Annotated in this window: 38 protein-coding genes and 1 tRNA gene; 37 read left to right on the plus strand and 2 right to left on the minus strand. The window is 72.7% G+C overall.

What is annotated here, in order from left to right:
• Positions 1-322 precede the first annotated feature (322 nt).
• The 12 genes from ACQ5SO_RS16145 to ACQ5SO_RS16200 all read left to right on the plus strand — a co-directional run bounded on the left by ACQ5SO_RS16145 (position 323) and on the right by ACQ5SO_RS16200 (position 18095).
• A complete protein-coding gene (locus ACQ5SO_RS16145; RefSeq protein ID WP_430942657.1) occupies positions 323-1465 on the plus strand; it encodes an extracellular solute-binding protein in 1143 nt (380 codons plus the stop codon).
• Between the two features lie 137 nt (positions 1466-1602).
• Positions 1603-2682, plus strand: coding sequence for an ABC transporter ATP-binding protein (locus tag ACQ5SO_RS16150; protein ID WP_430942658.1), 1080 nt, complete (start codon positions 1603-1605; stop codon positions 2680-2682).
• Between the two features lie 4 nt (positions 2683-2686).
• Positions 2687-3649, plus strand: coding sequence for an ABC transporter permease (locus ACQ5SO_RS16155; protein ID WP_430942659.1), 963 nt, complete (start codon positions 2687-2689; stop codon positions 3647-3649).
• Positions 3646-4953 carry an ABC transporter permease gene (locus ACQ5SO_RS16160; protein ID WP_430942660.1) on the plus strand — a complete coding sequence of 436 codons (1308 nt, stop codon included), beginning with the start codon at positions 3646-3648 and terminating at the stop codon, positions 4951-4953. Before ACQ5SO_RS16155 ends, ACQ5SO_RS16160 begins: the two co-directional genes overlap by 4 nt.
• A gap of 272 nt (positions 4954-5225) precedes the next feature.
• Positions 5226-6863, plus strand: a complete 1638-nt coding sequence (locus tag ACQ5SO_RS16165; RefSeq protein WP_430942661.1) for a hypothetical protein — start codon at positions 5226-5228, stop codon at positions 6861-6863.
• Positions 6864-6960: 97 nt separating this feature from the next.
• On the plus strand, positions 6961-8163 hold the full coding sequence (locus ACQ5SO_RS16170) for a phosphatase PAP2 family protein (protein WP_430942662.1): 1203 nt from the start codon (positions 6961-6963) through the stop codon (positions 8161-8163).
• Positions 8163-10649, plus strand: coding sequence for a hypothetical protein (locus ACQ5SO_RS16175; protein WP_430942663.1), 2487 nt, complete (start codon positions 8163-8165; stop codon positions 10647-10649). The genes ACQ5SO_RS16170 and ACQ5SO_RS16175 overlap by 1 nt, the downstream gene beginning before the upstream one ends.
• A 239-nt stretch (positions 10650-10888) precedes the next feature.
• Complete coding sequence (locus ACQ5SO_RS16180; RefSeq protein WP_430942664.1) at positions 10889-12565, plus strand: S8 family serine peptidase; 1677 nt, start codon at positions 10889-10891, stop codon at positions 12563-12565.
• 14 nt (positions 12566-12579) lie between these two features.
• Positions 12580-13170 carry a hypothetical protein gene (locus ACQ5SO_RS16185; RefSeq protein ID WP_430942665.1) on the plus strand — a complete coding sequence of 197 codons (591 nt, stop codon included), beginning with the start codon at positions 12580-12582 and terminating at the stop codon, positions 13168-13170.
• A gap of 23 nt (positions 13171-13193) precedes the next feature.
• Positions 13194-14054, plus strand: a complete 861-nt coding sequence (locus ACQ5SO_RS16190; protein WP_430942666.1) for a hypothetical protein — start codon at positions 13194-13196, stop codon at positions 14052-14054.
• Between the two features lie 125 nt (positions 14055-14179).
• On the plus strand, positions 14180-16687 hold the full coding sequence (locus ACQ5SO_RS16195; protein ID WP_430942667.1) for a C1 family peptidase: 2508 nt from the start codon (positions 14180-14182) through the stop codon (positions 16685-16687).
• Between the two features lie 13 nt (positions 16688-16700).
• Positions 16701-18095, plus strand: coding sequence for a peptidoglycan recognition protein family protein (locus ACQ5SO_RS16200; RefSeq protein ID WP_430942668.1), 1395 nt, complete (start codon positions 16701-16703; stop codon positions 18093-18095).
• Between the two features lie 205 nt (positions 18096-18300).
• On the opposite strand, the gene ACQ5SO_RS16205 is transcribed toward ACQ5SO_RS16200, so the two are convergent.
• Positions 18301-18390, minus strand: a tRNA-Ser gene (locus ACQ5SO_RS16205).
• Between the two features lie 209 nt (positions 18391-18599).
• On the opposite strand from ACQ5SO_RS16205, the gene ACQ5SO_RS16210 reads away from it, so the two are divergent.
• The 3 genes from ACQ5SO_RS16210 (at position 18600) to ACQ5SO_RS16220 (ending at position 22726) form a co-directional block, all read left to right on the plus strand.
• The gene (locus tag ACQ5SO_RS16210) at positions 18600-19994 is read left to right on the plus strand and encodes a sensor histidine kinase (RefSeq protein WP_430942669.1); all 1395 of its coding nucleotides are present in this window, start codon (positions 18600-18602) and stop codon (positions 19992-19994) included.
• Positions 19991-20992, plus strand: a complete 1002-nt coding sequence (locus ACQ5SO_RS16215) for a HupU protein (protein WP_430942670.1) — start codon at positions 19991-19993, stop codon at positions 20990-20992. Before ACQ5SO_RS16210 ends, ACQ5SO_RS16215 begins: the two co-directional genes overlap by 4 nt.
• A 249-nt stretch (positions 20993-21241) precedes the next feature.
• The gene (locus ACQ5SO_RS16220; RefSeq protein WP_430942671.1) at positions 21242-22726 is read left to right on the plus strand and encodes a nickel-dependent hydrogenase large subunit; all 1485 of its coding nucleotides are present in this window, start codon (positions 21242-21244) and stop codon (positions 22724-22726) included.
• Between the two features lie 91 nt (positions 22727-22817).
• On the opposite strand, the gene ACQ5SO_RS16225 is transcribed toward ACQ5SO_RS16220, so the two are convergent.
• Positions 22818-23192, minus strand: coding sequence for a rhodanese-like domain-containing protein (locus ACQ5SO_RS16225; protein ID WP_430942672.1), 375 nt, complete (start codon positions 23190-23192; stop codon positions 22818-22820).
• A gap of 118 nt (positions 23193-23310) precedes the next feature.
• On the opposite strand from ACQ5SO_RS16225, the gene hypF reads away from it, so the two are divergent.
• From hypF to radC, 22 genes are all read left to right on the plus strand, one after another.
• Positions 23311-25674 (plus strand): carbamoyltransferase HypF, encoded by a 2364-nt coding sequence (hypF, locus tag ACQ5SO_RS16230; protein WP_430942673.1) that lies wholly within the window; start codon positions 23311-23313, stop codon positions 25672-25674.
• Between the two features lie 231 nt (positions 25675-25905).
• Entirely contained in the window at positions 25906-27000 is a 1095-nt protein-coding gene (locus ACQ5SO_RS16235) for a hydrogenase small subunit (RefSeq protein ID WP_430942674.1), read from the plus strand.
• A complete protein-coding gene (locus ACQ5SO_RS16240) occupies positions 27000-28790 on the plus strand; it encodes a nickel-dependent hydrogenase large subunit (protein ID WP_430942675.1) in 1791 nt (596 codons plus the stop codon). The genes ACQ5SO_RS16235 and ACQ5SO_RS16240 overlap by 1 nt, the downstream gene beginning before the upstream one ends.
• Before the next feature lie 11 nt (positions 28791-28801).
• Positions 28802-29371, plus strand: a complete 570-nt coding sequence (locus ACQ5SO_RS16245; RefSeq protein ID WP_430942676.1) for a HupE/UreJ family protein — start codon at positions 28802-28804, stop codon at positions 29369-29371.
• 5 nt (positions 29372-29376) lie between these two features.
• Positions 29377-30129, plus strand: coding sequence for a Ni/Fe-hydrogenase, b-type cytochrome subunit (cybH, locus tag ACQ5SO_RS16250; RefSeq protein ID WP_430942677.1), 753 nt, complete (start codon positions 29377-29379; stop codon positions 30127-30129).
• 257 nt (positions 30130-30386) lie between these two features.
• Positions 30387-31121, plus strand: a complete 735-nt coding sequence (locus ACQ5SO_RS16255) for a LamG-like jellyroll fold domain-containing protein (RefSeq protein ID WP_430942678.1) — start codon at positions 30387-30389, stop codon at positions 31119-31121.
• Positions 31122-31424: 303 nt separating this feature from the next.
• Positions 31425-32102, plus strand: coding sequence for a HyaD/HybD family hydrogenase maturation endopeptidase (locus ACQ5SO_RS16260; protein ID WP_430942679.1), 678 nt, complete (start codon positions 31425-31427; stop codon positions 32100-32102).
• A 3-nt stretch (positions 32103-32105) separates the two neighbouring features.
• The gene (locus tag ACQ5SO_RS16265; RefSeq protein WP_430942680.1) at positions 32106-32429 is read left to right on the plus strand and encodes a HypC/HybG/HupF family hydrogenase formation chaperone; all 324 of its coding nucleotides are present in this window, start codon (positions 32106-32108) and stop codon (positions 32427-32429) included.
• Between the two features lie 15 nt (positions 32430-32444).
• Positions 32445-32828, plus strand: a complete 384-nt coding sequence (locus ACQ5SO_RS16270; protein WP_430942681.1) for a hydrogenase accessory protein — start codon at positions 32445-32447, stop codon at positions 32826-32828.
• Between the two features lie 11 nt (positions 32829-32839).
• Positions 32840-33676, plus strand: a complete 837-nt coding sequence (locus tag ACQ5SO_RS16275) for a hydrogenase expression/formation protein (RefSeq protein ID WP_430942693.1) — start codon at positions 32840-32842, stop codon at positions 33674-33676.
• Complete coding sequence (gene hybE / locus ACQ5SO_RS16280; RefSeq protein WP_430942682.1) at positions 33673-34587, plus strand: [NiFe]-hydrogenase assembly chaperone HybE; 915 nt, start codon at positions 33673-33675, stop codon at positions 34585-34587. Before ACQ5SO_RS16275 ends, hybE begins: the two co-directional genes overlap by 4 nt.
• Entirely contained in the window at positions 34584-35609 is a 1026-nt protein-coding gene (locus tag ACQ5SO_RS16285; protein ID WP_430942683.1) for a hypothetical protein, read from the plus strand. Before hybE ends, ACQ5SO_RS16285 begins: the two co-directional genes overlap by 4 nt.
• Positions 35602-35943: a hydrogenase maturation nickel metallochaperone HypA gene (gene hypA, locus ACQ5SO_RS16290; protein ID WP_430942684.1), complete on the plus strand. Its 342-nt coding sequence runs from the start codon at positions 35602-35604 to the stop codon at positions 35941-35943. The genes ACQ5SO_RS16285 and hypA overlap by 8 nt, the downstream gene beginning before the upstream one ends.
• A complete protein-coding gene (hypB, locus tag ACQ5SO_RS16295) occupies positions 35943-37004 on the plus strand; it encodes a hydrogenase nickel incorporation protein HypB (protein WP_430942685.1) in 1062 nt (353 codons plus the stop codon). Before hypA ends, hypB begins: the two co-directional genes overlap by 1 nt.
• Positions 37005-37008: 4 nt before the next feature.
• Positions 37009-38490, plus strand: coding sequence for a sigma-54-dependent transcriptional regulator (locus tag ACQ5SO_RS16300; protein WP_430942686.1), 1482 nt, complete (start codon positions 37009-37011; stop codon positions 38488-38490).
• Between the two features lie 50 nt (positions 38491-38540).
• Positions 38541-38870, plus strand: coding sequence for a HypC/HybG/HupF family hydrogenase formation chaperone (locus tag ACQ5SO_RS16305; protein WP_430942687.1), 330 nt, complete (start codon positions 38541-38543; stop codon positions 38868-38870).
• Positions 38867-40015: a hydrogenase formation protein HypD gene (hypD, locus tag ACQ5SO_RS16310; protein WP_430942688.1), complete on the plus strand. Its 1149-nt coding sequence runs from the start codon at positions 38867-38869 to the stop codon at positions 40013-40015. The genes ACQ5SO_RS16305 and hypD overlap by 4 nt, the downstream gene beginning before the upstream one ends.
• Complete coding sequence (gene hypE / locus ACQ5SO_RS16315) at positions 40015-41094, plus strand: hydrogenase expression/formation protein HypE (protein ID WP_430942689.1); 1080 nt, start codon at positions 40015-40017, stop codon at positions 41092-41094. Before hypD ends, hypE begins: the two co-directional genes overlap by 1 nt.
• A gap of 223 nt (positions 41095-41317) precedes the next feature.
• Positions 41318-42313: an N-acetyltransferase DgcN gene (gene dgcN / locus ACQ5SO_RS16320; protein ID WP_430942690.1), complete on the plus strand. Its 996-nt coding sequence runs from the start codon at positions 41318-41320 to the stop codon at positions 42311-42313.
• A complete protein-coding gene (dgcA, locus tag ACQ5SO_RS16325; protein ID WP_430942691.1) occupies positions 42310-43278 on the plus strand; it encodes an N-acetyl-D-Glu racemase DgcA in 969 nt (322 codons plus the stop codon). Before dgcN ends, dgcA begins: the two co-directional genes overlap by 4 nt.
• A 19-nt stretch (positions 43279-43297) precedes the next feature.
• Complete coding sequence (locus ACQ5SO_RS16330; RefSeq protein ID WP_430942692.1) at positions 43298-44155, plus strand: D-amino-acid transaminase; 858 nt, start codon at positions 43298-43300, stop codon at positions 44153-44155.
• Between the two features lie 328 nt (positions 44156-44483).
• On the plus strand, positions 44484-45224 hold the full coding sequence (radC, locus tag ACQ5SO_RS16335; RefSeq protein ID WP_430942694.1) for a RadC family protein: 741 nt from the start codon (positions 44484-44486) through the stop codon (positions 45222-45224).
• The last annotated feature ends 475 nt before the right edge of the window (positions 45225-45699 follow it).

The following is a 45699-nucleotide window of genomic DNA, read 5'->3' on the forward strand; positions in this document are numbered from 1 at the left end:
GATCGTCGAGGCGGGCTGGCTGCCGGGGACCGGCGCCGAGGCCGGGCGCTGAGCGATCCGGGCGGGTCCGGGCCGGGGGGGGGGGGCTCCCACCCCCCCCCCCCCCCCCCCCCCCTTTCCCCCCCCCCCCCCCCCTCCCCCCCCCCCGCCTTTTCCTTGTTCAGAACGCGGGCGAATTTCCAATCTGGCGCCCCTTGAATGGGCGCTGTGGCTCTATCCCGAGCCTCCCCCGCAAGGCAGCATTTTCGCTGCGCCGCAACACCGGCGCGACGGATCGAGCCCGCGACATCCGCAGACGGGCCAGCGACAGGGAGCTTCCGTGATGAGCGATTTCGACAAGACCGGCCGCATGGGCCGCCGCGCCGTGCTGAAAGGGGGCGTCGCCGCCGCCGCCTTCCTCGCCGCCCCCGCCCTCGTCAGCCGCAAGGCCCTCGCCTCCTCGGGCGAGATCAACATCCTGATGTGGTCGGACTACCTGCCCGAAACCTTCACCAAGGCCTTCACCGAGGCGACCGGCATCACCATCAACTTCACCGGCATCGGCTCGAACGAAGAGATCATCAACAAGATGAAGGCCACCAGGGGCCGCGGCTTCGACATCGTCTCGCCGACCAACAACCGCTCCTTGCAGTGGAAGCCGCTGGAGCTGCTGCAGCCCTTCGACATGAGCAAGGTCCCGCTGGACGCGGTCAACCCGGCCATGGCCAAGATCGGCACGACCGAATGGGCCTTCGCGGACGGCGCCTGCTACTGGCTGCCGCATATCTGGGGCACCGAGGGCATCGCCTGGCGCACGGACCAGTTCACCCCCGCGGGCGTGCTGCCGTCCTATGGCGACGTCTGGGCGGAGGAGAACGCGGGCAAGACCATGGGCCGCGCGCATTCGATGATGCTCGGCGCGGGTCTGTACATGGAGACCATCGGCGCGCTGGCGAAGGGCGACGTGTGGAAGGCCTACACCTCGCCCGAGGCGATGACCGAGGTCTGGACCAAGATCACCGACTGGTGCATCGCGAAGAAGGGCAACATCAAGCTGATCTGGAACGACGCCGACAGCCAGAAGAACGGCCTGCTGAACGAGGGCGTGATCGTCGGCCAGACCTGGGACGGCCCGCCGCTGGCCCTCAAGACCGCGGGGGAGCCGGTGATGTACGCCGCCCCGGTCGAGGGCGCGATGGCCTGGGTCGACGGGCTCGCCATGCCCGTCGGGGCCGAGAACACGGACGAGATCTACGAGTTCATCAAGTACGCCTACATGCCCGAGCTGGCGGGCGAGGCGATCGACCATCACGGCTACAACTCGCCCGTCCTCGGCGCCGACAAGTTCGCCGGAGAGACCTATGCGCGCAACTTCGCCGACGCCTATCCCGGGGAGGCGCTGGCCAACCTCAACCCCTGGCCGGCCGAGCCGCAGTGGTACGCCGACATGCGCACCGAGTTCGTGAACCGCTTCACGAGCGCCTGATGAGGGGCGCCTGATCGGGCCCGCCTGACCCGAGGGCCTTCGCCCCATGCCTCGCCGCCCGTCCCCCGCCCGGGGCGGGCGGCGCGGCCCCCTCGGCGCGCCCCGCGCGCGCCAACCCCTGCCTGCCGGAGCCCCCAATGACCAAGGACGTGACGCTCGACCACGTGTCGGTGCAGTTCGGCGACTACACCGCCGTCAAGGACGCCCATCTCAACATCGCGGGGGGCGAGTTCTTCTCGTTCCTCGGCCCCTCGGGCTGCGGCAAGACCACGCTTCTGCGCTGCGTCTCGGGCTTCCAGGACCCGACCCGCGGCAAGGTGCTGATCGGCGGCGAGAACATGCGCGGCATCGGCCCCAACAAGCGGCCCACGGCGCTGATCTTCCAGAACCTCGCGCTGTTCCCGCTCATGTCCGTCGCCGACAACATCGCCTTCCCCCTCGAAGTCCGCGGCGTGGGCAAGGCCGAGCGCCGCCGCCGCGCCGATGAGCTTCTGGAGCTGATCGCGCTGCCGGGGCAGGGCGACAAGAAGGTCTCGGAGCTTTCGGGCGGGCAGAAGCAGCGCGTCGCCATCGCCCGCGCCCTCGCCGTCGAGCCCGACATCCTCCTCTTGGACGAGCCGCTCTCGGCGCTCGACCTCAAGCTGCGCCAGCACATGCGCACCGAGCTGCGGGCGATCCAGCGCGAGGTGGGCCTGACCTTCATCTACATCACCCATGACCAGGGCGAGGCGCTGACCATGTCCGACCGCGTCGCCGTGATGTCCGAGGGCAAGATCGAGCAGGTCGGCGCCCCGCGCGACGTCTATGACCGCCCCGCCACCGCCTTCGTCGCCAGCTTCGTGGGCGAGAACAACGCCATCCCGGCCAGGGTCGTCTCCCGCAATGGCGCCCTCGCGCAGGTCGACGCCGGTTTCGGCGCGCCGCTCACCGTCGGCTGCACGCATGAGAAACTCGCCCCCGGGGCCGATTGCCTCGTCTTCATCCGCCCCGAGGCGCTGTCCCCCGCCATGCCGGGCGCCGAGAACAGCTTCGCCGCCCAGCCGCTGCGCGAGGAGTTCGAGGGCGCCGTGCGCCACCTGTCGCTGACCGCCCCGGGGGGCGGAGAGATCCGCATGACCCTCGTCAACGACGCCGCCGCCGCCGCCCCGACGGGCGCGGTCGGCTTCACCCCCGACATGGCCACGGCGCTGCCGCGCGGCCCGCTGGCGAAGGCCTGAGCCGATGGCCGCCCCGCGCACCGCCCCGCCGCAACACACGGGCCTCGTCCACGTGTTCCGCGGCTTCGCCGACCGCAACGGCATGCCCGTCGCGATCTACCTGATGCTGGCCGTTTCGATCTGGGTGTTCCTGCTGGTGCTGCTGCCGCAGCTGGCGATGCTCGATTTCAGCTTCCGCCACAACCTGCCGCCCAGCCAGGTCGGCGGGCCGAACGACACCTATACGCTCGAGCAATACAAGCACTTCGCCCTCGGCGGCCCGGCCAACCAGGACGCGTACAACGCGCTCGACATCGGCACGCTGGTCAAGACGCTGGTCGCGGCGGTGTTCGTCACGGTGATCGACCTCGCGATCTGCTACCCGGTGGCGTTCCTGCTGGCGCAAAGCTCGGGCGCGGCGGCCACCCGCCTGCTGGTGCTGGCCCTGATCGTGCCCTTCTGGGTCAACGAGATCCTGCGCGCCTTCGCCTTCCGCATCCTGTTCGGCGCCACCGGCGTGATCAACGAGGCGGGGATGGGCCTTGGCCTCTGGGACGCGCCCATCGACTTCATCGGCCAGGACGTGGCGCTCTATGCCGGGCTCGCCTACGCCTATATCCTTCTGATGATCTTCCCCCTCTACAACGCCATAGAATCCTTGGATAAAAACCAGATCGAGGCGGCGCGGGACATGGGGGCCTCGACCCTCCAGGTCCACCGCAAGGTGGTCATCCCCTATGCCAAGCCGGGGATCGCGAGCGGGTCGACCATGGTCTTCATGCTGACCGCGGGCGCGCTGGCGGCGCCGCAGATCCTCGGCGGGCCGTCGAACCTGTGGTTCACGCAGCTCGTCTACCAGTGGTTCAACCAGGGCGGAAACTGGCCGCGCGGCTCGGCCTACGCCATCGTGCTGCTGATCGTCTGCATCGGCTTCGTGATGCTGATGATGCGGATCTTCCGCGTCTCGATCGGGGCGATCGGCCGATGAAACGTTCCTACTCGCTGCCCTCCGCCCTCTACCTGCTGCTGTTCTTCACCTATCTCTTCGGCCCGCTGGCGGTTATGGCGATGACGGCCTTCAACTCCGCCTCCTTCCCGCGGATCAGCCCCTGGGACTGCCTGACGACCGACTGGTTCTCGAAGCTCGCCGCCGATGAGCGGCTGCTGGAGGGGATCGGCAACTCGGTGGTCATCGGCTTCGGCGTGGTCTGCATCGCGGTGCCCATCGGGCTGGCCGCGGCCATTACCCTCTCCCAGGTCGGCGAGCGGCTGCGCGCCGCGCTCTACACCGTGTTCATCGCCCCGATCCTGGTGCCGGGGGTGGTGATCGGCCTCTCGACCCTGATCTTCTGGGACCGGGCGGGCAGCGCGCTGGGCGCGTCCTATGACAGCCTGTTCTATGATGGCATCTTCCTGACCATCGCGGGGCAGGTGACCTTCATCGCCTCCTACTCGATGCTCGTGTTCCTCTCCCGCATCCAGCGCTTCGATCCGACGCTGACCGAGGCGGCGCTCGACATGGGCGCGACGCCGACCCAGGCCTTCGTGAAGGTGCTGCTCCCGTTCATGGCGCCGGCCATCGGCTCGGCGGCGGTGCTCGCCTTCCTCGCCTCGATGGAGAACTACAACACCACCGTCTTCACCGTGGTGGCCGAGAGCACCTTCACCACCGTCCTCGCCTCCAAGGTCCGCTACGGGATCGACCCGTCGATCTCCGCCGTCGCGGTGATCATCGTCGGCGGCACCCTCGTCTTCGCCACGGTGTTCGAGGCCTGGCGGCGGCGCGCGGCGCGGCTCGAGGCCGGGACGCTGCCGATGGACCGGCCGCTGCTGCGGCGGCTGTCGCACCCGGCCACGGTCGCGGGGATCATGGCGGCGCTGGTCGCCGGGGTGTTGTGGTGGGGGTCGCAGAACGACAGCGCCCAGTGCGAGCTCCAGATCCTCGAGCAGAAGCGCGCGGTGCAGGAGCAGCTGCGGGCCGAGCGCCTGAAGGCCATCGAGGACGCCGAGGCGGCCCGCAAGGCGCAGGAGGGCGACGCGGCCCCCGAGGCGCCTGCGCAAGGCGGCCAGGGCGGCGGCGTGTTCGCGCCGGGCGGCCTCGCCCCCGGCGGCGCGGCGCCCGCGCCCGCCTCTCCCGCGCCGTCCTCTCCCTTCAGCCCGGGAAGCCTCGCGCCCGGCGGGTCCTCGGCGCCGTCCTCACCGTTCAGCCCCGGAAGCCTCGCGCCCGGCGGGTCCTCCGCTCCGTCCTCTCCGTTCAGCCCCGGCAATCTCGCGCCCGGCGGGGGCGGCTGAGCCGCGCCGCCCCCATCCCCCGCCCGACATCGCCGCGCCGCCGCCCCGCCCGGGGCGGCGGCTTTCGCGACCGGCGGGGGGAAACGTCGCGGCGAGGCGCAAGAAAGCGTTAAGTCCCCGCCGCTTGCGTCGCGCAGAAGGTGCAGAACAGCGCGAGATACGCCTGTGAAAAAAGTGTGAAACGCTTCCTGATCCTCGATTCATCGGGCAGGATCGACGCCAGGTGGGTCCGAAAAAGAGGTTTCGGGCCGGGTCCGGGAAGGATTCGCAGGGTGAATACGCGCCTCGAGATCCGGGTCCACGGCGCGTTCGCCGCCAGGTGGCAGGACGGCGGCGCGCTGTCGATCCGAAGCGCCAAGCAGAAGGCGCTGCTGGCCGTGCTCGCGACCGCGGCCAACGGCCGGCACACCCGCGCCTGGCTGCAGGACCTGCTGTGGTCGCGCGCGGATGCCGAGCATGGGCGCGCCAGCCTGCGCCGCTGCCTGTCGGACCTGCGCGCCGTGTTCGGCCCCGCCTTCGATGACTGCTTCGAGGTGACCAACAGCGACGTCGCCCTGCGCCAGGGCCGGGTGGCGCTGGTCGGGGACCGGCGCGACGGCCAGTTCCTCGAGGGGCTCGACATCCGCGAGGACGGGTTCGAGGACTGGCTGCGCGAGAAGCGCCAGGGCGGCCCGCTGCCCGGCGCGCCGGTCCTGCGCCCGGCGCACGAGGGGATCATGCCCCGCGTCGCCATCCTGCCCTTCCTCAGCCCCGGGGGGGTCGAGGACGCGGCCTATTTCTCGGACCTGCTGGCGCTCGAGGTGTCGCGCGCGCTCAGCCGCTCGCAATTCATCGACGTCATCTCGCACCTCTCCAGCCGCAGCGTCGCCGGCGGGCCGGTCGACCTCGACCTGGTGCAGCGCGCGCTGGGGGTGGACTACGTGCTCCATGGCTCGCTGCGCGGGGATGCGCGGCGGTTCCTGGTGGACGCCGACCTCTATGACGCGCGCCGGGGCCGGCTGCTCTCGACCCTGCGCAGCGAGGACAGCCCCGCCGCGGTGCTGGCGGGCGAGAGCCGCGTGGCCCATGACCTGGCGAACCATATCGGGCACCGCATCCTCTCGGCCTCGGCCGAGCTGGCGCGCACCCAGCCGCTGCCGAACGTGGAGACCCACGCCCTGCTGATGTCCGCCATCGCGCTGATGCACCGCCAGACCAGGGGCGCGTTCGACACCGCCCGGCGGCAGTTCGAGGAGCTGATCTCCCGCGCGCCGGGCCGCCCCGAGGGCTACGCCTGGATCTCCAAGTGGCACATCCTCGCGGTCTCGCAGGGCTGGAGCGAGGACGCGGCGGCGGATACCGAGGCGGCCTCGCAGATGGTCGACCGGGCGCTGCAGATCGACCCGCGCAATTCCTTCGCGCTCGCCGTCGACGGCATGGTGCAGGCCGACCTCGCGCATGACCACGAGACCTCGCGCGGGCGCTTCGAGGCGGCCGAGGCGCTGGAGCCGAGCAACGCGCTGGCGGCGATCCTGCGCTCGCGGCTGCATTCCTTCGTGGGCGAGAGCGCGGCGGCGGTGCGCTATGCCGACCGCGCGCTCGCGCTCTCGCCGCTCGATCCGCACAGCTACTTCTTCGACACCCTGGCGGCGACCGCCTACGTGACCGACGGCCTTTACGAGAAGGCGCTGGGGGTGATCGACCGCTCGCTCGACGCCAATGCGCACCACGTCTCGGCGCTGCGGGTGCGCACGGTGGCGCTGGCGAAGATGGGGCGGGAGGCGGAGGCCGCCGCCTCGATGCGCGCGCTCAGGGCGCTGGACCCGACGCTGACGGTGCAGACCTATCTCGCGCGGCATCCCGCCGCCGCCTACCCGACCGGCCGGGACTGGGCCGAGACGCTGTCCTCGGCCGGGCTTCCCCGGCACTGACCTTTCGGCTCCGACCTTTAGGCGCCGGGCTTTCGGCTCCGACCTTTAGGCGACGGGCTTTCGACACCGACCTTTCCGCGCAGCAGGAGGCTTCGACATGGCGACGATCACGGGCATCACCGGGATAACGGGGATCACCGGCATCACGGGGATCACGGGCATCACCGGGATCACCGGCATTTCCGGCAGCACGGGGATCACCGGGATCACCGGCATCTCGGGCGGGGCGGCGACGGCGGGCTCGGTCGACGGGGCCTCGGCCGCAGGGCTGCTCCATGCGCGCGAGGGGATCGTCGGGCGCTGGGACGTGGCCGACGTGATGACGCCGAAGGCGCGGACGCCCGGCGCGGTGGACAATCTCGAGGCCTGGTCGCCCGCGGTGCGCTCGGCCGTGATCCTGCGCGAGGTGCTGGCCGCCTTCCGCACCACGGTCGCGCCCGGGGCGACGCCGCAGGACAAGGCCGGGGCCGCGCTGCACGCGCTCGGCCCCGACATCGCCGCGCCGGCGCCCGCCGTGCTCGCGCGCTTCGCCGCGCCGGACGCGGACGCGTTCAAGGCCCAGCTGCGCTTCCTGCGCAGCTATGCCGACCTGCGCGCCGACCGGGCGACCGAGATCCTGACCCAGGCGGGGTACACCACGCTCTATTTCAACCACGTCATCGGCCTGCATCCCGGCCAGCGGCGCTGGACGCATGAGCTGGTCGGCATCCTCTACGCCGTCGCCAGCGCCTGCGTGCTGGACGTGAAGCACATCCTCGCCTGTCACCGGCCCGACGCCTATTCGCCCCAGGTGCAGCCGATGCTGCCGACGCCGGGGCATGGCACGCTGCCCAGCGGCCACGCGGCCGAGGCCTATGCCGTCGCCACCTTCCTCAACGGGTTCCTCGCCGCGCGCGCGGGCGGCGCCGGGTCCGTCGGCGCGCAGAAACTGGCCGACATGCTGTTCCGCATGGCCGAGCGGATCGCCATCAACCGCACCATCGCCGGGGTGCACTACCCGGTGGACTCCGTCGCCGGCGCCGCCCTCGGGGCGGTGATCGGCCAGGCGCTGCTCGGCCTCGGGGCCGACCCGGCGACGACGCAAGCGGGCGGGACCCCGGTCGCCACCTTCGCCTTCGACGGGATGCAGCAGGCCGACAAGGACTTCGTGCACGAGGACCTGTTCACCGATGCGGGCGCGCTGCAGAACGGCGACGACCGCGTGACCCTCGGGGCCCCGCACCACGTCGCGGCGCCCGGGGAAGGCTCGCTGTTCCGCGCGCTCGTCGCGCGCGCCGCGGCCGAGTGGGAGGCGCCCTGATGCCCGGAAAGCTCGTCTGGCGCGCGGATGTCGCCGATGACCTGGTGCAGCCGCTGGACGGCGAGGCGGGAGAGAAGGTCGCGCTGACCGAGGGCTATGCGCACTGGCTGCTGCGCTATGCCGGCGCCTTCCGCCGGTCGCGGGAGCTGGAGGCCGAGGAGGGCGATTTCGACCATGTCGCGGTGCTCGCGTTCCGCGAGAAGACCTCCAGCGGCCCGCGCTTCGATGAGCGCACCGATATCCGCAAGGCCGCGGGCGGCGTGATCTTCGACGAGACGCCCGCGGTCCCGCCGATCAAGGCGATCACCGCGCCGATGCCGCTGCGGGCGACCTCGATCCCCGCCGCGACGCCCGTGCCCTTCGAAGTGGACGAGACCGTCTTCGGCCCGCGCACGGTGCTGGTCGGGGTGATCGACGACAGCTTCAACCCCGCGCAGGAGGACTTCCTGTTCAGGGCGCAGGACGGTGGGCGCCGCTGCCGCTTCGCCTCGCTCTGGGTGCAGGACGCGGCGGCGCCGGACGCCGCCTCGGTCCGCTACGGGCGCGAGATCACGGCCCCGGAGGTGGACGCGCTGCTGAACGATCCCGCGCGCCTGTCCGAGGGGGCGATCCTCGACCGGCTCGGCGTCACCCGGCCGCGGGGCAGGGGCTATTCGCCCTCGCCGCTCCATGCGCGCTACGCCCATGGCTGCCACGTCGCCTCGCTCGCCGCCGGGTACGGCCCCGAGGCGCGCGGCACGGCGGAGGGCGCGCGGCTGGCCGGGGACATCCGGCTGATCGGGGTGCAGCTGCCGGTGCTCGCCTCGCAGGATTCCTCCGGGGCGACCCAGCTCGCCGCCACCTTCGACGCCATCGACCACGTCTTCGCCCGCGCCGCGGCGATCTCGGAGGCGCTCGGCGCCGCCGTCCCGCTGGTCGTCAATTTCAGCTACGGGCTGACCAGCGGCGCGCGCAACGGCGCCAGCATCCTCGAGACCCGGCTGACCGACGCCATCGCCGACTACATGGCGCTGGCGCAGGCCCTCGACGGGCCCGCGCCCTATGTCGAAGTGGTGCTGCCCGCGGGCAATTCGCACCTGCTGCGGACCCATGCCGGGACCGGCGTGGCGCAGCAGCCGCAGCGCCAGCGCCTGGAGGAGAGCTTCCACGTCCCGCACGAGGACCGCACCAGCAGCTTCCTCGAGCTCTGGTGCCCGAAGAACGCCTCCGGGATCACGCTGACGCTGGAGGCGCCGGGCGTCGATCCGATCACCTTCGACATCAGCAAGGCGATCGAGCAGAAGCACGCGCCCCGGGCCTGGATCCTCGTCCCCGAGGCGGAGGCGCAGGACCCGAAGACCTGCACCTGGGCGCCGGATGGCGGGGCGGCGGGCGCGCCCGACCCGGGCTGCCTCCCCGCGACCCGGGCGGCGGCGCGGGTCGCCGTGGACCGCCCCCTCGACCCCGAGGCGAAGAGCCGGAAGAACCGGCGCGGGAAGGCGGATCTCGAGACCCGGATCCTTATCGCCCTCGCCCCGACCCGGCGGATGGACCATGACAAGCCGCTGGCCCCGGCGGGCGACTGGCGGCTGCGGCTGTGCGCGCGGGTCGGCGTCGGCGGGCGGCTCGAGGGCTGGATCCTGCGCGACGAGAGCGTCTCGAACCTCGCGCCGCGGGGACGGCAGAGCGTGTTCCAGTCGCGCGTCACCGACGAGGGGCGCTTCGAGGCGAACACCGACCTGGCCGTGCGCGAATACGCAACCGGCGACATCCGCCGCAACGGCACCCTCTCGAGCCTTGCGAGCGTGAAGTTCAAGGCCATCGATCTGGAGGTCGAGCAGGAAGACGGGGACGACGCGCAGGCCCCCGGGATCGCCGGGGACGACAAGGCGGGCCGCAAGCTGGCGCGCCGCGCCCAGTCCCATGTCACCGTCGTCGCCGGGGGCTATGCGCACAACCTCGCCGTCGCGCCCTACAGCGCCGCGGGCTCGGCCCGGATCTACGCGCCCGACCACGTGGCCCCGAGCGAGACCAGCCGCGCCATCGGCGGCATTCTCGGCGCCGGGACCCGCAGCGGCGCCGCGGTGGCGCTGAACGGCACCAGCGTGGCCGCGCCGCAGATCGCCCGGCTGATCGCCGAGGGCGTCGCCCGGGCGCTGCACGCCGCCGAAGCGGGGGCCGGGACGGTGGCCGGGGCCGGGGCCGGGACGGGGGCCGGGGTCGGTGCTGGGCCGGAGGCGGAGGCGGAGGCGGAGGCCGGGGCGGCGCCCCCCGCCGCGCCGTCGCTGCCCACGGTGGACGCGATCCTGCGCCCGCTGTCTCTCGGCCGCCCCCAGGTCCCCAGCGACACGCCCGAGACGCTCGCCTCCCGCTCGGCCCGGGTCGAGCGGTTCGCGCGCCGCCAGCTGGTGCATCTCGACCGCCTGAAGGGCGAGGACATCCCGCGCAAGGGCTTCCATTCCGAAAGCCAGGCGCGGCGGATGCGGGTGCGGTTCCGCGCCGACTGACGCCGCGCCCGTTCGCGCCCGCGCCCGCCCGTTTTCGCCGCGCCCCCTCCCCGGGGGGCGCGGCTTTCGCTTTCCCGCCGTCCTTTCGCGCCGGGCCTCCTCGCGCCGCCCCGGGCCGCCCGCCCGCCCCTTCACGGTCGGTTTCACGTTTTACTCACGCCCCGGCTCACGCTTTTCGGACCCCCCGGGGCCGAGGCTTCCCGCATCGCTGCCGCAACAGGATGCAGGAGGGCTGACCCGTGACGACCGACCCGATCGAGCTGAAATTCGGCGGCGCCAGGCTGTCGCTGAGCAAGAGCGACGACCTCGTCGGGCTGCGCCCGCGCAGCGGCGCGGCCCGCAGCTTCGAGGACGCGATGGATTTCGAGGCGGCGCGCGGCGCCGCCCGGCGCGAGGGGGCGCTGGGCGGGTTCGAGGTGGTGCGCCTGTCGGACGCGGGCGCCGAGGACTGGCTCGACCGGCGCCGCGAACGCCCCGAGATCGGCCTCGGCACCCATGTCTGGCATGTCGGCGCCGACCCGACGCCGCTGGTCCCGACGGGGGAGATCTACCTCGAGTTCAAGGCGGGGGTCCCGGATGCGGCGCGCTCGGCGCTGCTGGCCGAGCTGGGGCTCGGCGTGCTCGAGGCGCGGGGGGCGGACGGGCTGCTGGCGACCGCCACCTCCGCCTCGCGCAACCCGGTGGAGGTCAGCCGCCGGCTGCTCTCGGACCCGCGCGTCGCGGCGGCGGAGCCGGACCTGGGCGTGCCGCTCGAGACCTGCGGGGCCGGGGCGCCCGCGCAGGACGACCTCGCCCCCCTGCAATGGCACCTGCGCAACGAGGGGACCCATGACGGGACCTCGGTCGGCTACGTGAAGGGCGCCGACGCGCGGGTCGCCGACGCCTGGGCGCTGCTGCCCGAAACGGGGCTGCCGCAGGTGCGGGTCGCCATCATCGACGACGGGTTCGACCTGTCGCATCCCGACCTGTGGGGACAGGCGGACGCGACCCTAGACGCCGAGACCGGGGGGCCGGTGGGGCGGCCCCGCCCGGGGCGGCGGCACGGGACCGCGGTGGCGGGGGTGGCGCTGGCCCGGCGCAGCGGCGGGCGGGTGGTGGGCGCGGCGCCCGACAGCCGCCTCGTCGCCGTCGCGATGGAACGCTCGATCACCGATGCGGGGTTCGAACGCTGGTTCGATTTCGCGGTCCAGTCCGGCGCCGCGGTGATCTCGAACAGCTGGGGCGCGCGGGCGCGCAACTTCCCGCTCTCGACCCGCAAGGCGCGGATGATCGAGCGCGCCGCGCGCGACGGGCGGGACGGCAAGGGCTGCGTGGTGCTGTTCGCGGCGGGCAACGAGGCGCGCGACGTGAACGACCCGGCCGCCGGGTCGGTGAACGGCTTCGCGATCCATCCCGACGTGATCGCCGTCGCCGCGACCACCAGCCGGGACGCGCAGGCGCATTACTCGAACAAGGGGGCCGAGATCTGGATCGCCGCGCCCTCGAGCGGGGCCGGGGGCTGGGGCGTGGTCACCACCGACATGACCGGGTGGGAGGTGACCTCGGCCGGCAGCGTGCGCCCCGCGGGCTATGCGCGCGGCGATTACACGGTCGAAAGCGCCGACCGCTTCGGCGGGACCTCCAGCGCCTGTCCGCTGGTCGCGGGGGTCTGCGCGCTGGTGCTGGCCGCCAACCCGTCGCTGTCGGCGGCCGAGGTGAAGCGGATCCTGGCCGACACCGCCCGGACGCTGCCGGACCAGTACGCCGTGCCCGACCCGCGCTACGGCCATGGCTGCGTCAACGCCCGGGCGGCGGTGGCGGCGGCGCTGGCCGCGCCGGGGGCGATCCCGGGCGCGGCGGCGCCGGCGGCGCCCGGGGGCGGGCCCGCCGTCGCCGCCGGGCCCGCCCCCTGCACCCGCCCGGCGCGCACGGTCTGACGGCGGGGGCCCCGATGTATTCGCAGCAGGAGATGCGCGCGCGGCTGAACCTCTCGCTCGAGAGGATCCCCCCGGGGCGGCCCGACCGCCCGGGCGCGCTGATCGCGCCGGACCACGTGACCATCTTCGGCGCCGGGGACGACCTTTCCGCCGCCCCCGGCGCCGCCGCCGCCGCAGCAGCCCATGCGCGCGGCGTGGCGGGCGCCGCCGACGCGGCCTGGCTTTTCACCGTCGACGACCGGCGCGCCCTCGGGCGCCTGGCGGTGGACGAGACGGGCCGCGAGGCCCGCGGCGCCGACGCGCGCGGCATCGGCGTGAAGATCTGCGGGCGCCGCGGCATCGACCAGCCCGCCGCCAACGCCCGCGCCGCGCTGCTGACCGCGGTGCTGCTGCGCCGGATCGGGCAGGGCCTGGACCGCGCGGCGCCGCATCGGCGCTGGTCGGCGGCGGCCTGCCCGGCGGCCTTCGCCCGCGATTGGCAGGAGTTCCGGGCGATGGTCGCGGACCGGCTCGACCGGCTGCCGGGCGCGCTCGAGCTCGACCTCGCGCCGATGCTTCCGGCGGGGCCCCGTCCCGCTTTCCCCGATCGCGGCAAGCGATCCTGAAACCAGAGGCGAAGGAGCCGACCATGACCACCCCCAGACCGAAGACCCGATCCCGGGGCGGGGCGATCGCCCTCGCCGCGATGCTCGCCGGGGCCTGCGCGCCCGGCGCCGACCTCGTGCAGAACGAGCGCAAGCCGATCGACAAGGCGACGGGCAAGGTGAACTCGCCCCATGCCTCGCCGCTGCACCTGGAGGAGTTCGACCAGTTGATCTCCTACGGCGTGGCGCTGTCCGAAACCTATGTCTCCGCCGCCGACCAGGTGGCGACCGCGCAGGACGCGGCGGCCGTGGGCATCATCGCCGCCGCCGCCACCGCGGTGGGCGGGCTGGCCTTCGGCGGGCCGGCCTCGGTCGCGGGCGGCGCGGGGCTGGCGGGCGGCGTGCTGGCCGCGGGGACCGAGTACATGAACGGCCCCGCCGCCATCAACGCGCTGCTCGACGCCTCGACCCAGGTGGGCTGCGTGGCCCGGGCGGGGCAGGCGAGCCTGCACCTCAAGGGCCTCTACGCGGAGCATCCCGAGTTCGACCACCAGCGAAAGTCCATCGTCCAGGGCGGTTACATGAAGGCGCGGGTCGAGCTGCGGCGCGGCCTGATCCGCCAGCCGCCCGATTACGCCGCCAGCTTCACCGCGCTCAAGTCTGCGTCCGAGGCCGCGAAGAACAGCGGCGCGGAGGCCGTCGCCGCTGTCGCGTCCGCCCAGGCGGCGGAGACGGCGGCCGAAGTCGCCGAGGCCGGGGACAAGAAGGCCGAGGCCAAGGCCGACGAAACGCGCGCCAAGGTCAAGGCCCAGCGCGCCGCCCTCAAGGCGACCAACGACACGATGCTGACGGCGACGGCGGAATGCTTCCTGCCCGCCCCCATCGCCGAGGCCGCCAAGGAGTGACGCGCGGCCCCGGCCGCAGCCCGGCGGAAGGTCCCCGGGGCCGCCCGCCGCGCCAGCCCCGCGCCCCCGGCGCGGCGGCCAAGTGGGGGCAGGGGAACGCCCCCCGAATCCAGGGGAGACGAGACATGTCGATTGACCAGAGGATCGAAGACGCCGTCGCCGCGAACGACCTCGCCGCGCTCGAGGCGCTGGAGCGCGAGCTGTTCGCGCCCGCCGAAACCGCCGTCGCGCCCTTCGCCCCGGCCCTCGCGCTGCGCACGGGCGCCAAAGCGGAACCGGAGGGGCCCCTCCGGGCGGCGCAGGCCGCCCCGGACGGCGCCCCGGGCGGCCCGGGCCCCGGCCTCTCGCTTCTGAACCGCATCGCGCGGGCGAAGCGGCAGGTGGCGTTCAACCTCAGGATCCTCGGCGGGTTCGACGGGATCACCATCGTCTCCGAGGGCGACAGCTGGTTCCAGTACCCGGTGCTGCTGCGGGACGTGATCGACCACCTCTCGGACCAGGCGGACAAGGCGGTGCTCAGCTTCGGCGAGGCGGGGGACCTGCTCGACCGGATCGCGGCGCGGCAGGAATACCTCCCGGCGCTCGAGGCGCGGCGGCCGGACGCGTTCCTGCTCTCGGGCGGGGGGAACGACCTGCTGGGCGACGGGCGGCTGGCCGGGGTGCTGCGGCCCTGGTCGGGCGCGGACGACATGGCGGCGCTGTTCGACGAACCCGCCTACCAGGCGCTGATGGCGCGGGTGCGCGCGGGCTACGAGGCGATCCTCGACGGGCTCGAGGCCGCGCGGCCCGGGATGCCGGTGTTCGGCCATGCCTATGACGTCCCGCCCATCGACCCGGACGGCCCCTGGATCGGCCGGCCGCTGGCGTCGCTGGGCATCCCGCACGCGCTCGGGGGCAAGATCGTCGGCCGGATCCTCGGCGATTTCGCCGCCTTCCTGGCGCGCATGGCGCAGGAGCGGCCGGATTTCGAGTTCGTGGACCTGCGCGGCACGGTCGGCGGGTCGCGCAACAGCTGGCATGACGAGATTCACCCCAAGGACGCCGGGTTCGGGCGCATCGCGGCGGCCTTCTCCGCCGCCGTCGCCGCGCGCCTCGCCCGCGACGCCGAGGGGGCCGGGGCGGGCGCCGAGGCCCGCCCGGCCTCCGCCGCCACCTACTCCTCGCGCGACGCGGATCCCGAGGCGGGGGCGGGCGCGGACGCGGCGACGATTGCGGCGACGGTCGCCGCGCCGGGCGCCCCGGCGACCAGCGCCCCCGCGGATCGCGACCGCATGGCGCGCCGGATCCTCGATTACGAGGCCCGGCGCGACCCGGCGACCGGGCGGCTGATGGTCTACCGGCTGCCCCCCGGCGACGGCGGCGGGCGCTACGAGGTCGCGGGGATCAACGAGCGGTATCACAAGGCCGAGGCCGATCACCTCGTGGCGCTGATCGAGGCGGGGCGGCATGACGAGGCCGAGGCCTACGCCATCGCCTTCATCGCCGGCTATACCGACGCCGCCGACCGCTGGTGCGCGACCCTGCCGGTGGAGTTCTACCTGCGCGACTGCGTGTTCAACCGCGGGCCCGGCGGCGCGGCCTGGATCGTCCAGCACGCGGTGGGGGTCGCCACCGACCGGGTGGTCGGCCCGATCACGCGCGGCGCCGTCGCGCGGGCCGAGGCCGACCCGGCCGCGCTGCTGCGCCGCCTGCGCGCCTCGCGCGAGGTCTATGAGCGCCGGTTCCGCGACGAGAGCAGCCGGTTCTGGCGCGGCCTCGTCAACCGCTGGAACAAGGCGCTGGATTTCGCGCTGACCTTCCCGGCCGGGCCCGCGCCCGCCGCCCCCGCCGCGCCGCCCCCCCGGGGCGCCGGGAGCGCGGGGGACGGGGCGCGGATCCTCAACTGCAATCCGTCGAAGGGCGCCGAGGACGACTGGGGCGTCGCCGAGGCCGAGGGGGCCGATCTCGTGCGCGCCGCGCCGCTGCCGGAGGAGGTCGACCTGCGCGCCGACTGGTGGGCGGTGGGCGACCAGGGCATGACCGGGTCCTGCGTCGGCTGGGCCGCGGCGGATTCGGTGCTGCGCTGGCAGTTCGAGCGGGCCGGGCGGATCGCCCCGCAGCAGCGCCTCTCGGTCCGCTTCATCTGGATGGCGGCGAAGGAGACCGACGTCTTCACCCACCGCCCGACCGGCTTCATCGAGGACGCCGGCACCAGCCTGAAGGCCGCCCTCGACGTCGCGCGCAAGCTCGGCTGCGTGACCGAGGAGGTGCTGCCCTTCGACCGGCGCGAGGTCTATCGCGGCGCCGAGCGGGTGTTCTACGCCCAGGCCGCGGCGCTGAAGATCGCCAGCTACCACAATCTCGGTCGCTCGACCGCAGAATGGCGGCGCTGGCTCTATCAGAACGGGCCGATCCTGACCCGGCTCGACGTCGACGACGCCTTCCAGGACGCGGCGGCGACGGGCGGGCGGCTGGACCGCTACGACCCCGCCGGCGCCCGGGGCGGCCATGCCGTCGCCCTCGTGGGCTACACCCGCGACGGGTTCATCATCCGCAACAGCTGGGGCGCGGGCTGGGGCGACGGCGGCTACGCGGTCGCCAGCGAAGACTATGCGCGCGCCGCCTTCACCGAAGCCTACGCCGTGATCGTCTGAGAGGAGCGAGACAATGACCCAGGACATCCTTCACCGACTGGCGGCGCTGGAAGCGGCCGTCTCGGGGCAGGGGCGCGCGCCCCTGCCGCCCGGCCTTCCCGTCCCGGCGGGCGCGCCGCGGCCGGGGGTCGAGATCTCGGCCGACGGCGCCCGCGCGACCGGGACCGGCGGGCTTGTCATCGAGTGGGGGGCGGATCCGTCCTGCCCCTATGGCCGCTCGGCCACCCGCGGGCGGGAGCCCTTCGCGGCGGTGGTGATCCACCACACCGGCCCGGCGCATGACATCGACTGGTACGTCCAGTACCAGATCGACGGCGATCCGGGCCGCGGCGGGCGCCATTTCGGCTATCACTTCTACGTCTCGCCGACCGGGCGGGTGGTGCAGGGCGCGCCGCTGACCAAGCGGACCAACCACGTGAAGCCCTCGGGGCACGCCATGCGCCGGGCCTTCGGGCGGCAGGCGCGCAACCAGAACGCCATCGGCGTGTCCTGCGTCGGCGCCGGCAAGGCGCGCTTCAGCCCGACGCCGGTGCAGGAGGAGACGGCCCGGGCGCTGGCCGCCGCGCTCTGCGCCGCCTTCGGCATCGACGAGGGCGCGGTCTACGGGCATGGCGAGATCCAGTCCGACCGCGACCCGACCGAGGGCGCCTCGGTTGCGCGGGCGGTGCGCGACGGTCTCGGGGCGGGCGGCCCGGGCGATGGCGCCCACGGCGAGGTCCCCGGTCACGACGCCGACGATGATCTCGATGACGGGCCGATCGCGGCGATGGCGCCCGGGGCGGGGCCGCGGGACGCGCCAGGCCTGGAGGCCGCATGGGGGGAAGAATCCGCCTGGGGCCCGGAGGGCGCCTGGGGGGAGGAGGGCGCCGGGGCCGCCCGCTCGGTCCCCGCCGCCTTCGGGCCGGGGCGGAGTGCGGACGGCGCGGCCCCCGCGGCGGCGACGACGCGGCTGCGCTACACCAACCAGCGCGCGATCCGGAACCGCCCCTGCACGCCGAACCTCGAGCGCCGCATCCTCGAGGCGGTCGAGGCCGTGCACGGCCCCTCCTGCACCGTGAACATCTACAGCGGCGGGCAGGACCGGAAGGGGCGCGGCCCGCGGCGGACGGGCAGCGTGCGCCACGATGATTTCGGCCAGGGCGGCCGGGCCGCGGACGTGCATGTCTTCGACGCGGGCGGCCGCCAGGTCCAGGGGCTGGAGCTGGCGGAGCTGGGGCAATACTGGCTGGCGCGGGGATATGGCTGCGTCGGGCACCAGATGCGCGGCGGCGGCATCCATCTCGACGAGTGGACCGTTCCGCCCCCGGGCGGCGGCCTCTACTGGACCTACGCCGCCAGCGACGGCGCGCCCTGGGCGGCGGCGGCGCGGCGCATGTTCGCGCGCGGCGCGCAGGGCCTTTATCCCTGACCGGCGCGGGCGGCGACGGCGACGGGGGCTGCGCGGGCGCGGCAGGGGGGACGAGACGCGTCCGGCCCGGGCCCGCGCCCGCAAGCGGGGGCGCGCCGCGCGATGGGGCGCCCGGCGTGCAGAGGATCGCTGGAAAAGAAAGAGGGGAGCGGCCTTGCGGGCCGATCTCCCCTTTGTCTTCAACCCCTTGCCTGAAGGGGGGAAGTGGCGGACAGAGAGGGATTCGAACCCTCGATAGAGTTGCCCCTATACACGCTTTCCAGGCGTGCGCCTTCGACCACTCGGCCACCTGTCCGGCGCAGGGCGGTTTATACAGATGCCCGGGCGCGATGCAAGGCCCCCGGGCGACGAATTTTCCGCGCCCCGCAAGGCCGCCGCCGACAGGCCCCCGCCAACCCTCCGCCAACCCCGGGCCGACTCTCCACCGACCACGGGGGCGACCCCGGGGCCGCCCCCGCACGCCGCCCCTTGAAGCCGCGCCCGCGGCGCCCCAGCATGACGCCCATGACCCCCGATCCCACCCAGACGCCGCCCGAGGCCCCGCCCCGCGGCGGCGAGATGCCCGAACAGGCCTGGGTCGACGTGCTCGCCTCCATCGACCGGACCTATTCCGAGCTCATCGACCACCAGAACCAGCTCGAGGCCCGCAACGCGGAACTCGAAGGCCTGCGCGCCTTCCTCGACGGCGTGCTCGGCTCGATGACCGACGCGCTGCTGGTCTGCGACCCCGGCGGGCAGGTGATCGAGGCCAACAGCGCCTTCCTCGCCCTCGCCGGGCGCAGGCGCGACGCGGTGCTCGGCGCGCCCTTCGAAACCCTGTTCGCCGAGGATGACCGCGCCCCCCTGCGCCGCGCCTTCGAGCAGGCCCGCTCGGGCGCCGAGGCGCCCCATGCCGAGCGGTCCATCGAAACCCCGACCGGCCCCGCGCCGCTGGAGCTCGGCATCGCCGCGCGCCGCGATTCGCGCCGCCGGTTCCTCGGAGCCGTCCTCATCGGCCGCCCGGTGGGCGAGCTGCGCCGCGCCTATGACGAGATGGAACGCTCCCACGCCGCCCTCAAGACGGCGCAGAGCCAGCTCGTGCACTCGGAAAAACTCGCCTCGCTCGGCCGCCTCGTGGCGGGCGTGGCGCATGAGCTGAACAACCCCATCTCCTTCGTCTACGGCAACGCCCACGCGCTGGAACGCTACGCGGGCAAGCTCGAGACCTATTTCGAGCAGGTCGAGGCGGGCGCGAGCCGCGAAGAGCTGGTCGCGCTGCGCCGCGACCTCAAGCTCGACCGCGCCATGCTGCGCCTGCGCCAGGCCGTGTCCGGCGCGCTGGAGGGGGCCGAGCGGGTGCGCGACATCGTCGAAAGCCTGCGGCGGCTGTCCAGCGACGGGACCGGGGAGATCGAGGCCTTCGACCTCGCCGCCTGCGCCGAGACCGCGGCCCTCTGGGTCGTGAAGGGTCGCGGCAGCCATGCGCGCGTGACGGTTCATGCCGACGGGCCGGTGCTGGCCCGCGGGCGGCAGGGCCACGTGCAGCAGGTGGTGATGAACCTCGTGCAGAACGCCATCGACGCGATGGGTCCCCAGTCCACGGAAAACGGCGCCGAGGCGCCGGTGGAGCTGACGCTGGCCCGCGAGGGCGGCCGCGCGACGCTCGAGGTCGCCGACCGCGGCCCGGGCATCCCCGAGGACGTGGCGCTGAAGATCTTCGATCCGTTCTTCACCACCAAGCCGGTGGGCGAGGGCACGGGCCTCGGCCTCTCGATCTCCTACAAGATCGTCGAGGAGCATGGCGGGACCCTCACCGCCCGCCCGCGCGAGGGCGGCGGCGCGGTGTTCCGCATGGAGCTTCCCGCGGCGGGCGAGGATGACGGCGCCCCGGCGGCGGCCGGGCAGGGAGGCGGGGCATGACCCTCAACGTTCTGTGGCTGCAATCGGCGGGCTGCGGGGGCTGCACCATGTCGCTTCTGTGCGCCGAGAACCCGGGGCTGCCCGAGCAGCTGGAGCTGTTCGGCATCCGCATCCTGTGGCACCCGGCGCTGAGCCTCGAGACCGGGGCCGAGGCGCGCGCCATCATGGGCCGCTGCCTGTCGGGCGACGAGCGCCTCGACGTTCTGTGCGTCGAAGGGGCGATCGCCCGCGGGCCGAACGGCACCGGCCGCTTCCACGTCATGGCCGGAACCGGCAAGCCGATGCTCGACTGGGTGCGGGAGCTGGGCGCGGTGGCGCGCGACGTGGTCGCCATCGGCTCCTGCGCCGCCTGGGGGGGCGTGACGGCGGCGGGGCCGAACGTCACCGACGCCGCGGGCCTGCAATACGAGGGCGCGCATGAAGGCGGCGTCCTTGGGGCAGGGTTCCGCAGCGCCTCGGGCCTGCCCGTGGTCAACGTCGCCGGCTGCCCTACGCACCCCGGCTGGATCATCGAGACGCTGGCCCTTCTGGCCGAGGGGGGCCTCGCCGAGGGCGATCTCGACCCCCTGCGCCGCCCGCGCTTCTATGCCGACCACCTCGTGCACCACGGCTGTTCGCGCAACGAGTATTACGAGTACAAGGCCAGCGCCGAGGAGCTGTCGGACGTCGGCTGCATGATGGAGCATCTCGGCTGCATCGGCACCCAGGCCCATGGCGACTGCAACATCAGGCCCTGGAACGGGTCGGGCTCCTGCACCTCGGGCGGCTATCCCTGCATCAACTGCACGGCGCCGGAATTCGAGGAGCCGGGGCGCAGCTTCACCGAGACGCCGAAGCTCGCGGGCGTGCCCGTGGGCCTGCCGACCGACATGCCGAAAGCGTGGTTCATCGCGCTGGCGAGCCTGTCCAAGGCGGCGACGCCGGATCGGCTGAGGAAGAACGCGACCTCGGATCGGATCGTGACGCCGCCCAGGGCGCGGGATGCGAACCGGCGGTAGCGCCGTGGCGGGGGCTTCCGCTCCCGGTCCCCGGACCAGGGGGAGATCCCCCTGGACCCCCCCTGTCTTGCCGGGCGTCCGCCTGCTCAGGGGGGCAAGCCCCCCGTTCGCAGGCGGAGGCGGCTGCGCCGCCGGGGCGCGTGGTCAGGGGCGTGCCCGGGGCCGGAGAGCGCACCGCAGGTTGCAATCCGCGCGCCCCCGCGCGGCGGCCCTTTCCCCGGCGGCGCCCGCGCTCTACTTTCCCCGCCCATGACCGAGCAGCCCACCCGCATCATCGCCGGACCGTTCAACCGCGTCGAAGGCGACCTGGAAATCCACCTGGACGTCCGCGACGGCGCCGTCGCGCGGGCCGAGGTGAACTCCCCCCTGTTCCGCGGGTTCGAGCCGATGATGCTCGGCAAGCCGCCCCAGGACGCGCTGACCATCGTGCCGCGCATCTGCGGCATCTGCTCGATCAGCCAGTCGGTCGCCGCCGCCGCCGCATTGCGTGAGGCGATGGGCGCGACGCCCGCCCCCATGGGCGCCCGCGCCGCCGCCCTGATCCACGGGGCCGAGAACCTCGCCGACCACATCACCCATTTCCACCTGTTCTTCATGCCGGACTTCGCCCGCCCGGCCTATGAGGGGCGGCCCTTCCACGCCCGCGCCCTCGACCGCTTCGGCGCCGGGCGCACCGGCGCCCCCGGCGGGCGCGGCGCCGCCGCGGCGCTTGAGGCCCGGGCGCGGCTGCTGCACGTCATGGGCATCCTCGCGGGCAAGTGGCCGCATACGCTCAGCATCCAGCCGGGCGGCGTGACCCGCGCGCCCTCTTCCCGCGACCGGATCCAGCTCCTCGGCGCCATCCGCGGCGCCCGCGCCTGGGCCGAGCGGGAGCTGTTCGGCGGCCCGCTCGAGGCCTTCGCCGCGCTTGAAACCCCCGAGGCCCTCGACGCCTGGGCGGGCGCGCCCGGGGGCGGCGACGCGCGCCTGTTCCTCGAGGCGGCGGAGGATGCGGGCCTCGCCGCCCTCGGCCGCGGCCCGGACCTGTTCCTGAGCTTCGGCGCCCATGACGGACCCGACGGCCCGATCTTCGCCCCCGGCCTCTTCGACCGCGGCCGCCTGCGCCCGCGCAAAGCCGCCGAGATCGCGGATTCGATCACCGAGGACCCCTCTCACGCCTGGCTCCTCGGCCGCGCCGCCGCGCATCCCTGGGACGGCGACACCCGCCCGGACCCGGAGATGCCCGCCCCCGCCTATTCCTGGTGCAAGGCCCCGCGCATCGCGGGCAGGGCTGCCGAGACCGGCGCGCTCGCGCGGCAGGCCGTCGACGGCCACCCCCTCGCCATGGCCCTCGCCGCCGGAGGGGCCGATGCGCGCGGTCGGGTCGTGGGGCGCCTGCTGGAAATCGCCCGCCTGATCCCGGCGCTGGAGACGCTCTGCGCCGCGCTGGACCCGGCCGAGCGGTTCATGGCCGAGCCGCCCGCCATGCCCCGCTCCGCCCGCGGGCAGGGGCTGACCGAGGCCGCCCGCGGCGCGCTCGGCCACTGGCTGCGGGTCGAGGACGGGCGGGTGGCGGGCTACCAGATCATCGCGCCGACGACCTGGAACTTCAGCCCCCGCGACGCGCTCGGGGCCCCCGGCCCGCTGGAAGCCGCCCTCGAAGGCGCCCCGGTGCGGGACGGGGAGCGCGAGCCGCTGGCCGTCCAGCACATCGTGCGCAGCTTCGATCCCTGCATGGTCTGCACCGTTCACTGAATGGGCCGCCGAACGGGCTGCTGAACGGGCCGCCGAAACGCAGCGCGCCGCCCGGGAGGGGCGGCGCGCCTCAAGTCTGGTCGAAGGCCCCTCAGCCCACGCGCTGCGGCGCGCCGGTGCCCATGTTGGTGCCAATGTACGGAAGCTGCGCCGCCTTCCAGGCCCCGAAGCCGCCGCCCATATGGGCGATCCGGTCATACCCGGCCTCGATCGCCATCCGCGCCACCCGTTCCGAGCGCATCCCCGAGCCGCAATGGAACAGGATCCGCTTGTCCGACTGCCCGGGAAGCTTCTTCGCGTCGATGAAGGCCATGGGGGCGAGCAGCGCGCCCTCGATATGCTCGAACATGTATTCCTGCGGCGTGCGCACGTCGATCACCACGATCTCGTCCGCGGCGAAGGCGCGGGCGACCTCCTCGGGCGTCCAGGTCTCGAGCGTGGCGGCGCCGACGGTTTCGGTCTGCATGATTTCGGTTCTCCGAAGCTGGGATGTGGATTTCCTCTCCCCATGTAGGACGCGGATCGGCCCGGCGCCATCCGCGCCCCCTTGCCGCGCCCGCGCCGATGCCGTTCTGTGATCGGCGATGACAGACCGCGCCCCCACCGAAACGCCGAACGCCCCCGCCTCCGCCCCCGGGGCCCGCGCCATCCGCGTGCGCGGCGCGGTGCAGGGCGTCGGCTTCCGCCCCTTCGTCTGGCGCCTCGCGCGCGACCGGGGCATCCGCGGCGACGTGCGCAACGACGCGGACGGCGTGCTGATCCATGCCGAGGGCGCGGCCCTCGACGCCTTCGAGGCCGCGCTTTGGGCCGAGGCCCCGCCCCTCGCCCGCATCGACGCCGTGGACAGCGCCCCGGCCGACCCGCGCGATCCGCCCGATTTCGCCATCGCCGCCACCGGGGGCGGGGCCGCGCGCACCCGCGTGACCCCCGACGCCGCCATCTGCGACGCCTGCCGGGCCGAGATCCTCGACCCCGCCGCCCGCCGCCACGGCCATGCCTTCGCGAACTGCACCCATTGCGGGCCGCGGCTGACGATCCTTCTCAAGCTCCCCTATGACCGGCCCAACACCGCCATGGGCGACTTCCCCATGTGCGCCGCTTGCCGCGCGGAATACGAGGACCCCGCCGACCGGCGCTTCCACGCCCAGCCCGTCTGCTGCCCCGATTGCGGCCCGGTCCTGTGGCTGGAACCCTCCGGCGCCCCGGCGGCCGAGGGCGAGGCCCGCCCCGAGACCCCCGGCGCCGATCCCATCCCGGGCCCCACCACGGGCCCCATCGCCGCCGCCGCCGCGCGTCTGAAGGCGGGCGAGGTGCTGGCGATCAAGGGCCTCGGCGGCTTCCACCTCGCCTGCGACGCGCTGAACGAAGAGGCCGTCGCCACCCTGCGCGCCCGCAAGCGGCGCCCGATGAAACCCTTCGCGCTGATGGCCGAAGACCTCGCCGCCCTCGCCCCCTTCGCCGAGGTGTCCGAAGACGAGGCCGCGCTGCTGACCTCCGCCGCCGCGCCCATCACCCTGCTGGCGGCGGGCGAGACGCCCCTCGCGCCCTCCGTCGCGCCGGGGCAGGACCGGCTCGGCTGGATGCTCGCCGCCACGCCGCTCCATGTCCTGCTGTCCCGCGCCTTCGGCGGCCCGCTGGTGATGACCTCCGGCAACCTTTCGGGCGAGCCGATGGCGGTGGGCAACCAGGAGGCGCGCGAGAAGCTCTCCAGCTTCGCCGACGCCTTCCTGCTGCATGACCGGCGCATCGCGCGGCGGGTGGATGACGGGGTGGCGCGGGTCACGCTGGGGGCCCCGCGGATCCTGCGCCGGGCGCGCGGGCAGGCGCCGGACCCGGTCCCGCTGCCGGACCGCTTCGCCGACGCCCCCGCGGTGCTGGCCTATGGCGGGCACCTCAAGGCCGCGGCCTGCCTCGCGCGCGACGGCGCGGCGCTGCTTACGCACCATCTCGGCGATCTCGACGACCCGCTGACGGCCGAGGAATTCGAGCGCGCCCTCTCGGACTACGCCGCCCTGTTCGATCACGCCCCCGCGGCGCTGGCCTGCGACGCGCATCCCGACTACCGCACCACCCTTCTGGCCGAGGCGCGGGCGCTGGAAAGCGGGCTTCCACTGGTCCGCGTCCAGCACCACCACGCCCATGTCGCCGCCGCGATGGCCGAGCATGGGTGGGAGGGCGGCCCGGTCCTCGGCCTCGCGCTCGACGGGCTCGGCTGGGGGCCGGACGGCGCCGCCTGGGGGGGCGAGCTGCTGCTCTGCGATTACGCCGAGTACACCCGCGTCGGGCATCTGCGCCCCGCGCCCCTCCCCGGCGGCGGGGCGGCGCAGACCGATCCGTGGCGCAACCTGCTGGCGCGGCTCGACCAGGCGGGGATGGAGGCGGAGGCGGAGGCGCTGCTGCCCGGCAAGCCGCTGGCCCCCCTGCGCGCGGCGATGGCGCGGGGGGTGAATGCGCCGCTTTCGTCCTCCATGGGGCGGCTCTTCGACGCCGCCGCGGCGCTGGTCGGCTGCGCCCCGGACCGGCAGAGCTTCGAGGGCGAGGCGGCGATGGCGCTCGAGGCGCTGGCCCGCAAGGGAATGGGGCAGGGCGCCCCGGCGGCCCCCATGGAGTGGGACGGCGAGGTGCTGGACCCGGCTCCCCTGTGGCCCGCGCTGCTGGCGCTGGAGGGGCCCGAGGCCCGCGCCGCCGCCTTCCACCGCGGCTTGGCCGGGGCGCTGGCGCAGGCCGCGGCGGAGCTGGCGGATGCCCATGGCGCCGAGGCCATCGCCATCACCGGCGGCGTGGCGCAGAACGCGCTGCTGCTCGAATTGCTCGTCGCGGGGCTGGAGGCGCAGGCGCCGGGCCTGCCGCTGCTGATCCCCGCTGCGGTTCCGGCGGGCGATGGCGGGCTGGCGCTGGGGCAGACCGCCGTGGCCATGGCGCGGCTCCAGGCGGAGGCGGCGGGCTGAGCGCCGCCTCCCGCGCCGCCGCCCGTCCCGCCTGACGCAAGGTCGGCGGTCAGCCCGCTTCCGGCTGGCAGCGCGCTTTCCAATTCGCCCGGACCGGCTTTCGTGTGCAGCCGCACGCAATCGTACCCGCAGCGCAGCAAGCCCTTGAAAACTTGGGTTGACGCTTCGTTGGCACGGCGCCTGCATTCTCGTCCCCTGCCGACACCATAAACCCGGAGGGACGCCGGAACGATGGCCGAAATCGAAACCTTCTACGAGGTGATGCGGCGGCAGGGGATCACCCGCCGCAGCTTCCTCAAGTTCTGCTCGCTGACCGCGACCGCGCTGGGCATCGGCCCGGCCTTCGCGCCGAAGATCGCCCAGGCGATGGAGACCAAGCCCCGCACCCCGGTCATCTGGGTCCACGGGCTGGAATGCACCTGCTGCTCCGAGAGCTTCATCCGCGCCGCGCACCCGCTGGCCAAGGACGTGATCCTGTCGATGATCTCGCTCGACTACGACGACACGCTCATGGCCTCGGCCGGGCATGCCGCCGAGGCCGCGCTGGAAGACACGATCGAGAAGTACAAGGGCAACTACATCCTCGCGGTCGAGGGCAACCCGCCGCTGAACGAGGACGGGATGTTCTGCATCTCGGGCGGCAAGCCCTTCGTCGAGAAGCTGCGCCACACGGCCGAGCACGCCAAGGCGATCATCTCCTGGGGCGCCTGCGCCTCCTACGGCTGCGTGCAGGCCGCCGCGCCGAACCCGACGCGCGCGACCCCGGTGCACAAGGTCATCACCGACAAGCCGATCATCAAGGTGCCGGGCTGCCCGCCCATCGCCGAGGTGATGACCGGCGTGATCACCTACATGCTCACCTTCGACCGGCTGCCCGAGCTCGACCGCCAGGGCCGCCCGAAGATGTTCTATTCGCAGCGCATCCACGACAAGTGCTACCGCCGCCCCCATTTCGACGCCGGCCAGTTCGTCGAGAGCTGGGACGACGAGGGCGCGCGCCGCGGCTACTGCCTCTACAAGGTCGGCTGCAAGGGCCCGACCACCTACAACGCCTGCTCCACCGTGCGCTGGAACGAGGGCGTGTCCTTCCCGATCCAGTCGGGCCATGGCTGCATCGGCTGCTCGGAAGACGGGTTCTGGGACAAGGGCTCCTTCTATGACCGCGTGGTCGACATCAACGCCTTCGGCGTCGAGGCGAACGCGGACCAGATCGGCGGCTACGCGGCCGGCGCCGCGGCCGGGGGCGTCGCCCTCCACGCCGCCGCCAGCGCCCTGAAGCGCGCCCGTCAGAACAACGACGACAAGCATCGCAAGGCTGATTCCTGATGACCATGACCCCGAACGGTTTCGACCTCGACGCCACCGGCAAGCGCGTCGTCGTGGACCCGGTCACCCGCATTGAAGGCCACATGCGCTGCGAGGTGAACGTCGACGAGAACAACGTGATCCGCAACGCGGTGTCCACCGGCACCATGTGGCGCGGCCTCGAAGTGATCCTCAAGGGCCGCGACCCGCGCGACGCCTGGGCCTTCACCGAGCGCATCTGCGGCGTGTGCACCGGCACCCACGCGCTGACCTCGGTCCGCGCGGTGGAGGATGCGCTGGGGATCACCATCCCCGACAACGCCAACTCCATCCGCAACATCATGCAGCTGAACCTGGAGATCCACGACCACGTCGTGCATTTCTATCACCTGCACGCGCTCGACTGGGTCAACCCGGTCAACGCGCTGAAGGCGGATCCGAAGGCGACGTCCGAGCTGCAGCAGGCGGTCTCGCCCTCGCACCCGCTCTCCAGCCCGGGCTATTTCCGCGACGTCCAGAACCGCATCAAGAAGTTCGTGGAATCGGGCCAGCTGGGCCTGTTCAAGAACGGCTACTGGACCAACCCGGCCTACAAGCTGCCCCCCGAGGCGGACCTGATGGCGGTCACCCACTACCTGGAGGCGCTCGACCTTCAGAAGGAGATCGTGAAGGTCCACACCATCTTCGGGGGCAAGAACCCGCACCCGAACTGGCTGGTCGGCGGCGTGCCGTGCCCGATCAACGTGCATGGCGACGGCGCCGTGGGCGCGATCAACATGGAGCGGCTGAACCTCGTCTCCTCGATCATCGAGCTGTGCGACACGTTCAACCGCAACGTCTACCTGCCGGACGTGAAGGCCATCGGCGGCTTCTACCGCAACTGGCTCTATGGCGGGGGCCTCTCCTCCAAGGCCTGCCTCGCCTATGGCGACATCCCCGAGAATCCGAACGATTTCTCGGCCGAGCAGCTGCACCTGCCGCGCGGCGCGATCATCAACGGCGATCTGTCGCGCGTGCATGACGTCGACCCGCGCGACCCGGAGCAGGTGCAGGAGTTCGTGCCGCATTCCTGGTACAAGTACGACGACGAGTCCCGCGGCCTGCACCCCTGGGACGGCGTGACCGAGCCGAACTTCCAGCTCGGCCCGAACTTCAAGGGGACCAAGACCAACATCAAGGAGCTCGACGAAGGCGGCAAGTACTCCTGGATCAAGGCCCCGCGCTGGCGCGGCAACGCGATGGAGGTGGGCCCGCTCGCCCGCTACATCGTCGGCTACGCCAAGGGGCACGAGGACATCAAGGACCAGGTCGACCGGTTCCTGTCGGACATGGACCTGCCGGTGGACGCGCTGTTCTCCACGCTCGGCCGCACCGCGGCGCGCGCGCTGGAATCCGAATATTGCGGCCGCCTGCAGCGTCACTTCTTCGACAAGCTGGTGACCAACATCAAGAACGGCGACAGTTCCACCGCCAACGTCGAGAAGTGGGACCCCTCCTCCTGGCCGAAGGAAGCCAAGGGCGTGGGCATGACCGAGGCGCCGCGCGGCGCGCTCGGCCACTGGATCAAGGTCAAGGACGGCCGGATCGAGAACTACCAGTGCGTCGTGCCGACGACCTGGAACGGGTCGCCCCGCGACAACGAGGGGAATATCGGTGCATTCGAGGCGAGCCTCATGAATACTCCGATGGAGCGCCCGGACGAGCCGGTCGAGATCCTGCGCACCCTGCACAGCTTCGACCCGTGCCTGGCCTGTTCCACCCACGTGATGTCGCCCGACGGCGACGAGCTGACCACCGTCAAGGTGCGTTGAAGGAGAGACCCATGAACAAGTTCGCCATCACCCTGTCCGCCCTCGCCCTCGCCGTCGTCGCCGGTCCCGCCGCCGCCCACACGGGCGGCGCCGCCAGCGGCCTGGTGCACGGGCTCGTGCACCCGGTCGGCGGCTTCGACCACCTGCTGGCGATGCTCGCCGTCGGGCTGTGGTCCGGCCTCGCCCTTCCGGGCCGGGCCTGGGCCGGTCCCGCCGCCTTCATGGCGGCCATGGCCCTCGGCGCCCTCGCGGCCTTCGCCGGCCTCGGGATGCCGGCGGTCGAGCCGCTGATCCTCGCCTCGGGCGTGGCGTTCGGCCTGATGATCCTGGCCGCGGGCCGGGCGTCGCTGGGCCTTGCGGGCCTCGTGCCCGTCGCCGCCTTCGCGCTGGCCCATGGCCATGCGCACGGGGCCGAGGCGGCGGGCGCCGCGGGCGCCTACATGGCCGGGTTCCTGGTCGCCACCGGCGGTCTGCACCTGGTCGGGCTCGGCCTCGCGCGGGCGCTGGCCGCCCGTCCGGTGCTGCGCGATCTGGTCGGCGCGGGCACGGTGGCCTCCGGCCTCGCGCTCAGCCTCGGGTGAGCGCCATGACCAGCATCGACCCCAACCGCGGAGAGATCTTCGCCCCGGGCGATGCGGACGCCGAAGACGTCCGCTCCGCCCGCCGGATCACGGCGGTCTATGTCTACGAGGCGCCGGTGCGGATGTGGCACTGGATCAACGCGCTCGCCATCCTGGTGCTCTGCATCACCGGGTGGTTCATCGGCTCGCCGCCGCCCTCGCTGTCCTTCGGCGAGGCGTCGGACCACTTCCTGTTCGGCTATATCCGCTTCGCCCATTTCGCGGCGGCCTACATCCTGACCATCGGCTTCCTGGTCCGGATCTACTGGGCCTTCGTGGGCAATCACCACGCGCGGCAGCTGTTCGTGATCCCGGTCTGGCGCAAGCACTTCTGGACCGAGCTGTGGTTCGAGGTGAAGTGGTACCTGTTCCTCGAGGCGCAGCCGAAGAAATACGTGGGCCACAACCCGCTGGCGCAGCTGGCGATGTTCATGTTCATCACGCTCGGGCTGACCTTCATGATCGTCACCGGCTTCGCCCTCTATGCCGAGGGCGCGCAGGCGGGGTCGTGGCAGGACCAGATGTTCGGCTGGGTGATCCCGCTCTTCGGGCAGAGCCTCGACGTCCACTCCTGGCACCATCTCGGGATGTGGTGGATCGTGATCTTCATGATCATCCACATCTACGTGGCGATCCGGGAGGACATCATGAGCCGCCAGTCCATGGTCTCGACCATGATCTCGGGCCACCGGACCTTCAAGGACGACGATCCGAACTGATCCTCCCGCGGGGCGGGGCGGGCGGGGCCGTGACCCCCGCCCGTCCCGCCTCCGCCTCGCCTCCGCCCCGGGGCCCCGTCCCGGGGCGGCGGCCGCCGCGCCGCCGCCGCGCCGCCCCGCATCCGCCCGGATGCGGGGCGGTCCGCATTCGGGGGGGGGGGCGTTCGGGGCGGCGTTTTTCATCCCGGCATTCCATGCTATACGAAACCTGAACGGTGGGCGCAGGGGGCGCCGACCCGAGACCCGGGGCTTCATCCATGCATGTCATCCGGTCCGCCATCGCCGCCGCCGGCCTCCTGGCCGCCGCCGCCGCCGCGCCCGCCGCGGCCGCGACGCTGACCCATGCCTATGACTTCAACGCCGGCACGGTGACCGACACGGTCGGCGGCGTGAACGGCGGCGTCCTCGGCGGCGCCTCGGTGACCGGGGGCGGCGCGCTGTTCGTCAACGGCGCGCCCGGCTCCTATGCCGAGCTCACGGGCAAGGTCGTGCCCACCGGCGGCGCGGCCTTCTCGGTGGCGCTGAGCGCGCAGGCCTTCTCCTGGGGCTCGGGCATCGTCGAGCTGATCTCCCAGGGGTTCTCCGGCGGGCCGGGCTTCTATATCGGCTATGCGGGCAGCAATTTCCGCCTGTCGGACCAGCTCGCCTCCACCCCCGTCGCCTTCCCGACGGATGGCGAGTGGCATGATTACCTTCTGACCAGTTCGGCCGCGGGCACGTCTTTCTACATCGACGGCGCGCCGGCCCTCGCCGCGGCGGTGCAGCTCGCCCCGACCGCCTCGGGCACGAACACCCGGTTCGGCGCCCAGTTCGCGCCGTATACCGAGAATTTCCACGGCCTGATCGACGACGTGATGGTCTGGGACGACGCGCTGTCCACCAGTGAAATCAATGCCTTGTACGGGGTGTCCGACGTCCCGGTCCCCGCCGCCGCGCCGCTTCTCGCCGGCGCGGTCGCGCTGCTCGTCGGGCTGCGCCGCCGCCGCGTCTGATCGCGCCGCTGCCGCCCGGGCCCCGGCCCGGGCGCGCCCTTTCCGGTCATCGCCCTCGCAGGCCGCGCATCGCGCGGCCTGTTCGTTTTTCGGTAAGAAACTTTTCACCACTGCCGCGCAGTGGCATCCTCGCTTCCAGCGCAAGCGTCGGGACCGATTTTGATGCATTGCGGCAAGTGCTTGACCGGAAGCGATGCAGCCGCCGCGCCGCAAACTGGCACGGCATATGCAAAGATTTCGGCGAACCGTCCCGACCGCGCCCTTCGCGCGCGCCGACAGGGGGCGGGTGGAAAGGGACGAGAGATGAGCCGCGACGAATCCGCCCCCGGGGCCCCCCGCATCCTGGTGCTCGGCATCGGCAACCTGCTCTGGGCCGACGAGGGTTTCGGCGTGCGCGCCGCCGAGGCGATGGCCGCCGAGTGGGACTTCCCCGAGAACGTGACGGTGATGGATGGCGGCACCCAGGGCCTCTACCTGCTGCCGCATCTCGAGGAGACCGACGCGCTGATCGTGTTCGACGCGATCGATTACGGCCTGACCCCCGGCGAGATGAAGATCGTGCGCGGCGATGATGTCCCGAGCTTCATGGGCGCCAAGAAGATGTCGCTGCACCAGACCGGCTTCCAGGACGTGATCGCCACCGCCGAGCTGATGGGCTATCGCCCCGAGAACCTTTTGCTGATCGGCGTCCAGCCCGAGGAGCTGGAGGATTACGGCGGCGGGCTGCGCGCCCCCGTGGCCGCGCAGATCCAGCCCGCCATCGACATCGCGCTGGCCGAGCTGCGGGACGCCTGGGGCGTGACCCCGACCCGGCGCGAACAGCGCGCCGAGGCCCCTCTCGCCGATCCCTCGATCAGCCGCGACGCCTATGAGGGCGGCCGCCCCTCCGAGGACGAAGCCTGCCGCGTGGGCGACGACCGCTTCATCCGCCTGCGCGCCGAGGCCCTCGCGGCCGAGGCCGACCTTCTGTCGGGCGCCTGAGCCATGTGCGTCGGAACCCCGATGAAGGTGCTCGCCGTCGAGGGCTGCAGCGCCCTGTGCGAGGACGAGGCGGGCCGCCAGGAGACCCTCGACCTCGCCCTCACCGGCCCGGTCGATCCCGGGACCTGGGTCCTCGGCTTCCTCGGCGCCGCGCGCGAGGTGATGACCGAGGACGAGGCCATGAAGGTCTCGGCCGCCCTGCGCGGGCTGGCCGCGATCATGAACGGCGGCGACGCCGGCGACGCCTTCGCCGATCTCGACGCGCGCGAGCCGCAGCTGCCGCCCCATCTTGAAGCCGCCCGCCGCGCGGGCCGAAGCGCCGCCTGAGGGAGACCCAGACCCGTGACCCACCCGCTCCTCGCCCGCCTGACCGCAGAGCTCGGCTGGACCGCCGTCGACGATGACGGATCCTTCGAGGCCTTCTGCATGGGCCCCGGCGAACACGCCCTGCTGATCCCCGGCGATCCGGCCAGGAACCTCGAGACGCTGGACGCCGCAGTGATCCTTCCCGAACTCGCCCAGGCCTTCCAGAACCGCTTCGACATGGGCGTGGTCGCGGACCTCGCCTATGACCGCCCGGCGCGCGAGAAGGTCGATGTCTGGCCGACCCCGTCGCTGATCTTCTTCCGGGACGGCAAGCAGATCGGCGACATCGCCAAGATCCGCGACTGGGACGATTACATCGCCCGCACCCGCGCCATCCTCGACGCCGCCGAAGCCGCCTGAAAGGTAGAATGATGCAGGGTTTTCAGTTCCCCCCCACGGGCTTCGGCGTCGGCTCCCAGCCGGACGATTCCGAGAAGGTCGAATGGATGCCGATGCCCTCGGGCATGGCGACCTATGAGCCGCGCCTGCCCGAGATCGACGATGTCGAGGCGGCGGCCATCCCCCCCGCGCTCGAGGTGCTCGGCCGCGCCGCCGAGGCCTGCGCGCGCATCGCGACGGAGGGCGGGGTCGAGGTGGTGACGCTCGATCACCTCGCGCCCGCCGCGCGGGTGATCGTCGCCCAGACCATGGGCGAGGGCGAGGTGTCGGCCAAGATCGAGGGCGCCCCGCCGCTGCGCGCCCAGGAAAGCGTCTTCGCGGGCGTCTGGGTGGTGTCGGAAGGCGGGGCCGAGCGGCTCGAGATCGGGCGCGCCCCGGCGGCCTTCTTCGCCCGCGCCTTCGACCCGATCGAGCACGCCGCGGGCCCGTTCGCGCCCACGTCGAACGCCGTCGTGAACGCGCCGGGCATCGTGACCGAGCTCTTCGACGCCGCCTCGCGCCGCAAGGCGGGGGATGCGGCCCATGTCGTGAACCTGACGCTGCTGCCGCACACGCCCGAGGATCTCGACCACATCGCCGCCGCCCTCGGGAAGGGCGCGGCCGAGATCCTGAGCCGCGGCTACGGCAATTGCCGCGTCTCGGCCACCGCGCTGCATAACGTCTGGTTCGTGCGCTTCTACAACTCCATGGACACGCTCATTCTCGACAGCATCGAGGTGACGGACCTGCCCGAGGTGGTCTGCGCCGCCGCCGAGGACCTCGAGGACAGCGCCGAGCGGCTGCGCGAAGTCATGGACGCCATCCGATGACCGGCCCGCGCTTCGAAGGCTCCTACCTCGGCGATGCGAGCAAGCTGCCCCCCGACGCGGCGATGGAATGCAAGATCTGCTGGAACGCCTATGAGCCGTCGCTCGGCGACGAGACGCGGCAGATCCCGCCGGGCGCCGCGTTCCTGGCGCTGCCCGAGGACTGGACCTGCCCCGAATGCGGGGCCCCCAAGGAGCAGTTCATGGTCAAGGGCGGCGGCGCGCCGATGCCCGAACCCACCGTCGACCCAGTGGCCGAAGCCGTCCGCGCGCTCGAGGCCGAGTTCCGCGAGATCTACAACGGCCGGATGCGCGACACGCCGCTGGTGAACCGCTCGCTCTCGATCGAGGCGATCGGCTTCCGGGAGTGGGAGGGGATGCTGGTCGGCGTCCTCGTCACCCAGTGGTTCATGAACATCTTCCTGCTGCCGAAGCCCGGCACGCGCTGGGACGGGCTGCGGGCGGGCGAGAAGGAGGTTCTGGCCTTCCCCTCGGGCGAGTACGAGTTCATCCACAACAGCCGCGACGGCATCGGCGGCTACAAGGCGTGCTCGCTGTTCTCGCCGATGAACGAGTTCGCCAGCCACATGAAGGCGGCGGAAGTCGCCCGGGCCGTGGCCGCGCAGCTGTTCGACCCCAAGCTGGCCGAGCCGGAGGAGGACAAGGGCACGCCCCTGTCGCCGCCGAAGGCCGAGCCGGAGGCCGCCGCCCCGAGCAAGCTGCCCGACCTGCGGCGCGAGCCCTCGCCGACCCGGCGCGGGCTGCTGTTCGGCGATCCGCGCGGGCTTGGCGCGGCCGAGGGCGATGCGCCGGAGGCCCCGAAGGGCGCCGCCGGGCCGGTCGGCCCAGAACCCGCAGGGGCTATCCCCGCCTCCGCCGTGCCCGCCTCCTCTCCCGGCGGGGCGGCGGAATGATCCCCGGCGCCGGGCGCCTCGCGGTCCATGCGGCCGTGACGGGGGGACGCGTCGCGCTGCGCCTCGAGGCGCCCGCGCCGCTGCCCTTCGGCCGCCTCGTGCGCGGCAAGCGCCCGGCGGAGGCCGCGCGCCTCGCCGCCCTTCTGTTCAACGTCTGCGCCGCGGCGCAGGAGGGGGGCGCCCGCGCCGCCCTCGGGCTGCCGCAGGACCCCGCCGCGGCGGAGAAGCTGCGGGCCGAGACTTCGCGCGAACATGCGCTGAAGCTGGCGGTGGAGCTGCCGCAGATCCTCGGCCACGCGCCCGATCCCGCCGCGCCCGCCGCCATGGCCCGCGGCGGGGACGCCGCGCGGCGCGCCCTGTTCGGCCCAAGCGGCGCGCCCCGGGACGTCGAGGCGCTGGCGCTCTGGGCCGGGTGGGGCGAGACCGCCGCCGCCCGCGCCATGGGCGCGCTGCTGCAATGGCCCGAGGCCTGGGGACGGGGCGGGGCCGCGCCGCTCGATCCCTCCGCGCCGGTGGACTGGCCCGGCGCCGGCGCGCCCGCGGGGCAGGGCGGACGGCCCGTGGAAGCCTCGGTGCTGACCCGCCAGGCGGAGGCGCCGCTGGTGCGCGAGCTGCTCGCCCTGCGCGGCCCGTGCCCCGCGACCCGCTTCGCCGCAAGGCTGGTCGAGGCGGACGCGCTGCTCTCGGGCCATGCGCCCGCGATCCGGGCGCCGGGCCCGGCCCCCCAAGCCGCCGCCCCCCACGCCGCGGCGGAGGCCGCGCGCGGCACGATGCTGATGCGCGCGGCCCTGGGCGATGACGGCCGCGTGGCCGCCTTCTCCCGCGCCACGCCCACCGATTTCGCCCTCGCCCCCGGCGGCGCGCTGGAGGCGGCCCTCTCGGCCATCCCGACCGATCCGGCCGCCCCGCAAGAGGCGGTCGCCCGCGCGGCCCTCGCGCTGATCGACCCTTGCCTGCCCTGGACGCTCTCCCTTTCCGGGGCGCTGTCCGGGACCCTTGCCCCGGAGCCCGCCCATGCATGAGATGTCGATCTGCGAGGGCATCCTGATGACGCTCGAGGACCAGGCGAAGCAGCATGATTTCAAGACCATCCGCCGGGTGCGGCTGGAGATCGGCCGCTTCGCCGGGGTGGACCCCAAGGCGCTGCACTTCGCGTGGGAGGTGGTCATGCGCGGCTCTCCGGCCGAAGGATCGGCGCTGGAGATCATCGACCTGCCGGGGCAGGCGGCCTGTTTCGACTGCGGCGAGGCGGTCGAGATCGAAGAGAGATTTGCGCCCTGTCCGCTCTGCGGCGGCGGGCGCCTGTCGCCCATGGGCGGCGACGAGATGCGGATCAAGGACCTGGAGGTTCTGTAATGTGCACTGTGTGCGGATGCGCCGGCGACGGCGCGAGCATTGAAGGCGGTCACCACCACCACCATGGCGAGGACCACGACCATTCCCGGCCCCACAGCCACAACGCCGACGGCTCCGTGACCTGGCACGATGCCGAAGCGCACGGGCATGACCACGGGCATGGGCATGACCACGATCACGACCACGCGCATGACCATCACCATGCGCATGACCACGGCCACGACCACGCGCATGACCATCACCATGCGCATGATCACGGCCATCACCACCACGCCCCGGCGCAGGCCGGGAACGGCGACGTGCATTACGGCCTCGGCCCGGCCCACGCCCATGCGCCCGGCCTGTCCCAATCCCGGATGATCGAGATCGAGACCGGCATCCTCGCCAAGAACGACGCCGCCGCCGCGACCAACCGCGCCCTCTTCGAAGGGGCGGGGACGCTGGCGCTGAACCTCGTCTCCTCGCCCGGTTCGGGCAAGACGACGCTCCTGTGCCGCACCATCGAGGCGCTGCAGGGCGCCTTCCCCATCGCGGTGGTCGAGGGCGACCAGCAGACCGCCGCCGATGCCGACCGCATCCGCGCCACCGGCGCCCCGGCGATCCAGATCAACACCGGCAAGGGCTGTCACCTCGATGCCGAGATGGTGCGCGAGGCCTGGACCCGCCTCGCCCCCCAGCCCTTCGGCGTCCTGTTCATCGAGAATGTCGGCAACCTCGTCTGCCCCGCCGCCTTCGACCTCGGCGAAGCCGCCAAGGTCGCGATCCTCTCCGTCACGGAAGGCGAGGACAAGCCGCTGAAATACCCCGACATGTTCGCCGCAGCGGGGGTGGTCCTCCTCAACAAGACCGACCTCGCCCCCCATTGCGACGTGGATCTGGACCTCTACGAGGCCAATGCGCGCAAGGTGAACCCCGAGGCCGTGTTCATCCGCCTTTCGGCCCGCACGGGCGAGGGGATGGAGGACTGGTACGACTGGCTGCGCGCCCACCGCGCCCAGGTCCTCTCGCGCGCCCGCGCCGCCGCCGAGGCCCGCCTCGCCGCCATTCCCGCCGCGGAGTGAGGGGATGAGCGCCGCACGCCCCCCCTCGGTCCTGCTGGTCGATGACGAGCCGCGCTCGCTCGACGCCATGGAGATGGCGCTCGAGGAAGAGTTCGAGATCTTCCGCGCCGGCAGCGCCGAGGAGGCGCTGAAGATCCTCGCCGAGGAATGGATCCAGGTGGTGTTCTGCGACCAGCGGATGCCGGGCATGACGGGGGTGGAGCTGCTCTCGCGGATGCGCGAGCGCTGGCCCGAGACGATCCGCATCGTGGTCACGGGTTATACCGAGACCGACGACATGATCCGGGCGATCAACGAGGCGGGGATCTACCAGTTCCTGGCCAAGCCCTGGCACCCGGACCAGCTCTTGATGGCCGCCCGCAACGGCGCCCGGCTGTTCCAGCTTCAGCGCGACCATGACCGGCTGACGCTCGAGGCGCGGCAGCTGACGGGGACCGTCGAGACGCGGCTGGCCAAGCGGCGCGAGGCGGTCAAGCAGGGCTTCGGCTTCGAGCGCATCGCCATGGCGCCCGGCAGCCCGATGGAGGGGGTCTGCGCCGAGGCCGCGCGCATCGCCGCCTTCGACGTGCCCGCCCTGATCCTTGGCGAGACCGGCGTGGGCAAGGAGCTGATGGCCCGCGGCATCCACTATGGCTCCTTGCGCGCCGACCAGCCCTTCCACGCGGTGAACTGCGGCGCGATCCCGGATGAGCTGCTGGAATCCGAGCTGTTCGGCCATGTGAAGGGCGCCTTCACCGGCGCCCATGCCGCCCGCGTGGGCCTCCTGGAACAGGCCGATGGCGGCACGGTGTTCCTGGACGAGATCGGCGACACCTCGCCCGCCTTCCAGGTCAAGCTGCTGCGCTTCTTGCAGGAGGGCGAGATCCGCCCCGTCGGCGCCAACGGGACCCGCACCGTCGACGTGCGCATCATCGCCGCCACCAATCGCGACCTCGAGGCCGAGGCCGCCGCGGGGAGTTTCCGCGAGGACCTCTACTACCGCCTCGCCGTCAACCCGATCGAGGTGCCCGCGCTGCGCGACCGCCCCGCCGACATCCCGGCGCTGGCCGAACGGCTGCTCGCCCGCCTGATCGCCGCCCATGGCAAGAAGGCCGAGGGGATCGAGCCCGCGGCGCTCGAGTTCATGCATGCCTGGCGCTGGCCCGGCAACGTTCGGGAGCTGGAGAACGAGCTCTTGCGCCTGCTGATGGCCTGCGAGGATGGCTGGTTGCGCGCGAAGCACCTGAGCCCTCGCATCCTGCGCGCCGCGCCCTGCGCCGAGGAAGAGGACCAGGCCGCCGACCTCGCCGTCTCGGGGATCGGCACCTTGAAGGAGCGGGTGGAGCGCATGGAGGCGCGGATCCTGCGCGATGCGCTGACCCGGGCCGGGTGGAACAAGTCGCGCGCGGCCGAGGAGCTGGGCCTGTCCCGCGTCGGGCTGCGCGCGAAACTGGAACGCTACGGGATCGAGCCGCCGCTGCGCGCGGTCGGCCCGGCCGCGGAATAAGGCGCCAGAACAGGACCCCGGCGCCCGCGCCGCGAGGGAGGGAACACGACATGTGTCTTGGAATACCGGGCCGGGTGACGGCCATCGATGACGCGGACAACCTTGTCGGCACGGTCGACGTCTCGGGCGTGCGCCGCAAGGTCAACCTCGCCTGCGCCGTGGGGACCGGCGGGCCCGACGCGCTCGTCGGCAAATGGGTGCTGGTCCATGTCGGCTTCGCCATGTCGGTGATCGACGAGGCGGAGGCCGCCGCCACGCTGGAGGCGCTCGAAGCCCTCGGCGAGGCGATGGAGGAAATCGACGCGATCCAGGCCAGCAACGCGATGCTCGACGAAGAGCGCATCCGCGCCGAGGACGCCGCCAAGGGAGCCGCCGCATGAAATTCGCCACCGAATTCCGCGACCCCGCCAAGGCGAAATCGCTTCTGAAAGCCATCGAGGCCGAGCTGGCGAAAACCGACGCGACGCCCGAGAACCCGGTGCGCATCATGGAGATCTGCGGCGGGCACACCCACGCGATCTTCCGCTACGGCCTCGACAAGCTGACCCCGGACAGCCTCGAATTCATCCACGGCCCCGGCTGCCCGGTCTGCGTGCTGCCGATGTCCCGCGTGGATGACTGCCTCGAGATCGCCGAGCGCCCCGGCATGATCTTCGCGACCTTCGGCGACGCCATGCGGGTGCCGGGCACGCGCGGTTCGCTGATGACCGCCAAGGCGCGCGGGGCGGATGTGCGCATGGTCTACTCGCCCCTCGACGCGCTGGAACTGGCGCGGCGCAACCCGGACCGGGAGGTCTGCTTCTTCGGGCTGGGGTTCGAGACCACCATGCCTTCGACCGCGCTGACGGTGCAGCAGGCGGCGAAGGAGGGGCTGACCAACTTCACCCTGTTCTGCAACCACATCCTCGTGCCGCCGCCGCTCAAGGCGCTGCTGGATGATCGCTACATGCAGCTCGACGGCTTCGTCGGCCCGGGCCACGTGTCGATGGTGATCGGGGTGGAGCCCTACGAGTTCATCGCGAAGGAGTACGGCAAGCCGCTGGTGGTCGCGGGGTTCGAGCCGCTGGACCTGCTGCAATCGGTGCTGATGGTGCTGCAGCAGATCACCACCCAGCGCGCCGAGATCGAGAACCAGTACGCCCGCGTGGTCCCCGACAAGGGCAACCCGGCCGCCATGGCCGCCATCGACGACGTGTTCGAGCGGCGCGCGGCGTTCGACTGGCGCGGGCTGGGGGAGATCGACGAGAGCGGCGTGAAGATCCGGGCGAAATACGCCGCCTGGGACGCCGAGGAGAAGTTCGGCGTCGGTTATGCCGCCGGCAAGGGCTCGGGGCGCGAAGAGGCGCTGGCCGAGGGGTGCCGTTGCGGCGACGTCGTGAAGGGCATGATCAAGCCGACCGCGTGCCCCAAGTTCGGGCGCGAATGCACGCCCGAGACGCCGCTGGGCGCCCTCATGGTGTCCTCGGAAGGCGCCTGCGCGGCCTATCGGCTGTACTCGGGCATCCGGGAAGGGGAAGCGGCGTGATGGACGGATCCATGGAGAATTCGGGCGGCAAGACCGGCGCCTCGCGCGTCGACCCGGCGCGGATCACGGGCGAGGTGACGCTGGCCCATGGCGGCGGCGGGCGGGCGATGCGCGACCTGATCGACGGCATCTTCGCCGAGGCGTTCCGCAACCCCGATTTCTCGGACGAGGACCAGGCGCGGCTGGCGCCCCCGGCGGCGCAGGATGGCGGCCGCATCGCCTTCACCACCGACGGGTTCGTGGTGTCGCCCATCGAATTCCCCGGCGGCAATATCGGCGACCTCGCGGTCAACGGCACGGTCAACGACCTGGCCGTCGGGGGGGCGACGCCGCTCTGGCTGTCCTGCGCGGTGATCATCGAGGAAGGCTGCGACATGGCGCTCCTGAAGCGCGTGGCGGCCTCGATGCGCGAAGCGGCGGATGAGGCGGGCGTGCGGATCGTCACCGGCGACACCAAGGTGGTCGGGCGGGGGCATGGCGACGGGATCTACGTGACCACCTCGGGCGTGGGCGTCATCCCCGCGGGGGTGGACCTGGGCGCGCGCAACGTGCGGCCGGGGGACGTGGCGATCGTCAACGGCAAGCTCGGGGATCACGGGGCCTGCATCCTCAACGCCCGCGGGGACATGGCGCTGGAGACGGAGCTGGAGACGGATTGCCGCCCGCTCCACCGCGTCATGGCCGCCGCGATGGAGGCCGCGCCGTCCTTGCGCTGCGCTCGCGACGCGACGCGCGGCGGGCTGGCGAGTTCCCTCAACGAGATCGCCGCGGCGGCGGGGGTGCAGATCGACCTCGAGGAAACCGCCCTGCCGATCCGCGACGAGGTGAAGGGGATGTGCGAGATCCTCGGGCTGGACCCCCTCTACCTCGCCAACGAGGGCGCGCTGGTGCTGTTCGTGCCGGAGGCGGAGGCCGAGGCGACCCTCGCCGCCATCCGCGCGACGCCGGAGGGGCGCGAGGCCTGCATCGTCGGCCGCGCGCGCGAGGGCGTGGCGGGGCGGGTGGTGATGAACACCCTGTTCGGCGGCGGCCGCATCGTCGACATGCTGGCGGGCGAACAGTTGCCGCGAATCTGCTGAACGCGGCGCGAGGGGGCGGATTCGCGCGCAATCCTTCGACAGGCGCCAAGGCGCCGTCGAAGAATATTGCGCAGAATAGCCGTTTCGTCGAAGCGTCTTGATCCCGGACCGTCCGCGCCCCTCCGGCGCGGGCGGTCCTTGCGTTTTTCAGCGCCTTCGCAGCGCAACATTGACCGCGACCCTGCTCGGCCCCACCATTCGGGCAAGTTGAAAGGAGGCGACCATGCTGGAGAAACCGTACCTGCTGTTCCTCGGGGACGCGCCCGACCCGCTGGCCGCCAAGGTGGCCCAGGGCATCCGCGACTGGAACCCCGAGGCTGCGCTCGGCCAGTTCCGCATGGAGGGCTGCAAGGCCGACATGGGCCTGCCGGACATGACCATCGAGGAGGCCGTGGCCGCCGGGTGCAAGACCCTGGTCGTCGGCGTGGCCAACCGCGGCGGCATCATCTCCAGCCCCTGGATCGAGGTGCTGAAGAAGGCGCTGGCGGCGGGCATGGACATCGCCTCGGGCCTGCACAACCTGCTGCGCGACGAGGAAGAGCTGGTCATGGCCGCGGCCCAGCATGGGCGCAAGCTGCATGACGTGCGCATTCCCGAGGTGAAATACCCCATCGCGTCCGGCGTGCGGCGCAAGGGCAAGCGGCTGCTGGCCGTGGGCACGGATTGCTCGGTCGGCAAGATGTACACCGCGCTGGCGCTGTCGGCGGAGATGCAGGCGCGCGGCATGAAGGCCACCTTCCGCGCCACCGGCCAGACCGGGATCCTGATCACCGGCAACGGCGTGCCGCTGGACGCGGTGATCGCCGATTTCATGGCCGGCTCGGTCGAATGGCTGACCCCGGACAATGACGACGACCACTGGGACCTGATCGAGGGGCAGGGCAGCCTGTTCCACGCCTCCTATTCCGGCGTCACCCTGGCGCTGATCCATGGCGGCCAGCCCGACGCGCTGGTGCTGTGCCATGAGCCGACGCGGCCCCACATGCGCGGGCTGCCGGATTACCAGCTCCCGAGCCTCGAGCAGCTTCAGGATGCGGCGCTGATGATGGCGCGGGTGGTGAACCCGGACGTGAAGGTGGTCGGCATCTGCGTGAACACCAAGGCGATGTCCGAGGAAGAGGCGCTCGATTACCTCGCCGCCGTTGAAAAGCAGATGGGCCTGCCGACGGTGGACCCGGTGCGCACCGGCGTCGGGCGGATCGTGGACGCGCTGGCATGAGGCTGACGGCCGAAGCCGAGACGTTTCGACTGCGGGAGGTGTTCACCATCTCCCGCGGCTCGCGCACCGCGCAGGAGGTGGTGACGGTTCGGGTGTCTGATGGGGGCGCGCAGGGCTGGGGCGAGTGCACGCCTTACGCGCGCTATGACGAGACGGTCGCGGGCGTGATCGAGGAGATCCGCGCGCTGCCCGAGGCGGCGCTGACCCGCGCCGCGCTGGCCGAGGCGCTGCCCGCCGGGGCGGCCCGCAACGCCGTCGACTGCGCGCTGTGGGACCTCGAGGCCAAGCGGGCGGGGAAACCCGCCTGGGCGCTGGCGGGGCTGGCGCAGCCGGGGCCGGTGGTCACCGCCTACACCCTGTCGTTGGGCGAGCCGGAGGCGATGCGCGCCAAGGCGGCCGAACATGCCTGGCGCCCGCTTCTGAAGGTGAAGCTCGGCGGCGAGGGCGACATGGCGCGGCTCGAGGCCGTGCGCGAAGGCGCCCCGAAGACGAAGATCATCATCGACGCCAACGAGGGCTGGACGGCCGAGGAATACGCCGAGCTTGCGCCTGCGCTGCTGCGGCTCGGCGTGGCGATGGTGGAGCAGCCGCTGCCCGCCGGGGCCGACGGGATGCTGGGCGAGATCGCCCGCCCGCTGCCGGTCTGCGCGGACGAGGCCTGCCATGACCGCGCCAGCCTGCCGGGGCTGCGCGGCAAGTACGACATGGTGAACATCAAGCTCGACAAGACCGGGGGCCTGACCGAGGCGCTGGCGCTGCGCGATGCGGCGCGCGCCGAGGGCTACCAGGTGATGGTCGGCTGCATGATGGGCACCTCGCTGGCGATGGCGCCCGCGGTGCTGGTGGCGCAGGGGGCCGAGATCGCCGATCTCGACGGGCCGCTGCTGCTGGCCGAGGACCGCGAGGCGGCGCTTGAGTATGACGACGCGGGGGTGCATCCGCCCGCGCCGGCCCTCTGGGGCTGAGAGAGAGAAGGAGCGCGGCATGTCCCGCATTGTTTATGTCGACGGCGAATACGTGCCCGAGGAAGAGGCGAAGGTCTCGATCTTCGACCGCAGCTTCCTGATGTCGGATGGCGTCTACGAGGTCACCACGATCCTCGACGGCAAGCTGGTGGAGTTCGACGCGCATTACCGGCGGCTGGGGCGCTCCTGCGCCGAGCTGAAGATGCCGGCGCCGATGCCCGAGGCGGAGCTGATCGAGGTGCATCGGCAGCTGATCGAACGCAACGGGCTCACGGAGGGGATGATCTACCTCCAGTGCTCGCGCGGGTCGGACGGGGACCGCGATTTCGGCTGGTCCGAGGGGATCAAGCCCACCTGGGTGCTGTTCAGCCAGGCCAAGGCGATCATCGAGAGCCCGCTGGCCAAGCGCGGGGCCAAGGTGATCACGGCTCCGGACCTGCGCTGGGGGCGGCGGGACATCAAGACGGTGCAGCTGCTGTACCCGTCGCTGATGAAGATGGAGGCGAAGGCGGCCGGGGCGGATGACGCCTGGCTGGTCGAGGACGGGTACGTGACCGAGGGGACCTCGAACAACGCCTGGATCGTGAAGCAGGACGGCACGCTGGTGACGCGGCACCTGTCGAACGAGATCCTGCATGGCTGCACCCGCGCCGCGGTGCGCGAGCAGGCGCTCGGCGCCCAGATCGCGGTGGAGGAGCGGGCCTTCACGGTGGAGGAGGCGCAGGGGGCGGCCGAGGCGTTCATCACCTCGGCGTCGTCCTTCGTGACCCCGGTGGTGGAGATCGACGGGGTGGCGATCGGGACCGGCGCGCCGGGGCCGATGGCGGCCCGCCTGCGCGAGCTTTACATCGCCGCGAGCCGCGCCGCGGCGAAGTAAGCGCGCGTCATCGTGGTTTGTGGGGGGCGCGTCGCGGGGTGCGGCGCGCCCCTTCTGTTTGCGGGCATGCGGCCCTGCCGCCCTTGCGGGCGCCGGCGGCCCGCCCGCCCGCGCTGACGCGCGACAGCCCGCGGGCGGCGCGCGGATCTCCGTTATTCCCCCCCCTGTGGTGAAGGTTTGTTAACCAAGCTTGCCGAAGCTGGCGGCTGATGTTTTCCCGCAGGGGGAGGGTTCAGCCATGTCAGACCGACCGCGCCGCGCCGCGCTCCAGGGCCTCGCCGAGGCGCCGCTGCCGGGGTTGCTGGCGGCCGAGGACGAGGCCGCGCTGATGGCCGCGCTCGACAAGGCCGAGGCGGCGGCGGACGCGCCCGCGCCGACGCCTCGCAAGGAGCCGATCCCCGACCAGCTGGGCCACCGCGCCCGGCTGCGGGAGAAGTTCATGCGCGCAGGCCCGGCGGCCTTGCACGATTACGAGCTGCTGGAGCTGGTCCTGTTCCGCGCCATCCCGCGGCGGGACGTGAAGCCGCTGGCCAAGCGGCTGCTGAACGCCTTCGGAGATTTCAACCATGTCGTCGCCGCCGCCCCGCGCCGCCTGGCCGAGGTGCAGGGCGTCGGCGACGCCGTGGTGCAGGAGTTGAAGATCGTCGAGGCCGCCGCCCACCGTTTCGCCCAGGCCCAGGTCCTCCACCGCGACGCGATCACCAGTTGGGAGGCGCTGGAGACCTATTGCCGCCAGCGCATGGCGCATGAGCCGATCGAGCAGTTCCGCATCCTGTTCCTCGACCGCAAGAACATCCTCGTGGCCGACGAGGCGCAGCAGGTCGGCACCGTCGACCACGTGCCGGTCTATCCGCGCGAGGTTGTCAAACGCGCGCTTGAGCTGAACGCGAGCGCCATCATCCTGGTGCACAACCACCCCTCGGGCGATCCGACGCCCTCGGACGCCGACGTGGACATGACCGGCCGCATCCAGCGCGCCTGCGCGGCCGTGGGGATCGCGGTGCATGACCATATCGTGGTCGGCAAGGACCGGGTGGCGAGCTTCCATGCGATGGGGTTGATCGACTGACGGCGGCTTTGGGGCGGCCGCTGCGGGGTGCTTCCGCCCCCCGATCCCCCCGACCAGGGGGTGACCCCCTGGACCCCCTTGTCTTCGTTCGCTGACTCAAGGGAGACCGGCGTGCCTCTCCGCGCGAGGGCTGGGGGCGGGTCAAGGATCGCGGAGCGACCCGCGAAGCGGGCTTGTCCTTGATGCGGCCGCAGCCCGACCCATGCTTGGGATTGCGACCTGAAGGGAGGTTCCTCCCTTCAGGCGCTTCAAAGCAGGATCCCTTCGGTTCCCCTAAAAGCCCTGATCTGCCGTTCCAGGCGACGCTCCGACGCGCCACGCCTCAACCGGGCGCCCGGCCGCGGGATGGAGAGGGGGGAGCGCGAGGGGGGGGGGGGAGGGGGGGTGGACCCCTCCCCCCCCCCCCCCCCCCTCCTCCCCCCCCCCCCCCCCCAAACAAACACACCCCCCCCCTCAAACCCCCCCCCCCCCCCCG

Source organism: Rhodovulum sp. DZ06, from assembly GCF_050586345.1.
Lineage (GTDB): Bacteria > Pseudomonadota > Alphaproteobacteria > Rhodobacterales > Rhodobacteraceae > JBOCEF01.

What these genes read in the sequence shown, in the direction of transcription:
- ACQ5SO_RS16145 (WP_430942657.1), top strand. Translation starts at nt 323, where the DNA reads ATGAGCGATTTCGACAAGACCGGCCGCATGGGCCGCCGCGCCGTGCTG.
- ACQ5SO_RS16150 (WP_430942658.1), top strand. Translation starts at nt 1,603, where the DNA reads ATGACCAAGGACGTGACGCTCGACCACGTGTCGGTGCAGTTCGGCGAC.
- ACQ5SO_RS16155 (WP_430942659.1), top strand. Translation starts at nt 2,687, where the DNA reads ATGGCCGCCCCGCGCACCGCCCCGCCGCAACACACGGGCCTCGTCCAC.
- ACQ5SO_RS16160 (WP_430942660.1), top strand. Translation starts at nt 3,646, where the DNA reads ATGAAACGTTCCTACTCGCTGCCCTCCGCCCTCTACCTGCTGCTGTTC.
- ACQ5SO_RS16170 (WP_430942662.1), top strand. Translation starts at nt 6,961, where the DNA reads ATGGCGACGATCACGGGCATCACCGGGATAACGGGGATCACCGGCATC.
- ACQ5SO_RS16175 (WP_430942663.1), top strand. Translation starts at nt 8,163, where the DNA reads ATGCCCGGAAAGCTCGTCTGGCGCGCGGATGTCGCCGATGACCTGGTG.
- ACQ5SO_RS16185 (WP_430942665.1), top strand. Translation starts at nt 12,580, where the DNA reads ATGTATTCGCAGCAGGAGATGCGCGCGCGGCTGAACCTCTCGCTCGAG.
- ACQ5SO_RS16190 (WP_430942666.1), top strand. Translation starts at nt 13,194, where the DNA reads ATGACCACCCCCAGACCGAAGACCCGATCCCGGGGCGGGGCGATCGCC.
- ACQ5SO_RS16195 (WP_430942667.1), top strand. Translation starts at nt 14,180, where the DNA reads ATGTCGATTGACCAGAGGATCGAAGACGCCGTCGCCGCGAACGACCTC.
- ACQ5SO_RS16200 (WP_430942668.1), top strand. Translation starts at nt 16,701, where the DNA reads ATGACCCAGGACATCCTTCACCGACTGGCGGCGCTGGAAGCGGCCGTC.
- ACQ5SO_RS16210 (WP_430942669.1), top strand. Translation starts at nt 18,600, where the DNA reads ATGACCCCCGATCCCACCCAGACGCCGCCCGAGGCCCCGCCCCGCGGC.
- ACQ5SO_RS16215 (WP_430942670.1), top strand. Translation starts at nt 19,991, where the DNA reads ATGACCCTCAACGTTCTGTGGCTGCAATCGGCGGGCTGCGGGGGCTGC.
- ACQ5SO_RS16220 (WP_430942671.1), top strand. Translation starts at nt 21,242, where the DNA reads ATGACCGAGCAGCCCACCCGCATCATCGCCGGACCGTTCAACCGCGTC.
- ACQ5SO_RS16225 (WP_430942672.1), bottom strand. Translation starts at nt 23,192, where the DNA reads ATGCAGACCGAAACCGTCGGCGCCGCCACGCTCGAGACCTGGACGCCC.
- hypF (WP_430942673.1), top strand. Translation starts at nt 23,311, where the DNA reads ATGACAGACCGCGCCCCCACCGAAACGCCGAACGCCCCCGCCTCCGCC.
- ACQ5SO_RS16235 (WP_430942674.1), top strand. Translation starts at nt 25,906, where the DNA reads ATGGCCGAAATCGAAACCTTCTACGAGGTGATGCGGCGGCAGGGGATC.
- ACQ5SO_RS16240 (WP_430942675.1), top strand. Translation starts at nt 27,000, where the DNA reads ATGACCATGACCCCGAACGGTTTCGACCTCGACGCCACCGGCAAGCGC.
- ACQ5SO_RS16245 (WP_430942676.1), top strand. Translation starts at nt 28,802, where the DNA reads ATGAACAAGTTCGCCATCACCCTGTCCGCCCTCGCCCTCGCCGTCGTC.
- cybH (WP_430942677.1), top strand. Translation starts at nt 29,377, where the DNA reads ATGACCAGCATCGACCCCAACCGCGGAGAGATCTTCGCCCCGGGCGAT.
- ACQ5SO_RS16255 (WP_430942678.1), top strand. Translation starts at nt 30,387, where the DNA reads ATGCATGTCATCCGGTCCGCCATCGCCGCCGCCGGCCTCCTGGCCGCC.
- ACQ5SO_RS16260 (WP_430942679.1), top strand. Translation starts at nt 31,425, where the DNA reads ATGAGCCGCGACGAATCCGCCCCCGGGGCCCCCCGCATCCTGGTGCTC.
- ACQ5SO_RS16265 (WP_430942680.1), top strand. Translation starts at nt 32,106, where the DNA reads ATGTGCGTCGGAACCCCGATGAAGGTGCTCGCCGTCGAGGGCTGCAGC.
- ACQ5SO_RS16275 (WP_430942693.1), top strand. Translation starts at nt 32,840, where the DNA reads ATGCAGGGTTTTCAGTTCCCCCCCACGGGCTTCGGCGTCGGCTCCCAG.
- hybE (WP_430942682.1), top strand. Translation starts at nt 33,673, where the DNA reads ATGACCGGCCCGCGCTTCGAAGGCTCCTACCTCGGCGATGCGAGCAAG.
- ACQ5SO_RS16285 (WP_430942683.1), top strand. Translation starts at nt 34,584, where the DNA reads ATGATCCCCGGCGCCGGGCGCCTCGCGGTCCATGCGGCCGTGACGGGG.
- hypA (WP_430942684.1), top strand. Translation starts at nt 35,602, where the DNA reads ATGCATGAGATGTCGATCTGCGAGGGCATCCTGATGACGCTCGAGGAC.
- hypB (WP_430942685.1), top strand. Translation starts at nt 35,943, where the DNA reads ATGTGCACTGTGTGCGGATGCGCCGGCGACGGCGCGAGCATTGAAGGC.
- ACQ5SO_RS16300 (WP_430942686.1), top strand. Translation starts at nt 37,009, where the DNA reads ATGAGCGCCGCACGCCCCCCCTCGGTCCTGCTGGTCGATGACGAGCCG.
- ACQ5SO_RS16305 (WP_430942687.1), top strand. Translation starts at nt 38,541, where the DNA reads ATGTGTCTTGGAATACCGGGCCGGGTGACGGCCATCGATGACGCGGAC.
- hypD (WP_430942688.1), top strand. Translation starts at nt 38,867, where the DNA reads ATGAAATTCGCCACCGAATTCCGCGACCCCGCCAAGGCGAAATCGCTT.
- hypE (WP_430942689.1), top strand. Translation starts at nt 40,015, where the DNA reads ATGGACGGATCCATGGAGAATTCGGGCGGCAAGACCGGCGCCTCGCGC.
- dgcN (WP_430942690.1), top strand. Translation starts at nt 41,318, where the DNA reads ATGCTGGAGAAACCGTACCTGCTGTTCCTCGGGGACGCGCCCGACCCG.
- dgcA (WP_430942691.1), top strand. Translation starts at nt 42,310, where the DNA reads ATGAGGCTGACGGCCGAAGCCGAGACGTTTCGACTGCGGGAGGTGTTC.
- ACQ5SO_RS16330 (WP_430942692.1), top strand. Translation starts at nt 43,298, where the DNA reads ATGTCCCGCATTGTTTATGTCGACGGCGAATACGTGCCCGAGGAAGAG.
- radC (WP_430942694.1), top strand. Translation starts at nt 44,484, where the DNA reads ATGGCCGCGCTCGACAAGGCCGAGGCGGCGGCGGACGCGCCCGCGCCG.